The sequence below is a fragment of the Paraburkholderia sp. Cpub6 genome, assembly GCF_014201065.1.
Lineage (GTDB): Bacteria > Pseudomonadota > Gammaproteobacteria > Burkholderiales > Burkholderiaceae > Paraburkholderia > Paraburkholderia tuberum.
Genome location: NZ_JACHDM010000026.1, coordinates 57,138 through 97,880, shown reverse-complemented (window position 1 = coordinate 97,880; position 40,743 = coordinate 57,138). Strand labels below are relative to the sequence as shown.

33 protein-coding genes are annotated in these 40,743 nt (G+C 64.5%); 13 read left to right on the top strand and 20 right to left on the bottom strand.

All coding sequences use genetic code 11. From position 1 onward, the window contains the following. The 7 genes from gltA to HDG33_RS30280 all read right to left on the bottom strand — a co-directional run. On the bottom strand, positions 1-845 hold an 845-nt coding region (gltA, locus tag HDG33_RS30310; RefSeq protein WP_184038013.1), incomplete at its 3' end, for a citrate synthase. A 72-nt stretch (positions 846-917) separates the two neighbouring features. Next, positions 918-1,190 (bottom strand): succinate dehydrogenase assembly factor 2, encoded by a 273-nt coding sequence (locus HDG33_RS30305; protein ID WP_018424116.1) that lies wholly within the window; start codon positions 1,188-1,190, stop codon positions 918-920. A gap of 84 nt (positions 1,191-1,274) precedes the next feature. After that, positions 1,275-1,979: a succinate dehydrogenase iron-sulfur subunit gene (locus HDG33_RS30300; RefSeq protein WP_090808286.1), complete on the bottom strand. Its 705-nt coding sequence runs from the start codon at positions 1,977-1,979 to the stop codon at positions 1,275-1,277. A 26-nt stretch (positions 1,980-2,005) separates the two neighbouring features. After that, on the bottom strand, positions 2,006-3,781 hold the full coding sequence (gene sdhA / locus HDG33_RS30295; RefSeq protein ID WP_184038010.1) for a succinate dehydrogenase flavoprotein subunit: 1,776 nt from the start codon (positions 3,779-3,781) through the stop codon (positions 2,006-2,008). A 4-nt stretch (positions 3,782-3,785) separates the two neighbouring features. Beyond that, positions 3,786-4,154 carry a succinate dehydrogenase, hydrophobic membrane anchor protein gene (gene sdhD, locus HDG33_RS30290; RefSeq protein ID WP_184038008.1) on the bottom strand — a complete coding sequence of 123 codons (369 nt, stop codon included), beginning with the start codon at positions 4,152-4,154 and terminating at the stop codon, positions 3,786-3,788. A gap of 3 nt (positions 4,155-4,157) precedes the next feature. Beyond that, positions 4,158-4,574 (bottom strand): succinate dehydrogenase, cytochrome b556 subunit, encoded by a 417-nt coding sequence (gene sdhC / locus HDG33_RS30285; protein ID WP_184038005.1) that lies wholly within the window; start codon positions 4,572-4,574, stop codon positions 4,158-4,160. A 158-nt stretch (positions 4,575-4,732) separates the two neighbouring features. Beyond that, entirely contained in the window at positions 4,733-5,533 is an 801-nt protein-coding gene (locus tag HDG33_RS30280) for a GntR family transcriptional regulator (RefSeq protein WP_184038002.1), read from the bottom strand. A 539-nt stretch (positions 5,534-6,072) separates the two neighbouring features. Between HDG33_RS30280 and HDG33_RS30275 the strand changes: the two genes are divergently transcribed. From HDG33_RS30275 to acnA, 6 genes are all read left to right on the top strand, one after another. Continuing rightward, the gene (locus HDG33_RS30275; protein ID WP_090808272.1) at positions 6,073-7,056 is read left to right on the top strand and encodes a malate dehydrogenase; all 984 of its coding nucleotides are present in this window, start codon (positions 6,073-6,075) and stop codon (positions 7,054-7,056) included. A gap of 191 nt (positions 7,057-7,247) precedes the next feature. Continuing rightward, positions 7,248-8,264 (top strand): CoA ester lyase, encoded by a 1,017-nt coding sequence (locus HDG33_RS30270; RefSeq protein WP_184037999.1) that lies wholly within the window; start codon positions 7,248-7,250, stop codon positions 8,262-8,264. A gap of 54 nt (positions 8,265-8,318) precedes the next feature. Beyond that, the gene (gene prpC, locus HDG33_RS30265; protein WP_090808268.1) at positions 8,319-9,506 is read left to right on the top strand and encodes a 2-methylcitrate synthase; all 1,188 of its coding nucleotides are present in this window, start codon (positions 8,319-8,321) and stop codon (positions 9,504-9,506) included. Between the two features lie 101 nt (positions 9,507-9,607). Then, positions 9,608-10,120, top strand: coding sequence for a hypothetical protein (locus HDG33_RS30260; protein ID WP_184037996.1), 513 nt, complete (start codon positions 9,608-9,610; stop codon positions 10,118-10,120). Between the two features lie 24 nt (positions 10,121-10,144). Then, positions 10,145-11,596 (top strand): bifunctional 2-methylcitrate dehydratase/aconitate hydratase, encoded by a 1,452-nt coding sequence (locus tag HDG33_RS30255; RefSeq protein WP_184037993.1) that lies wholly within the window; start codon positions 10,145-10,147, stop codon positions 11,594-11,596. A gap of 42 nt (positions 11,597-11,638) precedes the next feature. Beyond that, entirely contained in the window at positions 11,639-14,353 is a 2,715-nt protein-coding gene (acnA, locus tag HDG33_RS30250; protein ID WP_184037990.1) for an aconitate hydratase AcnA, read from the top strand. 144 nt (positions 14,354-14,497) lie between these two features. On the opposite strand, the gene HDG33_RS30245 is transcribed toward acnA, so the two are convergent. After that, positions 14,498-18,268: a DUF748 domain-containing protein gene (locus tag HDG33_RS30245; protein ID WP_184037987.1), complete on the bottom strand. Its 3,771-nt coding sequence runs from the start codon at positions 18,266-18,268 to the stop codon at positions 14,498-14,500. 213 nt (positions 18,269-18,481) lie between these two features. After that, positions 18,482-19,900 (bottom strand): DUF1254 domain-containing protein, encoded by a 1,419-nt coding sequence (locus tag HDG33_RS30240; RefSeq protein ID WP_184037984.1) that lies wholly within the window; start codon positions 19,898-19,900, stop codon positions 18,482-18,484. A gap of 336 nt (positions 19,901-20,236) precedes the next feature. On the opposite strand from HDG33_RS30240, the gene HDG33_RS30235 reads away from it, so the two are divergent. From HDG33_RS30235 to HDG33_RS30225, 3 genes are all read left to right on the top strand, one after another. Beyond that, positions 20,237-20,884 (top strand): FMN-binding negative transcriptional regulator, encoded by a 648-nt coding sequence (locus HDG33_RS30235; RefSeq protein WP_184037982.1) that lies wholly within the window; start codon positions 20,237-20,239, stop codon positions 20,882-20,884. A 95-nt stretch (positions 20,885-20,979) separates the two neighbouring features. Continuing rightward, entirely contained in the window at positions 20,980-23,616 is a 2,637-nt protein-coding gene (locus tag HDG33_RS30230; RefSeq protein ID WP_184037978.1) for a heavy metal translocating P-type ATPase, read from the top strand. Positions 23,617-23,812: 196 nt separating this feature from the next. Beyond that, positions 23,813-25,786 (top strand): methyl-accepting chemotaxis protein, encoded by a 1,974-nt coding sequence (locus HDG33_RS30225; RefSeq protein ID WP_184037975.1) that lies wholly within the window; start codon positions 23,813-23,815, stop codon positions 25,784-25,786. Between the two features lie 44 nt (positions 25,787-25,830). On the opposite strand, the gene HDG33_RS30220 is transcribed toward HDG33_RS30225, so the two are convergent. Next, on the bottom strand, positions 25,831-26,484 hold the full coding sequence (locus tag HDG33_RS30220) for a glutathione S-transferase family protein (protein ID WP_184037971.1): 654 nt from the start codon (positions 26,482-26,484) through the stop codon (positions 25,831-25,833). A 228-nt stretch (positions 26,485-26,712) separates the two neighbouring features. On the opposite strand from HDG33_RS30220, the gene HDG33_RS30215 reads away from it, so the two are divergent. Then, positions 26,713-28,152: a polyhydroxyalkanoate depolymerase gene (locus HDG33_RS30215; RefSeq protein WP_184037968.1), complete on the top strand. Its 1,440-nt coding sequence runs from the start codon at positions 26,713-26,715 to the stop codon at positions 28,150-28,152. A 37-nt stretch (positions 28,153-28,189) separates the two neighbouring features. On the opposite strand, the gene HDG33_RS30210 is transcribed toward HDG33_RS30215, so the two are convergent. The 5 genes from HDG33_RS30210 to HDG33_RS30190 all read right to left on the bottom strand — a co-directional run bounded on the left by HDG33_RS30210 (position 28,190) and on the right by HDG33_RS30190 (position 32,496). Next, on the bottom strand, positions 28,190-28,801 hold the full coding sequence (locus HDG33_RS30210; protein WP_184037964.1) for a flavin reductase family protein: 612 nt from the start codon (positions 28,799-28,801) through the stop codon (positions 28,190-28,192). 110 nt (positions 28,802-28,911) lie between these two features. Next, entirely contained in the window at positions 28,912-29,838 is a 927-nt protein-coding gene (locus HDG33_RS30205) for a 3-hydroxyacyl-CoA dehydrogenase family protein (RefSeq protein WP_184037960.1), read from the bottom strand. Between the two features lie 162 nt (positions 29,839-30,000). Continuing rightward, complete coding sequence (locus HDG33_RS30200) at positions 30,001-30,306, bottom strand: hypothetical protein (protein WP_184037958.1); 306 nt, start codon at positions 30,304-30,306, stop codon at positions 30,001-30,003. Positions 30,307-30,803: 497 nt separating this feature from the next. Further along, positions 30,804-30,962, bottom strand: a complete 159-nt coding sequence (locus HDG33_RS30195; protein WP_018424094.1) for a hypothetical protein — start codon at positions 30,960-30,962, stop codon at positions 30,804-30,806. 163 nt (positions 30,963-31,125) lie between these two features. After that, on the bottom strand, positions 31,126-32,496 hold the full coding sequence (locus HDG33_RS30190; protein WP_184037956.1) for a hypothetical protein: 1,371 nt from the start codon (positions 32,494-32,496) through the stop codon (positions 31,126-31,128). Between the two features lie 374 nt (positions 32,497-32,870). Between HDG33_RS30190 and HDG33_RS30185 the strand changes: the two genes are divergently transcribed. Both HDG33_RS30185 and HDG33_RS30180 read left to right on the top strand, forming a co-directional pair. After that, positions 32,871-34,004 (top strand): AGE family epimerase/isomerase, encoded by a 1,134-nt coding sequence (locus HDG33_RS30185; RefSeq protein WP_184037954.1) that lies wholly within the window; start codon positions 32,871-32,873, stop codon positions 34,002-34,004. A gap of 301 nt (positions 34,005-34,305) precedes the next feature. After that, positions 34,306-34,509, top strand: coding sequence for a cold-shock protein (locus HDG33_RS30180; protein ID WP_018424088.1), 204 nt, complete (start codon positions 34,306-34,308; stop codon positions 34,507-34,509). A gap of 133 nt (positions 34,510-34,642) precedes the next feature. On the opposite strand, the gene HDG33_RS30175 is transcribed toward HDG33_RS30180, so the two are convergent. Then, on the bottom strand, positions 34,643-36,265 hold the full coding sequence (locus HDG33_RS30175) for a methyl-accepting chemotaxis protein (RefSeq protein ID WP_184037952.1): 1,623 nt from the start codon (positions 36,263-36,265) through the stop codon (positions 34,643-34,645). 283 nt (positions 36,266-36,548) lie between these two features. Here HDG33_RS30175 and HDG33_RS30170 point away from each other — a divergent pair, with 283 nt between their 5' ends. Then, complete coding sequence (locus HDG33_RS30170) at positions 36,549-36,983, top strand: PaaI family thioesterase (RefSeq protein ID WP_184037950.1); 435 nt, start codon at positions 36,549-36,551, stop codon at positions 36,981-36,983. A gap of 87 nt (positions 36,984-37,070) precedes the next feature. Here the strand turns inward: HDG33_RS30170 and HDG33_RS30165 are convergent, their stop codons facing one another. From HDG33_RS30165 to HDG33_RS30150, 4 genes are read right to left on the bottom strand one after another with little or no spacing between them, the layout of a single operon-like run. After that, entirely contained in the window at positions 37,071-37,919 is an 849-nt protein-coding gene (locus HDG33_RS30165; RefSeq protein ID WP_184037948.1) for an ureidoglycolate lyase, read from the bottom strand. Positions 37,920-37,971: 52 nt separating this feature from the next. Next, the gene (locus tag HDG33_RS30160; RefSeq protein WP_018424084.1) at positions 37,972-38,715 is read right to left on the bottom strand and encodes an SDR family oxidoreductase; all 744 of its coding nucleotides are present in this window, start codon (positions 38,713-38,715) and stop codon (positions 37,972-37,974) included. 33 nt (positions 38,716-38,748) lie between these two features. Next, complete coding sequence (locus tag HDG33_RS30155; RefSeq protein WP_184037944.1) at positions 38,749-39,579, bottom strand: amidohydrolase; 831 nt, start codon at positions 39,577-39,579, stop codon at positions 38,749-38,751. 7 nt (positions 39,580-39,586) lie between these two features. Next, on the bottom strand, positions 39,587-40,627 hold the full coding sequence (locus tag HDG33_RS30150; protein WP_184037941.1) for an aldo/keto reductase: 1,041 nt from the start codon (positions 40,625-40,627) through the stop codon (positions 39,587-39,589). Between the last annotated feature and the right edge of the window lie 116 nt (positions 40,628-40,743).

Sequence of the window (40,743 nt, the reverse complement as noted above, 5' to 3'; positions counted from 1 at the left end):
TCTTCCAGCATGGTCAGCGCGGCTTCGTTCGCGCCGCCGTGCGCCGGGCCCCACAGACACGCGATACCCGCCGCGATACACGCGAACGGATTCGCGCCCGACGAACCGGCGAGCCGCACGGTCGAAGTCGACGCGTTCTGCTCGTGGTCAGCGTGCAGGATCAGGATACGGTCGAGCGCGCGCACCAGCACGTCGTTGACCTCGTACTCTTCGCACGGGTTCGAGAACATCATGCGCATGAAGTTCGCGCTGTACGACAGGTCGTTCTTCGGATACACGAACGGCTGGCCGATGCTGTACTTGTACGCCATCGCGACCAGCGTGGGCAGCTTCGCGATCATACGGATCGCCGACACTTCGCGGTGACGCGGGTTATTGATGTCGAGCGAGTCGTGATAGAACGCGGACAGCGCGCCGACCGCGGCGACCAGAATTGCCATCGGATGCGCGTCGCGGCGGAAGCCGCGGAAGAAGAACTGCATCTGCTCGTGCACCATCGTGTGCTTCGTGACGGTGCCGACGAATTCGACCTTCTGCTTCTGGTTCGGCAGCTCGCCGTTCAGCAGCAGGTAGCAGGTTTCGAGGAAGTCGGCGTTTTGCGCGAGGTTGTCGATCGGGTAGCCGCGGTAGAGCAGTTCGCCCTTGTCGCCGTCGATGTAAGTAATCGCCGAATTGCACGCCGCCGTCGACATGAAGCCCGGGTCGTATGTGAATTTGCCGGTCTGGCCGTACAGTTTGCGAATGTCGATCACATCCGGGCCAATCGTGCCCTTGTAAATCGGCATTTCGACGCTCGGCGAATTGTCGCTGAACGATAGCGTGGCTTTAACATCTGACGGGGTCATAGCACATCCTCAATCGAAGTATGGATACAGGGTTTCGATAATTGCACGCCTGGAACAACGGACTGGCGGCGCTCAAGCGTTGCGCAGCAACTCCAGAACCCGGACCACGTCCGGGTCGGCCAGATCGCCTTCTGGTTCCTTGCGCGCGAGCAGCAAGTCCATCAGGTCGTTATCGCTCAGCTCGAGCAGGCGCGTGAGTGCGCCCACATCGGCATCGCTGAGGTCATGCTCATATCGGCTGAAAAAACGCTCGAAAATCAGGTCGTTTTCCAGCAGGCCCCGCCGTGCGCGCCAGCGAAGACGCGCGCGGCGGAGAGGGTCGGACTGATGCGATGTTTCGGTCATGTGGGTACACCCCGCGCCGCGCCCGGGCGCACTGACCGCCCTCTCGGGGGCAGCGCGCGCCAGGGAGCGCGGAGCTCATTGATACTAGACAGCGCGGCGAACCATCAATTCCTTGATCTTGCCGATTGCCTTGGTCGGGTTAAGGCCCTTCGGGCAAACGTCGACACAGTTCATGATCGTGTGGCAACGGAACAGACGGTACGGATCTTCCAGGTTGTCGAGGCGCTCGCCGGTTGCCTCGTCGCGGCTATCCGCGATGAAGCGGTAGGCTTGCAGCAGACCAGCCGGGCCGACGAACTTGTCCGGATTCCACCAGAAGCTCGGGCACGACGTCGAGCAGCTCGCGCACAGAATACATTCGTACAGGCCGTCGAGCTCGTCGCGTTCTTCCGGCGACTGCAGACGTTCCTTTTCCGGCGGCGGCGTATCGTTGATCAGATACGGCTTGATCGAGTGATACTGGTTGAAGAACTGCGTGAAGTCGCAGATCAGGTCGCGCACGACGGGCAGGCCCGGCAGCGGACGCAGCACGATCTTCTGCGGCAGGTCGTTCAGGTTCGTCAGGCACGCGAGGCCGTTCTTGCCGTTGATGTTCATTGCGTCCGAACCGCACACGCCTTCGCGGCACGAGCGACGGAACGACAGGGTTTCGTCGAGCGCCTTCAGCTTGATGAGCGCGTCGAGCAGCATGCGTTCGTGCGAGTCGATTTCGATCTCGTACGTCTGCATGCGCGGAGCGGCGTCCTTGTCCGGATCGTAGCGGTAAATTTCAAATGTACGCTTGGCCATTTCTCTGAATTCCTTTGACTTGTGCCTTAGAAGGTACGCGCTTTCGGCGGAACCGATTCGACGGTCAGCGGCTTCATGTGAACCGGCTTGTAGTCGAGGCGATCGCCTTCGCTGAACCACAACGAATGGCGCAGCCAGTTTTCGTCGTCGCGATGTTCGAAGTCGTTCTGCGCGTGCGCGCCACGGCTTTCCTTGCGCGCTTCGGCGGAGACCATCGTGGCGCGTGCCACTTCGATCAGGTTCGCCACTTCGAGCGCTTCGATGCGAGCCGTGTTGAACACCTTCGACTTGTCCTTCAGATGGATGTTGTCGACGCGTGCCGCCACTTCACGGATGGCCTCGACGCCTTCGGACAGCAGAGCCGAGGTACGGAACACACCAGCGTGCTTCTGCATCGTGCCGCGGATGTCGTTCGCGACCGACTGTGCGTACTCGCCCGACGACGAGCTGTCCAGCTTCGCCAGACGCGACAGCGCGAAGTCGGCTGCATCGGCCGGCAGCGGCTTGTGTTCCTTCAGTTCCTTCACGTGCTTGACGATGTGGTTGCCGGCAGCGCGGCCGAACACTACGAGGTCGAGCAGCGAGTTCGTGCCGAGACGGTTCGCGCCGTGCACCGACACGCACGAGCATTCGCCCACTGCGTAGAAACCGTTGACGACTTCTTCGTGGCCGCGCGGCGTACCGACGACCTGGCCGTTGATGTTCGTCGGAATACCGCCCATCTGGTAGTGGATGGTCGGCACGACCGGGATCGGCTCCTTGATGCAGTCGACGTTCGCGAACTTCAGCGCGATTTCCCGGATCGACGGCAGACGCTTCATGATCGTCTCGGCGCCGATGTGCGACAGGTCGAGCAGCACGTGATCCTTGTTCGGACCCACGCCGCGGCCTTCCTTGATTTCCTGGTCCATCGAACGCGAGACGAAGTCGCGCGGCGCCAGGTCCTTCAGCGTCGGCGCGTAGCGTTCCATGAAACGCTCGCCGTTCGAGTTACGCAGAATACCGCCTTCGCCGCGCACGCCTTCGGTGATCAGCACGCCCGCGCCGGCCACGCCGGTCGGGTGGAATTGCCAGAATTCCATGTCCTGCAGCGCGATGCCCGAACGGGCCGCCATGCCGAGGCCGTCACCGGTGTTGATGAACGCGTTGGTCGATGCCGCGAAGATCCGGCCCGCGCCGCCCGTGGCGAACAGCGTGGTCTTGCCTTCGAGGATGTAGACGTCGCCGGTTTCCATTTCCAGTGCGGTCACGCCGAGCACGTCGCCGTCGGCGTCGCGGATCAGGTCCAGCGCCATCCATTCGACGAAGAATTGCGTCTTGGCAGCAACGTTCTGCTGGTACAGCGTGTGCAGCAGCGCGTGACCGGTACGGTCAGCCGCCGCGCACGCGCGCTGCACCGGCTTTTCGCCGTAATTCGCGGTGTGGCCGCCGAACGGGCGCTGATAGATCGTGCCGTCCGCATTGCGGTCGAACGGCATGCCCATGTGTTCCAGTTCGTAGACGGCATTCGGTGCTTCACGGCACATGAACTCGATCGCGTCCTGGTCGCCGAGCCAGTCGGAGCCCTTGATCGTGTCGTAGAAGTGGTAGTGCCAGTTGTCTTCGCTCATGTTGCCGAGCGAAGCGCCGATGCCGCCCTGGGCCGCGACCGTGTGCGAACGCGTCGGGAACACCTTGGACAGCACGCAGACCGACAGACCGGCACGCGCGAGTTGCAGCGACGCGCGCATCCCCGAGCCGCCCGCGCCGACGATGACGACGTCGAAGCGGCGACGCGGCAGAGAATTCTTGATTGCAACCATGCTTTTATACTCTCCAGAGAATCTGCGCAGCGTAGCCCGCACATGCGAGCAGCCAGAGGATCGTCAGCACCTGGAGGACGAGACGCGTGCCAACGGGCTTCACGTAATCCATCCAGATGTCACGGATACCAACCCACGCGTGGTAGAACAGCGAGAGAAGCGTGACGAACGTGGCGAGCTTCATCCACTGCGTCGCGAAGATCGACGCCCAGCCGTCGTACGAAAAGTCGCGCGCGAGGAAGAACCACGCGAGCAGAATCACCGTGTACACCGCCATCACGCAGGCGGTGACGCGTTGCGCGAGCCAGTCGCGCAGACCGTAATGCGCGCCGACGACGAGACGCTTCGAACCGATTCGGTTATTGGCTGACATTTTTTAGAATGCTCCGAACAGTTTTGCCGCGAATGCGATGGTAAGCAGCGACGACACGACGATCACCACGATGGAGGTCGATTTGCCCTTCTCTTTCGACACGGCATCATGATTCGTATCCATCACGAGGTGACGGATGCCGGCGCAGAAGTGGAACAGGAAGGCCCACGCGAGAACCAGCGTGATCAGCTTGACGATGATGTTGGAGAGGAAGCCTTTGAATACTTCGAAGCTCAGTTCGGAAGTCAGGCTCTGATCGAAGAGGAACAGCAGGAACGGAAGGAAGAGAAACAACAAGGCACCGCTCACGCGATGCAGAATCGACACGCCCGCCGCCAGCGGGAAACGGTATGCCGTCAGTATTTGCCCAATACCGATGTTCCGGAATTCCGGCCTCGGTTTTTTTACGGCTTCTGCCATGCTAGACCCCTTACTATGTAGTCACACTAATCCGCAATTTTAGCGCCTTTTTATATCGCGCTGCAGCGAAAACCACGCTGGGTCCTTTGCTGCGCGCGCAATGAAAGCGCCTTCCGATTGGCGCGCGTGTGGGACGCCGCGCCTCGTTTCAGCCCGATTCAGCTCAGATCGTTCTGATAGTAATACCCGGTTGTGACATACCAACCTCGCCGGACTTCGACCGGCCGGTCCCCATAGGTATAGGACACGCGCTCGACCGACAGCAACGGAAAACCCGCCGGCACATGCAGCAGGTCCGCCACGGAAGGCTCCGCTGCGACCGCGCGGATTTTTTCCGTCGCGCGAATCATGCGGGTACCGAATTCCGTCTCGAACATCGCGTAGAGGGGACCCTTGTACTCCGACAGCCGCTCGAGCGTGAGCCCGCGGAACACGACGCCGGGCAGCCAGATTTCGTCGAGCACGGTGACTTCGCCGTCGAACTGCAGCAAACGCTTGATCAGCACGACCGGATCGGCCGGCTTCAGATCGAGCTGCCGCGCGATTTCCGCCGATGCGCGCAGCCGCCGGCATTCGAGCAGACGGCTCACGTGCGGATGCTCGGCGCCGTCGTCGGCGAGCAATCTCAGGAAACGGAACTGCGCGCGCTCTTCGTTGTGCGTTGCAACGAATGTGCCCTTGCCCTGGCGGCGCACCAGCAGGTTGTCGGCGGCGAGTTCGTCGATCGCCTTGCGCACCGTACCCTGACTCACCTTGAAACGCGCGGCCAGTTCGACTTCACTAGGAATGATCTCGCCCGGCTTCCATTCGCCGCTTTCGAGGCTCTGCGTAATCAAGCCCTTGATCTGCTGATATAAGGGGCTGAAGGTAGGCGACGCGGCAGCGGAAACAGCGGATACGCCTTCGCCGGCGGCCCCTTGGCCATTCGGGTTCACAGGATTCGCCGGGTTCGAATTCATGCGCGCATTTCATCATAAAGGGCTGGGACACGTCTAGGGTTTTCCCCGCGATAGATGTGTCTTATATAAGACATAAGATACTGTTGACTTTGTCTGTTTCGACTCCTACACTCCTTGTCGAGCAAGGGTTTGCGGGATTTTGCGGCGGCTGTTTGATGCAGCGCCGCGACGCTCCGGCAGCCACTCTGCACCATGCCGTCCCCTACGCAGTCCAGGTTTCGATTCGCCGCCATCCGTTGCATTCGCGCGCTGTCTCCGTGTTGCACCCGCTGGCCCGACGCTTGCCGAAACGCGCTGTTTGCAGGAGCCCGCACCGTGCAGTTGCGGCCCCGGCCCGGCGTAAGCCCTGGGCCATCCCGTCCCGCTCCGCAGTACAGCTTTCCGGCACGACGGTCTTGCCGTAACGCGCCGCCCGGTCTCGCCAATTCCGAGCCCGCACGCGAACAGTGAATTCCGCCGTGTTTCATCACGCTTCGCTGAACGCGCATATAGAATGGCGTTTTCCCTAGCGTCTAACGCATCGTCCTGGAGATTTCTCAATGGCTAAGCCCGCAAAGCGCGTTGCCGTCACCGGCGCCGCAGGTCAAATCGCTTACTCCCTGCTATTCCGCATCGCCAATGGCGACCTGCTCGGCAAGGACCAGCCGGTGATCCTGCAACTGCTCGATCTGCCGCAAGCGCAAGCCGCCGTCAAAGGCGTCGTGATGGAACTGGATGATTGCGCATTCCCCCTGCTGTCGGGCGTCGTGATCACGGACGACCCGAAGGTCGCGTTCAAGGACGCCGACATTGCACTGCTGGTCGGCGCGCGTCCGCGTTCGAAGGGTATGGAGCGCAAGGATCTGCTGTCGGCCAACGCCGAAATCTTCACGGTTCAGGGCAAGGCGCTGAACGACGTCGCCAGCCGCGACGTGAAGGTTCTGGTGGTCGGCAACCCGGCCAACACGAACGCATACATCGCCATGAAGTCGGCGCCGGATCTGCCGAAGAAGAACTTCACCGCGATGCTCCGTCTGGACCACAACCGCGCGCTGTCGCAACTGGCCGCCAAGTCGGGCAAGCCGGTCGCGTCGATCGAAAAGCTCGCAGTGTGGGGCAACCACTCGCCGACCATGTACCCCGACTTCCGCGTTGCAACGGCTGAAGGTCAGGACCTGACCAAGCTGATCAACGACGAAGAATGGAACCGCAACACGTTCATCCCGACCGTCGGCAAGCGCGGCGCGGCGATCATCGAAGCGCGCGGCCTGTCGTCGGCGGCATCGGCGGCTAACGCTGCGATCGACCACGTGCGTGACTGGGTGCTCGGCACGAACGGCAAGTGGGTCACGATGGGCATCCCGTCGGACGGCTCGTACGGCATCCCTGAAGACATCATCTACGGCGTGCCCGTGACCTGCGAAAACGGCGAGTACAAGCGCGTCGAAGGTCTGGCAATCGACGCGTTCTCGCGCGAAAAGATGGACGGCACGCTGCAGGAACTGCTGGAAGAGCGCGACGGCGTTCAGCACCTGCTCGGCTAAGCATCTGATGCCGATGAACCGGAACTCCGAAGCGTCAGCGCGGCGGGTTCCGGTTTTTTTCGTGTGAATGGCCGTGCGATCATCGCCATTCGCCTCTGATTCGAACGTGCTTTGCCGTTGCCCGACGGCACTCGCGCAGAGCACGCCCGAATCCGACATCCTTAATTTTCACCACGCCCCACACGCCGAAGATGCGCGTTCTCACACCCGCCGAAGTGCTGTTTGAGGGCGAAGCGCCGCCCGCTGTGCTGCCTGCCTGCGATCACTACGCGGGCAGCGAAAAGCTGATGCTGAAGTCGCTCGCGTTACAGCAGCAACTCGGCCCGGTGTTCGATATCACGCTCGATTGCGAAGACGGCGCGCAGGTCGGCCGCGAGGCCGAGCACGCGGAACTGGTCGCATCGCTACTGGGCACCGAGCATGACCGCTTCGGCCGCGTCGGCGTGCGCATCCACGACTTCGCTCACGCGCACTGGCGCGACGACGTACGCCTCATTCTGCGCGCCGCAAAGCGAGCACCCGCTTACATCACGCTGCCGAAAATCCGCAATGTTCACGATGCCGCCGAAATGATCGCGTTCATCGAGGCGACGCGGCGCGAGCTCGGCCTCGCGCAGCCGGTGCCGGTGCAGTTGCTGGTCGAAACCCACGGCGCGCTTACGCGTGTGTTCGAACTCGCCGCGCTGCCGGGCGTCGAGGCGCTGAGCTTCGGCCTGATGGACTTCGTCTCCGCGCACGACGGCGCGATCCCCGATACCGCGATGCGCTCGCCGGGCCAATTCGATCATCCGCTCGTGCGGCGCGCGAAGCTCGAGATTTCGGCGGCCTGCCATGCGTTCGGCAAGGTGCCATCGCACAACGTCAGCACCGAAGTGCGCGACATGAGCGTGGTCGCGAACGACGCACAGCGCGCCCGCAACGAGTTCGGCTACACGCGCATGTGGAGCATCCACCCCGCGCAGATCGAGGCGATCGTCGCCGCGTTCGCGCCGCGCGACGAAGAAATCGCGACGGCCGCCGAAATCCTGCTGGCCGCGCAGTCCGCGCATTGGGGCCCGACGCGTTACGGCGATACGCTGAACGACCGCGCGAGCTACCGCTATTACTGGTCGGTGCTGCGCCGCGCGCAAACCACCGGCCGCGCCGTTCCACAAGAAGCGGCGCCGCTTTTTGCGCAAGTGGGCGCCAACGGACAGTCGGTGGCATAAGCGACGCGTTTTTCAAACGGCAGCGATGAGCCGGCACACAGGAGAAGGCGGAACATGAGCGAGACGACGCAAGCCGCTGGCGCAACAGGCGGCAACGAAACGCAAAGCGGCTTCAAACCGAAAAAATCCGTCGCGCTGTCGGGCGTCACCGCGGGCAATACCGCGCTGTGCACGGTCGGCAAGACCGGCAACGATCTGCACTATCGCGGCTATGACATTCTCGACATCGCCGAGGCGTGCGAATTCGAGGAGATCGCTTATCTGCTGGTCCACGGCAAGCTGCCGACCCAGGCCGAACTGACCGCGTACAAGACGAAGCTGAAGTCGATGCGCGGCCTGCCCGCCAACGTGAAGGCCGCACTCGAATGGATTCCGGCCGCCGCGCATCCGATGGACGTGATGCGCACCGGCGTGTCGGTGCTCGGCACCGTACTGCCCGAGAAGGACGATCACAACCTGCCCGGCGCGCGCGATATCGCCGACAAGCTGATGGCCTCGCTCGGCTCGATGCTGCTGTACTGGTATCACTACTCGCACAACGGCAAGCGTATCGAGGTCGAAACCGACGACGATTCGATCGGCGGGCATTTCCTGCATCTGCTGCATGGCGTCGAGCCGTCGAAGGCGTGGGTGGATGCGATGCACGTGTCGCTGAACCTGTACGCGGAGCACGAGTTCAACGCGTCGACGTTCACCGGCCGCGTGATCGCCGGCACGGGCTCGGACATGTACTCGGCGGTCACCGGCGCGATCGGCGCGCTGCGCGGCCCGAAACACGGCGGCGCCAATGAAGCCGCGTTCGAAATCCAGTCGCGCTACCAGACGCCTGACGAAGCCGAAGCCGACATCCGCCGCCGCGTCGAGAACAAGGAAGTCGTGATCGGCTTTGGCCATCCGGTCTACACGATCTCGGACCCGCGCAACAAGATCATCAAGGAAGTCGCGAAGAAGCTGTCGAAGGAAGCCGGCAACACGAAACTGTTCTCGATCGCCGAACGGCTCGAATCGGTGATGTGGGACGCGAAGAAGATGTTCCCGAACCTCGACTGGTTCAGCGCGGTGTCGTATCACATGATGGGCGTGCCGACCGCGATGTTCACGCCGCTGTTCGTGATCTCGCGTACGGCAGGATGGAGCGCGCACATCATCGAGCAGCGCGTCGACAACAAGATCATCCGCCCAAGCGCGAATTACACCGGACCCGAGAATTTAAAGTACGTGCCGCTAAATAGGAGAAAATAGCGATCGCTGCGCGCTCCACAGCGCGTGCAGTTCAACCCGCGCGGCCGCCGGACCGGTCGTCCGCGCACTGTTTAACTGATTTTGATAGAAAGGTTTTCTCCATGAAAAAGCTGATGATCGCCGCCATGATTGGCGCCCTGTCCACGACGATGCTGACCGTCGCGACTGACGCCACCGCTGCGGACACGGCCACCACCACGAAGAAGCCGGCCACCAAGGCCGTCGCGAAGCGCCCGGAGCCGCACCGCCTGATCAAGCGCAAGCCGAATCCGGCGAAGGAAGCGAAGGTCGATCCGATTCCCGACGGCGCTGAAAAGTGGGCGTGCAAGGACGGCCTTGCTTTCGAAATGAAAGGCGACATGAAGCGTGACCAGATTGTCACGGTTCACTGGGCGAACAAGAACTACAACCTGCCGCGCGAAGCGACCACGACGGGCGCCGACCGCTTCCACGACGCAGCATCCGGCATGGACCTCGTCGTGATCCCGACGAAGGCCATGCTGTTCCAGGACAAGGACAGCTCGCGTCTCGCCGACGAGTGCAAGACGGTCGCCATGGAACAGGGCGCGCCGGCTGCAACGCAATCGAACGCGATCAACAAGACCGGCAACTGATTTTCGCCGCCAGGGAAGCCCCCGATGCCCGCCCCGATCTCCAACGTACGACCCGCCCCGGACGCCGTCCTGGTCGAGATCGTCGACTACGTGCTGGATTACCGGATCGACAGCGCGCTCGCGCTGGAAACCGCGCGTCATTGCCTGATCGACACGCTCGGTTGCGGACTCGAGGCGCTTACCTACCCAGCCTGCACCAAGCTGATGGGACCGATCGTGGCAGGCACGATCGTCCCCAACGGCGCGAAGGTGCCGGGCACGTCGTTCCAGCTGGACCCGGTTCAGGCCGCCTTCAACATCGGCGCGATGATCCGCTGGCTCGATTTCAACGACACCTGGCTGGCCGCCGAATGGGGCCATCCGTCCGATAACCTCGGTGGCATTCTCGCGACGGCCGACTGGCTCTCGCGCACCGCCATCGCAGCCGGCAAAGCGCCGCTGACGATGAAAGACGTCCTGATCGCCATGATCAAGGCGCACGAAATTCAAGGCTGCATCGCGCTCGAGAACTCGTTCAACAAAGTCGGGCTCGATCATGTGCTGCTCGTCAAGCTCGCGTCGACCGCCGTGGTCGGTCAGCTGATCGGCCTTACGCGCGACGAGTTGATCAACGCGGTATCGCAGGCGCTCGTCGATGGGCAGGCGCTGCGCACCTACCGTCATGCGCCGAACACCGGTTCGCGCAAATCGTGGGCCGCCGGCGACGCGACCTCGCGCGCCGTGCGCCTCGCGCTGATCTCGAAGACCGGCGAGATGGGCTATCCGTCGGTGCTCAGCGCGAAAACGTGGGGCTTCTACGACGTGCTGTTCAACGGCAACGCGTTCCAGTTCCAGCGTCCGTACGGCTCGTACGTGATGGAAAACGTGCTGTTCAAAATCTCGTTTCCGGCCGAGTTCCACGCGCAAACCGCCGTGGAAGCCGCGCTCGCGCTGCATGTGCAGCTCGCCGCGCAGGGCCGGCGCGTCGAAGACATTCGCCGCATCACGATCCGCACCCACGAAGCGGCGATTCGCATCATCGATAAAAAGGGTCCGTTGAACAATCCGGCTGACCGTGATCATTGCATCCAGTACATGATCGCGGTGCCGCTGATTTTCGGCCGTCTGACGGCTGCCGATTACGAAGATTCAGTCGCGCAGGACTCGCGTATCGATGCATTGCGCGCGAAGATGGAATGCGTCGAAGACCCACAGTTCACGAAGGACTATCACGACCCGGAGAAGCGTTCGATCGCCAACGCACTGACGATCGAATTCAACGACGGGTCGAAGTTCGGTGAAGTCGTAGTCGAATACCCGATCGGTCATAAGCGCCGTCGTGAAGACGGTATTCCGTTGCTGGTCGAGAAGTTCAAGACCAACCTCGCGCGGCGCTTTCCGGTCAAGCAACAACTGGCGATTCTCGACGTATCGCTCGACCAGGCCAAGCTCGAAGCGACGCCGGTCAATGAATACGTCGATCTGTACGTCATCTAGGTTGAGTACTGTAGTTCCGCGATCCAAACCAAGGAAAACACCATGGCCCACAACCTCCACAAAACGCTCAAGGAATTCGACAGCGGTTCCGGCAAAGGCAAGTTCTACTCGCTGCCGCAACTCGGCAAGGCTCTGAACCTCAAGATCGACCGCCTGCCGGTCTCGATCCGTATCGTGCTGGAATCGGTGCTGCGCAACTACGACGGCAAGAAAGTCGCCGAAGGACATGTCACGCAACTCGCGAACTGGAAGCCGACCGCGGCGCGCGTCGACGAAATTCCGTTCGTCGTGTCGCGCGTCGTGCTGCAGGACTTCACCGGCGTGCCGCTGCTCGCCGACATCGCCGCGATGCGCGGCGTCGCGAAGGCCGTCGGCAAGAACCCGAAGTCGATCGAGCCGCTGGTGCCGGTCGATCTGGTCGTCGACCACTCGGTGCAGATCGACCACTTCCGCGAGAAGAACGCGCTCGACCTGAACATGAAGCTGGAATTCCAGCGCAACAACGAGCGCTATCAGTTCATGAAGTGGGGCATGCAGGCGTTCGACACGTTCAAGGTCGTGCCGCCGGGCGTCGGCATCGTTCACCAGGTGAACCTCGAGTACCTCGCGCGGGGCGTGCACAAGAAGGCCGACGGCGCGGACACCGTGTACTACCCGGATTCCCTGGTCGGCACGGACAGCCACACGACGATGATCAACGGCATCGGCGTGGTCGGCTGGGGTGTGGGCGGTATCGAAGCCGAAGCAGGCATGCTTGGCCAGCCGGTGTACTTCCTGACGCCGGACGTCGTCGGTGTGCACCTGAAGGGCAAGCTGATCGAAGGCGTGACTGCGACCGACCTCGTGCTGACGATCACCGAACTGCTGCGTAAGGAGAAGGTCGTCGGCAAGTTCGTCGAGTTCTTCGGCGAAGGCACGCGCTCGCTGTCGGTGCCGGACCGTGCGACGATCGGCAACATGGCGCCGGAATACGGCGCAACGATGGGCTTCTTCCCGGTCGACGAAAAGACCATCGACTTCTTCCACGGCACCGGCCGCACGGACGCGGAAATCTCCGCGTTCGAAAACTACTTCAAGGCGCAGGAGCTGTTCGGCATTCCGGGCGAAGGCGACATCGACTACACGAAGGTCGTCACGCTGGATCTCGCGACGGTCGCGCCGTCGCTGGCAGGCCCGAAGCGACCGCAGGACCGCATCGAGATCGGCCACGTGAAGTCGACCTTCACCGACCTGTTCTCGAAGCCGGTCGCCGAAAACGGCTTTGCGAAGAAGGCCGCCGATCTCGACGCGCAATACACGACGAGCAACGGCGTCGACGTCAAGAACGGCGACGTGCTGATCGCCGCGATCACGTCGTGCACGAACACGTCGAACCCGAGCGTGCTGCTGGCCGCCGGTCTGCTTGCGAAGAAGGCTGTCGAAGCTGGCCTGACGGTCGCTCCGCACATCAAGACGTCGCTCGCTCCGGGGTCGCGTATCGTCACCGAGTACCTGACGAAGACCGACCTGCTGAAGTACCTCGACAAGCTCGGCTTCACGCTGGCCGCTTACGGCTGCACGACCTGTATCGGCAACGCGGGCGACCTGACGCCGGAACTGAACGACGCGATCACGAAGAACGACATCGTCGCGGCAGCGGTGCTGTCGGGCAACCGTAACTTCGAAGCGCGTATCCACCCGAACATCCGCGCGAACTTCCTCGCGTCGCCGCCGCTCGTCGTGGCATACGCGATCGCCGGCAACATCACGCGCGACCTGATGACCGAGCCGGTCGGCAAGGGCAAGGGCGGCAAGGACATCTACCTCGGCGACATCTGGCCGACCAGCGAAGAAGTCAACGCGCTGCTGAAGTACGCGATGGATGCCGACGCGTTCCGCAAGAACTACTCGCAGCTCACGAAGAAGGGCGATCTGTGGAGCAAGATCGAGGGCGAAGAAGGTCAGGTCTACGACTGGCCGAAGTCGACCTACATCGCCGAGCCGCCGTTCTTCGGCAAGGACTTCTCGATGACGCCGGCTTCCAGCATCGCGCCGGTCAAGGGCGCACGCGCGTTGGGCATCTTCGGTGACTCGGTCACGACCGACCACATCAGCCCGGCAGGCTCGATCAAGGAAGACTCGCCGGCAGGCCGCTGGTTGAAGGAAAACGGCGTGCAAAAGGCCGACTTCAACAGCTACGGCTCGCGGCGCGGTAACCACGACGTGATGATGCGCGGCACGTTCGCGAACGTCCGTATCAAGAACCTGATGATCCCGGCGAAGGCGGACGGCTCGCGCGTCGAAGGCGGCCTGACGATTCACCAGCCGAGCGGCGAACAGCTGTCCATCTATGACGCAGCGATGAAGTACATCGGCGCCGATACGCCGACCGTCGTGTTCGCGGGCGAAGAGTACGGCACGGGCTCGTCGCGAGACTGGGCGGCCAAGGGCACGCAACTGCTGGGCGTGAAGGCTGTGGTCGCACGCAGCTTCGAACGGATCCATCGTTCGAACCTGGTCGGCATGGGCGTTCTGCCACTGCAGTTCAAGGGCTCGGATAGCGTGCAGTCGCTCGGCATCACCGGCGAAGAAACGTACGACATCGAAGGCCTCGGCGACGACTTCAAGCCGCAACAGGAAGTCACGCTCGTGATCCACGGCAAGGACGGCGACAAGCGCGTTCCGGTGCTGCTGCGTATCGACACGCCGATCGAAGTCGACTACTACAAGCACGGCGGGATTCTGCCGTTCGTGCTGCGCTCGCTGCTGGCTGCTTAAGCCTCGCGGCAACGCATACAGCCTCGCTGTTTTGCAGGGGCTGCGTCCTGTGGAGGGCGCAGCCGACTTTGAAGCCCGACCTCAGGTCGGGCTTTTTTTTATCGGCTCGCCGAACGCCACGGCTCACGCGCCGCGACTCCTCCATCACTTCAAGCCGAAATCGACCCGCGTCGTCGCACCCTTGTCCTTGATGTCGTCGGCATTCATCTTCGGCGCGACGATAAACACGCGGCTGCTGTCGATCTTGCCTTGCAGGTACTGCTGCACACTCTGCGCGCGCCGCTGCGCGAGTTGCCGCAAGCTCGCGTCGTCGATCGGCGCGTTGGCCGCGAGCGCGCTCTTCATGTCGTCGTCGGGCAGCGTCTTCGTCATGCCGATGAAGTTGTGCGGCTTCTTGAAGTCGGAGGACTTGTAGGCCTTGGTCAGATATTTGTCGTACTCTTTCTGATCGACCGTGACCGTCGATGGATCGACGCTCTCACCGTTACCCACCGTGTCCTTGATCTTCTGCCGCTTGACCATCTGATCGACGTACCGCGTGCGCAGCGCCGGCTCGTCGACCTTCGGATCGACGCGTCCGATCAGATCCATGCGGATCGACGGCTTGTCGGTGAGTGCCTTCACGATCGTGTCGAGTTTCTGCTTGTCGGCATCGGTGAGCGTCGCCGAGCCGGCCTCGAATTCGACGTAACCGAGGTCCTCACCATTGCCGCCGAACGCGTGCGCGATCAGCGAAAACGGCGCGGTCACCGCCTTTTCGAGCAGATTGAGCACCGCATGCCAGATCAGCCCGCCGATGCTGAACTCGGGGTTCGACAACGAGCCCGACACTGGCAGGTTCACGTCGATCTCGCCGCGCGAGTTCTTCAGCAGCGAGATCGCGAAACGCACCGGCAGTTTGGTCGCGGTGTCGTTGTCGATGTGATCACCGAACGTCAGTTGATCGATGAACAGGTGGTTGTTCGCGTTCAGCTGGTCGTTCTCGAGCTTGTAATGCAAATCGACGTTGAGCTTGCCCTTCGTGATCGGATAGCCCGCGTATTTCGCCGAATACGGCGTCAGGTTGGTCAGCTCGATGTCGTGCGCGCTCGCGGTCAGATCGAGCGCCGGTTTCGCGATCAGCGGATTGATGGTGCCGCGGATCGTCAGCGGACCGTTGGCCGCGAGCTTCGCGGCCACGTCGACCGGCGCGGGCGCCGTCGATTCCGTACCGAACGCGCCGATCGTGCCCTGAATGGCGACAAGGTTCGCCGTGTAGTTCGGCTTGACGAAGTTGTCGGTATAGGTCACGCGGCCCTGCTGCAACACCAGTTGCCCGAAGTGCATCTTGACCGGGTTTGCTGGCGGCCTCGCGGCCGTGGCGCTGGCGACGGCCGTGGCGGCAGGTTTGCCGGGCGTTGCTGCAGATGCCGCGACCGGCGCCGACGCCGCGACTGCCTCAGACACCGCCTCGGGCGTCAGCGGAATCGGGTGCGAGCCGCTCTTGTCGCGCGTCAGCGACTGCGTCGTACCGCCCTCGTGCGCGACCACATCCTTCAGATTCAGCTTGCCTTGCGCGTCGAGCAGTACACGCCCATAGAACTTCGAGAACGTCACACGGCCCGCGTCGACGACGGTACCGTGCTCGTCGTAGTCGGCCTTCAGGTTCGACAGCGCGAGCGAGCCCCAGCCCGCGAACGGGTCCGACGTCACCTTGTCGAGCATGCGCACGGCGACGAGCGCCATGTCGCCGCGAAAGTTCGCTTTCAGCGACTTCGCCTGGGTGACCGCGAGATCGCCGTTCGCGTTCAGCAGCGCGCTTGCGAGCGTCGCGTTCAGATTGCTGCCGAAGTACGGCTCGAACGCGGCCGCGTCGAGCTGGTTCGCGTTGATCTTGACGGCCAGCTTTAGCGGCGTCGCGGTCACGTCGCCCTTCACAGCGAGTGTGCCCTTCTTGTTCAACGTCGCCTGCAGGTCGACCGGCAGCGGACGGCCCAAGTCGTCGCTGATCTGCCGCACCTTCAGCTGCACCGGCGTAAAGCTCAGCTTGACCGGCTGCGGCGTCGTGTTGTCGGTGAAATCGGCGGTCGCGTCTTTGAGCGTCAATTCGGCGATCTTGTAGCGCCATGCGGGGCCTTCGGCCTGCGCTTGTTTCGCCGCGTGGATCGCCGTGCGCTCCGTCGCCTGTTGATGCGCCCTCGCGAGCGCATTCAGATTGATGGTGCCGTCCTTCAGGCGCTGCGCGTCGACCGCGAGACCGGTTACGTCTACGCTCGTCACGTCGGCCGTGCGCGCCGCGACGTCGACCTGTTTGACTACCACGTTGCCCTGCGCGAGCGAGATCACCGGCGTCTTGCCGCCGCGCGCCGCGAGCTTCACCGCCTGCATGTCCAGCTGCGTGTCCGCGACCGTCAGCGCCATCGGCGACTTCGACCAGTTCGCGTCGATATTCGTCGTCGCGGACAACGCACCGTCCAGCACCTGCGCGGACGTCGCGGTATCCAGATACGGCTGCAACGGCGGCAGCTTCAGCGACTTCAGATCGAGCTTCGCGCTCGCCGTCTTCGCCGCGAGGCCGACCGTGCCGTCGGCGGCGAGCGAACCGCCGTTGTCCTTCAGGTTCGTATTCAGCGTGTAGTGCGCTGGCGCCGACGCTAGCGTCGAGAAATCGGTCAGCGTAACCGCGAGGTTTTGCAGCCCGGCTTCTACCGGATGCGACACGGCTTCGTCGTGTACGTTCACGGTGCCGTCGTTGAGTGCGAAACGTTTGATCGCGACGTCGAACGGCGGGGCCGCCTTTTCGGCGGCGGCGGTTTTGGCGTTGGCATTCGCGTCCGCGGTTTCCTTTGCCGTGGTTTTTTCCGGCGCGGGCGCGAACATATGCTCGACGCTCAATACGCCGTCCTTGTCGCGCGCGAGGCTCGCGCTCGGCGCGTCGATGCGGATATCGTCGAAGTGATAGATGCTCTTCAACGGTTCGAGCGATGCCGCCGCCACATGCACGGCGCGCGCCGCGAAAAACGGCGCCTTGCCCTGATCCTGCACGTTGACGTCGTTCAGATCGACGGTGCCGGCGACGCGCAGCGACGGCGTGTCGTTCGACATCTCGAAGTTCAGCTTCAGGTCGGTGGACAGCTTGCCCGACTGCACGATCACCGGCAGCTTCGACGGCGCGTAAGACACCAGCTTCGGCACGTCGAGCTCATCGAAGCGCAGCGACACTTCCGACTCGCGCGACGCCGCGAACGGCTTGGTCCTGCCGTCGATCGCGAGCTGACTGTCGCCGTCGATGCGCGCGCGCAGCAGCGGCTCGACGAAGATATCGGTCTTCGACGGCAGCGTCGCGATGAACGGAATGCCGAGCTTCCATTGATCGATCACGTGGCTCGTGCCGAGCAGCCGGTCGTCGAACCTGATCTGGCCGTTTTCGACGCGAATGTTGGAGATGGAGAACTGCGTCGGCTTGCTATTCGGTTTTGCCGGCTGATTCGCGAATTTCTCGATCAGGTCGCTGAAATTGAAGTGCTGCGCATCGAGGCGAACGATATGGAAGCGCGGCGAATCGACCTGTACTTCGTCGACGATGGGCGCGCCGCGAAACGGCGAACTCCACGACGGCTTCACGATGAGCCGCGAAATATCGACGAAGTCGCCCGCGCCGCCGCGCTCGCCGATATGCACGTTGTCGGCCTCGAAACGCAGTGTGTACGGATTGAGCGCGATACGGCCGATCGACGCCGGCCGGTCGAGCTGCTTGCTCAGTTGCTGGCTCGCGATGTGGCGAATCAGCGGCGGCGCCGCGAAAAAGCCGAGCAGGCCTAACAGGACGACGAAGATCAGCAGACCGACGAGAATCCGTCGCGTACGGCGCGACTGCGCGACTGCGCGCACGGTCTGTATGGAGGAGGCTAACGATGCTTTATTGAGGCTTGCCATGCTCGATCTGGAGGAATGCGGCGGCAAGCCCGCCGCGAAAAACAGAGATCCCGCAAGCGGCAGTATAAGGCGTGAATCAATGGTTAGACAGGAATGTCAGGCCCGCCTTGACGATTCGTGCTGCTGACTGACTGGCTTTCCCGCGAACAAGATTTTCGCGAGCGTTCGATAACGAAACCGGACGGCGCGCGGTTTGCCCGCGCGCCGTTCACATCATTGCCGCACGACCGGCGGCGGCTGCCAGCTGCCGTCGGTGGCTTGCGGCTTCGGCGCATACAGGCGTAGCACCAGTTGCATGTCCGCGCGCGGTGCGGGCAGCCAGTTACCGGTCCGGCTGCGCGTCGACGACACGACCACGTCGAGCGAACCATCGCGATTGCGGCGCGCGCCATTGCGATCGCCAACCGCGAGCCGCGCCGGCGCGTTCTCGCTCAGCGCGCCATCCTTCGTATACGCGGTGATCGTCCAGAAACCGCGCACCGGCGGCAGCTGGTTCGCCGCGAAGTGGATCACATAGCGATTCGCGCCGTTCAGCGTGTTGCCGTCGCTGTCCTGCGTGACGAACGCGCGTACTTCGTCGTCCTTCGTACCGAGGCCCAACTGTGTGCTTGCCGCATACGCGCGCAACCCATAGTCGGGACCGTAGTTGCCGACGGCATCGCCGAACCAGCTCCAGCCGTTCGCGCTCAGCAGATTCGACGGCGGCGTCGCGAGGCGATCGCGACCGTCGGCGAGACCGGCCGCGAGCGCATCGGATGACTTCGGCAGCTTCACAGGATCGCCCGGCGTCACACCGAGATCGGCGAGAAATTTGAGCGCGTGCGGATCGGCCGGTGTCGGCGGATTGTCAGGCAACGCGTCGGCGAGACGGCCGAAGAAGCCGCTCGCGTCGAGCGCGGCGACCTGCTGCGCCGGCGTGCCGCTCGGGCCCGCGACGCCGCTTGCGTAACCGCGCGGCGGCACCGCCGGCTCCGCGTCGCCGACGAACACGCTCAGCGGCTCCAGACGGATCGCGTGCTGCAGCTTGCGCACCGCGTTCAGATCGCGCGCGCCGTTCGACTGGATGCGCACGCTGATCCATGCGTTGCGCGTCGGCACTTCGACGCGCTTTGCGCCCTTCGGCAGCTCGCCCTTCCAGCCCGGTGCGACGAACGCGATCGTCTGCGCGCGCAAGCCCTTCGCGGTGCCCGTGCCCGCGGCGAGCTGTGGCCCGGTCGACCACGCGACGTTGGTCCACATGTCGAGCACGCGCGCATCGACGTAACGGCCATGCGAATCAGGTAGCGCCAGGATCACCGGCTCGGCGGCAAGGTCGAGCCAGCCGGTCGAGTCGAGCGTGTCGAGGCTCGGCTGCGGCGGATTGGTCGCGCCGATCGGCGGCAGCGCCTGCGCGTGACGCAGCGTGTTGAAAGGCGCCTGACCCGGCTCGGTGCCGACCGCCGCATCGCGCGCGGCGCTCATCAGCACGAGCGGATAGCCGAATACGTAGGAGTCGGCGACTTCGTCCTTGATCCAGCCGGTGCGTTGTTGCGTCGCAGTGGGGGTCGACGCACAGCTGGCCAGCAGTGCCAGACCCGCGAGCGACGCACAGGTTCGTTGAAGCAAAAACAGTTCTCGGAGATTTTTTATCATTCGTTCAGAGTGCGGAACGTGCAGTCCTATGGGGGATGCCGGTGTGCAGCGCCTGGTGCATGCGCGGTTCTCCCGAAACACTGCGCAGCGAGTCCGCGGATTGCGATTCCGACAACATCGCGTTGTATCGTATCCTTGCTTGCCAGGCAAGCACAAAGCAGGGAATTTTGGCTGACAGCGCGCAGGCGCGTCACCGATGTGACAATCGACGTCGCTGTCACATTATGTTCCCGCGCCAACGGCTCGCGCGAGCGCGCCATGCTTCGCGCATTCGTCGATCCGCCAGCTTGGCCGTTCGCCTCCACTCTTTCGTCGTCCTGCATTCGGAATACTTCAATGTACATGCCCGCCCATTTCGAAGAGAACCGTCCAGAGGTTCTTCATCGCCTGATCGCCGAGCACCCGTTCGGCGCGCTGATTACGCACGGCCCCAACGGGCTCGATGCGAATCATCTGCCGTTCGAGGCGCAGGCGGATGCGGCGGATTCGTCACGTCTGGTGCTGCGCGCGCACGTCGCGCGGGCGAACCCCGTCTGGCAGGAAGCCGCGACCCATGCCGAAGCGCTCGTGATCTTCCAGGGGCCGACCGCCTATATTTCCCCGAGCTGGTATCCGAGCAAACACGAAACGCACAAGCAGGTGCCGACCTACAACTACATGGTCGTGCATGCACATGGCAGGATCGTGGTGCATGACGATGAATCGTTCGTGCGCGGTCTCGTCGCGCGACTCACGCGCGAGATGGAAGCCGGCGAGCCGGTGCCATGGAAGATGGGCGACGCGCCCGCCGACTACATCGCGCAGATGCTCGGCGCGATCGTCGGTATCGAGATCGAGGTAACGCGGCTCGTCGGCAAATGGAAGCTCGGGCAGAACAAGGCGGCCGAAGACCGGCGCGGCGCCGCGCAAACGCTGCTCGCGCGCGACGGCGATCAACAGAAGGCGGTGGGACAGGCGATGCTCGATGCGCCGCCGGCGTTCTGACGGCGGCCGCATAATCCGGCCTTGACCTTCCCGTCATGGGAAGGTCGATACTGGATTCACGATGCGGCCCAATGCCGCCACGAGCCCCGCCTGCCATGACCGCACTTGCCAACCCGCAGCGCCCCGCCGACGCGGCCGCTTCTTCTTCGCCCACACGCGTCGTCGAACTCGATATCGGCGGGATGACTTGCGCGTCGTGCGCGAGCCGCGTCGAGAAAGCATTGACCAAGCTGCCGGGAGTGGCGCGCGCGTCGGTGAATCTCGCGACCGAGCGCGCCCGCGTGGAAAGCGACGCGACGCTCGGGCCTCAGCAACTGGCCGATGCCGTGCGCAAGGCCGGATACGAAGCGACGCCGGTCGCGAACACCGAGCTTGCCGCGCCAAGCGCGACGCCAACCGCGACACCCGCCGCCACGCCGGGAACCGTTGAACTGGAGATCGGCGGCATGACCTGCGCAGCCTGCGCGTTGCGCGTCGAAAAAGCGCTCGCGAAGGTGCCTGGGGTCGCGCGCGCGTCGGTCAATCTGGCGACCGAAACCGCCACCGTTCATCCGCAAGGCACCGCATCCGCCGATACCGGCGCGCTGATCGCCGCCGTCACAAAAGCTGGCTACGAAGCGACGCTGAGCGCGCCGCCCGCTGCTGCCGCTCCAGCCGAGACAACGGCAGCTATCGCCGCGTCCGGCGACGAAAGGGACATCCTCGACACGACCCACGCCCCCGTCGTCGACCGCAAGCGGATTCAAACCCGCCGCGACCTCGCGAGCGTCGTTGCGTCCGCGCTGCTGACGCTGCCGCTCGTCGCACCGATGTTCGGCGAATGGTTCGGCCTCCACGCGATGCTGCCAGCCTGGCTGCAATTCGTGCTCGCGTCGATCGTGCAGTTCGTATTCGGCGCGCGCTTCTATCGCGCAGCCTGGCGCGCGGTGCGCGCCGGCGCGGGCAACATGGACCTGCTGGTCGCGCTCGGCACATCGGCGGCGTACGGCATCAGCGTCTATGAACTTACGATGCATCCGGGCGACACGATGCATCTGTACTTCGAGGCATCGGCGGTCGTGATCACGCTGGTGCGCTTCGGCAAGTGGCTCGAGGCGCGCGCCAAGCGCCAGACCACCGACGCGATCCGCGCGCTCAACGCGCTGCGCCCCGAGCGCGCGCGCATCCGCGACGGCGCCGGCGAACGCGAGGTGCCGCTCGCGCAGGTGCGGGTCGGCACCGTCGTGATCGTGCGGCCGGGCGAGCGCGTACCGGTCGACGGCGCGGTGCTCGAAGGCCGCACGCATATCGACGAAGCGCTGATCACCGGCGAAAGCCTGCCGGTGCCGAAACAGACCGGCGACGCCGTCACGGCCGGCTCGATCAACGGCGAAGGCGCGCTCGTGGTGACGACCACCGCGATCGGCGCGGAGACCACACTGGCGCGCATCATCCGGCTCGTCGAAAGCGCGCAGGCCGAGAAGGCGCCGATCCAGCGGCTCGTCGACCGCGTCAGCGAAGTCTTCGTGCCGGCGATTCTCGCGCTCGCCGCGCTGACGCTGATCGGCTGGCTGCTCGCCGGCGCGGGCGCGCAAACCGCGATCCTGAACGCGGTCGCGGTGTTGGTGATCGCCTGCCCGTGCGCGCTCGGCCTCGCGACGCCCGCCGCGATCATGGCCGGCACCGGCGTCGCCGCGCGCCACGGCGTGCTGATCAAGGACGCTGAAGCGCTGGAAATTGCGCATCGCGTGTCGATCGTCGCGTTCGACAAAACCGGCACGCTGACGCTCGGCCAACCATCGGTAACGGCGTTCGAGCCGATCGGCGGCTTGAGCCGCGACCAAGCGCTCGCGCTCGCGGCGGCGGTGCAGCGGCATAGCGATCATCCGCTCGCGCGGGCGGTGATGCGCGCGCACGAGGCTCAGCTCGGGCAAATGGCCGGCGAACACGAGGGCGGGCCAGGCGCCACCGCCGCTCGCGCCGTCGCCGGCCGGGGCGTGGAAGCCGACGTCGACGGCCGCACGCTCGCCCTCGGCAGCACGCGCTGGCTGCGCGAGCTGGACATCGCGCTGCCGACCGCGCTTGCCGCGCGCGCGCAGGAACTCCAAGCGGCGGGCAACACGGTGTCGTGGCTGATGACGCGCGCGCCTCACGCCTCCGAAGCGCTCGCCCTGATCGCGTTCGGCGACACGGTGAAGCCGACCGCGCGCGCGGCCGTCGCGCGGCTCGCGCAGATGGGCATCCGCAGCGTGCTCGTGACTGGCGACAACCGCGGCAGTGCGGCGAGCGTCGCGCGGGCGCTCGGCATCGACGAATTCCACGCCGAGGTGCTGCCCGACGACAAGGCCCGCGTGATCCGCGACCTGAAGATGCGCCACGCCGGCATCGTCGCGATGGCGGGCGACGGCATCAACGACGCGCCCGCGCTCGCCGCCGCCGACATCGGCATCGCGATGGCGAGCGGCACCGACGTCGCCATGCACGCCGCCGGCATCACCCTGATGCGCGGCGACCCGGCGCTCGTCGCCGACGCGATCGACATCTCGCGCAGAACCTGGCGCAAGATCCAGCAGAACCTGTTCTGGGCATTCGTCTACAACCTGATCGGCATTCCGCTGGCCGCGTTCGGCTTGCTGAATCCGATGCTCGCGGGCGCGGCGATGGCGTTTTCGAGCGTCAGCGTCGTCACCAATGCGTTGTTGTTGCGGACGTGGCGAAGCGCGCCCGGCCGAACCGTCGATCGGGTGCGCTGAGCAACGCAGCAACACCTTCCGCACTCCGCCTCGTTCCTTTTTCGGGGCCGGTTTTTTTGTGGCCCCTTTCAGCCTATTACGGGCGGCTTTCAGTCGCCCTAAAGCCGCCGTCTCCCGAGCCGTAAACCAGTAAATCGATGCCGCTCGCGGCCATGCCCGACGCGCGCATCGCCCGTCCCCCTTTTCGCGCCTGCCCATGAACTCTCTCTTCTTGCGCCGCGCCAGCGTCGGCGCGCGGCTTGCCGTGCTCTCGTGCGTGCTGGTCGCGTTGATTCTCAGCACCTTCGCGTGGGCGCTCGCACGCGCCGCCGGCGACCAGGTGCGCGACCAGGTGCTCGCCCGCATCGCCGAAAAAGACCGCTCGATCGCCGCGATGATCGAGCTGTTCGACAAGGCGCTGTCGGCCGAAGTCGATCGGTCGATGGCGCTGTTCGCGAGCTTCCTGCCCACCGACTTCTCGCTCGACGACACGCAGAAAGTCGACATCGGGAGCACCGCGACGCCGACTTTCAAGGCCGGCGGCAAGGTGCTGAATCTCGACTTCACGATTCCCGACCAGTTCCTCGAACGCAGCGGCGCGGTCGCGACCGTGTTTGCGCGCAGCGGCGACGACTTCGTGCGCGTGACCACCTCGCTGAAGAAGCAGGACGGCACCCGAGCGGTCGGCACGCTGCTCGACCGCAAGGGGCCGGCGTATGCGCCGCTGCTCGCGAACCGCTCGTACACTGGCCTCGCCATGCTGTTCGGCAAGCGCATGATCACGCAGTACCGGCCGATCGCCGACGCGAGCGGCCGCGTGATCGGCGCGCTGTTCGTCGGCGTCGACGTGGACAAGGAGATCCAGTCGGTCCAGGACGGCATCCACGCGCTGAAGATCGGCGCGAGCGGCTATTACTTCGTGCTCGACGCGTCGAGCGGCGCGGAGCGCGGCAAGCTGCTCGTGCATCCGGCCGCCGCGGGCCAGAAAGCCGACGACGCCAACGCGCCGTATCAGCGCATGCTCGACATGAAGCAGGGCGAGCTCGACTACCGCTCGGCCGACGCGACGCTCGGCGAGAGCGACGCGCGCGACAAGTTCGTGTCGTTCGTTACGGTGCCGGAGTGGCAGTGGCTCGTCGGCGGCGTCGCGCCGCGCGACGAAGTGATGGCCGAGGTCGTGCGCACCCGCAACGCCTTCCTGCTGCTCGGCCTCGCGCTGGTCGGCCTGTTCGCGATCGTGTTCCTCATCGCGGTGCGGCGGCTCGTCAGCCGTCCGCTCGACGAAGCCGCGCGCGCGTCGGAGCGTCTCGCCGCGGGCGATCTGAGCGTGCGCGTCGCGCAGCACGGCCGCGCGCGCGCCGACGAGATCGGCCGCCTGATGCTGGCAATCGACGGCATCGGCGAAGGCCTCGCGCGCATCGTCGCGCAGGTGCGCAACGCGTCGGCCGACATGTCGGCGGGCACCGAGAAGATCGCCACCGGCAGCGGCAACATCGCGATGCGCATCGCGACCCAGGCGAGCAGCCTCGAAGAGACCGCGGCGAGCATGGAGCAGATCACGTCAACCGTGCAGCAGAATGCCGATCACGCGACCGAAGCGAACACCCTCGTCACCCACGCCGCCGACGCCGCGCTCGAAGGCGGCCGCGCGGTCGAGCGCGTGGTGTCGACGATGGGCGAGATCGGCCGCTCGTCGCAGAAGATCGCCGAGATCACGACGGTGATCGAAGGTATTGCCTTCCAGACCAACATCCTCGCGTTGAATGCGGCTGTCGAAGCGGCGCGCGCGGGCGAGCACGGCAAGGGCTTCGCGGTCGTGGCGTCGGAAGTGCGCGCTCTCGCGCAGCGCAGCGCGGCGGCGGTGAAGGAGATCGAGGGGGTCATCGCGGCGTCGAGCGCGAACGTCGACAGCGGCTTTCGCATCGCCGAAGAAGCGAGCGCGACGATGCAGGGAATCGTCACTCAGGTCGGTCAGGTCCGCGCGATCATGAGCGAAATCAATGTCGCGTCGCGCGAGCAGTCGGGCGGCATCGAGCAGGTCAACCTGGCGGTCACGCAGATCGGCGAGGCGACGCAGCAGAATGCGACGATCGTCGTCGATGCGGAAGCCGCGGCGGCCGAGTTGCGCGAGCAGGCTGCGCGGCTCGCGCAGCTGGTCAGCGTGTTCAAGCTCGAAGGCGAGCGCGGCTGACGGATCTGCTTGATGTGGACAGCCGCGGACGGCGGCCGCCGCGCTCAGAACTCGACGTCCAGTTCATCGATCTCCTCGACCTCCTGACGCGCGAGCGCGATCCACTCGCGCATTTCGGGCAGCGCCATGATGCACTGCCCGTATTCGACCATATCCGGATCGAGTTGCACGTCATAGGTCACGAAACGCGTAACCACCGGTGCGTACATCGCGTCCGCGGCGGTCCGCTCGCCGAACAGGAACGGGCCGCCGTACTCCTTCAGACATTCACGCCAGATCGTCACGATCCGCTCGATATCCGATTGCGCGCGCGCCCATACCTTGAAGCCCGGGAAATGCGCCTTCAGGTTCATCGGCAGCGCCGAACGCAACGAGGCAAACCCCGAATGCATCTCGCCGCAGATAGAGCGGCAATGCGCGCGGGCGCGGATCTCGTGCGGCAACAGCGCGGCTTGCGGCTTCAGTTCGTGCAGATATTCGGCGATCGCCAGCGTGTCCCAGACCTTGACGCCGTCGTGCACGAGGCATGGCACCAGAATCGACGGCGACAGCAGCAGTAGTTCGGCGCGCGTCGCGGGGTCGTCGATCGGCACCACGATTTCTTCGAACGGCAAGCCGCTGAACTTCGTCAGCAGCCAGCCGCGCAGCGACCACGACGAATAATTCCTGCTGCTTATCGTGAGCGTAGTATTTCCCATACGTGTGTCCTCCAGATCGGGCATCGCGCCGCGCGTGCCTGCACCCATGCACGCCGCGGTGCGCGCGCGCACCAAAGCGCGGCAAGGCCGGCCCATTTCGCCTATGCACGCAAGTGATATGCCGACCCACGCAGATATGACGCGACACAGGGGCAACGCGCGCCAGCGCCTGGCGCACCACTTGCTTTTATTCGAGTTCCTGTCTTTCTGGCGCGTTCGAGTGAAAGTATGAATCTGTTCGCCTATCCTGCCTATCAGGCCTGCGCCGACCTGCTGCTACCGCTGCGGCACGGCGCGGCGCTGGCGAACCGTTCGCTCGATGCATGGTCCGCATTCGCCGCTACGCCCCACGGACGCTCGCTGCGCGCGACGTGCGAACTTCTGATGCTCGGCGGACTCACGCCGAAGCGGCCGCCGTTCGGCATCGATAGCGTCGTCACCGAAGGCGAGCCGGTCGCGGTGGTCGAGGAAGTCGTCGCGCGCACGCCGTTCTGCTCGCTGCTGCATTTTCGCAAGGCCGCCGTGCTTTCAACGCCGCAGCCGCGCGTGCTGATGATCGCGCCAATGTCGGGCCACTTCGCGACGCTGCTGCGCGCAACCGTGCGCACGATGCTGACCGAGCACGACGTCTATATCACCGACTGGCACAACCCGCGCGACGTGCCGCTCGGCGAAGGCCGCTTCGGCTTCGACGAATTCGTCCGCCACGTGATCGACTTCACCGCGACGATCGGGTCCGGCACGCATCTGCTCGCGGTCTGTCAACCGACCGTCGCAGCGCTCGCCGCCGTCGCGCTGATGGCCGCCGACGACCATCCCGCGCAGCCGGCCAGCATGACGCTGATGGCCGGCCCGATCGACACGCGCATCAATCCGACGCGCGTCAACGAACTGGCCAGGAGCCGGCCGATCGAGTGGTTCGAGCGCAATCTGATCAGCGCGGTGCCGTTCGGGTTTGCCGGCGCGCAGCGCCGCGTGTATCCGGGTTTCGTGCAGCTGGCCGCGTTCATGGCGATGAATCCGGGCCGCCACGCCGACTCGTTCGAAACGATGTACTACGAGCGCGGCAAGGGCGATCCGCAGAAAGCCGACACGATTCGCACGTTCTACGAAGAGTACTTCGCGACGATGGATCTGACCGCCGACTTCTATCTGGAGACCGTCGACACCGTGTTCCAGCAGCATGCGCTGCCGTTACGCGCGCTCGAAGTCGAGGGGCGGCTGGTGGAGCCGTCGAAGATTCGCCGCACCGCATTGCTGACCGTGGAAGGTGAAAAGGACGATATCTGCGCAGTCGGTCAGACGCTCGCCGCGCAGGACATGTGCGATCGTCTGCGGCCGTATCTGAAGACGCATCACGTGCAAACGGGCGTCGGCCACTACGGCGTGTTCAGCGGACGTCGCTGGGAGCGGGAGATTTATCCGCGCGTGCGGGCCGTGATTTACGACAATGAACCGCGCGCGGTGCTCGTCAGCTCGCGTGCGCGCCCGATCCAGCCGGTGCCTGCGGCGATTGCGGCGGAAGTCACGGCGGCCGCGCCGGTCGCGGCTGCGGTCGTCGAGGTTGAAGTGGATGCGCCCGTGGGCGGGAGCGGGAGCGGCAACAGTGACTCCGCGGCAGAAACGTCCGCGCAGTCCCCACGCAAACCGCCGCCGGTGACACCCTGAGCGATCCGCTAATCAGCGGAAGCTGCTGAGGGCGAGTTCAGGCCGTTGGCCGGATCATCTGGAACATCTCGCCGATCTGCGCATAGTCGGCGCGATAACCCGCGCGCATGATCGGCTGCGCGGCGTGCGTGTCGAACAGGCCGTCCTTCAGATACGCGTCGTCGATATGCACGCCGACCACCTGGCCGAGCGACAGATAGTTGTCCATCGGCTTGCCGTCGACATCATGCAGACGCACGATCTGCAGCAGCTTGCATTCGAGCGCCGCCGGCGATTCGGCCACGTGCGGCACCGCCACGTTGCGGCCCGGCGCCGGCGTGAGCCCGGCCAATGCGAACTCGTCGACATGCGGCGCGACCGGCGCCGACGAGCGGTTCATCTGCTCCGCGAGCGGCCGGGTGGCGAGATTCCAAACGAATTCGCCGGTCGCCTCGATGTTGGCGAGGCTGTCCTTGCGGCCCTCGCTGCTAAAACCGATGATCGGCGGAAAAGTCGCGAACGCGCCGAAAAAGCTGTATGGCGCGAGATTGAGCGTGCCTTCGGCATCGCGCGACGAAATCCAGCCGATCAGCCGCGGCGCGACGATCGCCTTGAACGGATCGTGCGGCAGGCCGTGACCGGCGGCGGGGTCATAGAAGTAGTGAGACATGAAGTGACTTGGGGTTGGCTCGGAGTTGATTTAGGTTCGCTTGCGACGCGTGTGGCAGTTAGCGCGAAAAGCGGCGGAGTACCAGGCACGGAACGGCTATTTATACCGCACTAGCCGCGCCCGATCACGCGCTTGCGCCCTTCCTTTACCCGCGCGATGCGCGCTTCATCCCAGTCATGAAACCCCGCGCCGCTGCGCATGCCGACACGCCCCGCGTCGACCTGCGCGCGCAGCAGATCGATCACGTCCTCGTCTTTCGCGAGTTGCGGCATCAAATGCGACGCGATGTCGACGAACGTGTCGAGTCCGCCCATGTCCGCGCCCTCGAATGGTCCGACGATGCCCCAGCGACGTCCCAGCGAAGCTTTCATCACGCGATCGACGACCTCGGGCGTCGCTGCCCCCGAACGCACGATGTGCAACGCCTCGCGCAGTACCGCGAACTGCAGCCGATTACCGACGAAGCCCGGAATCGCCTTCGCGAGCACAACCGGCTCCATGCCGATCGCGCTCATCAGTCCGGCGGTTTGCCGCACGACTTCGGGCGCGGTCTCGGTGCCCGGCACGACCTCGACGAGCGGAATCATGTGCGGCGGGTTCCAGAAATGCGCGATCACGAAGCGTTCTTTCGCGCGCAGCGGGGTGGCAAGCTGGTCGGGCGGGAAGCCGCTGGTGTTGCTCGCGAGGATCGCATCATCGGCGAGCAGGCTGGTCAGCGTCGCGTAGAGGTGGTGTTTGAGTTCGAGCACTTCGGGAATCGCCTCGATCACGAAGCGCGCTTGCCCGATCGCATCGAGTTGCGCATTGGTTTCGATGCACGCGAGCGCCGCCTGTTTGGCAGCATCGTCGATACGGCCCGCGTCGATCAGTTCGTCGAGCACGGCTTGCGCTTTCGGCGCGACGCTCGCGAGTCGCGCCGGATCAACGTCGTGAACGATCGTACGGTATCCATGCAACGCGGCCTGCGTCGCAATGCCGACGCCCATCAGTCCCGTGCCCACCACCCCTATCGCTACATCCTGTGTCGTCTTGTCCATACGCGCTCCCGCTGCCGTCGATGAAAGCCCCGAAGCATAGCGCAGCACGCGCAATACCACGGTCGGACTCGCACGCCCAAATGCGACGAAGCCGGCCTTCCCCTCGAGGGAAAACCGGCTTCGTAGACTCACGCCGCCTGTTGCGACGCCATCAGGCGCGCTTTAGTAGCGCGGGGGCGGCGTGCGGTGATCGTCGCCGCGGTGGTGCGGATCGTAGTCGCGCGGATGATGGCGCATCCACTCGTCGTGCTCCCAGTAGCGGTGGCCGTCCCAGTAACGATCGCCGTGCCAGCCGATGTTGATCGACACGCCCACCGGCATCATATGCGGTTGGCCATACACGACTGGTGCCGGACCGTGTTCGACGATCACGCGGTCTTGCGCGAATGCGCTACCAGCCGCGACGAGTGCGCCGCCCGCGAGCAGCGTTGCGATCAGCGAGCGCGATGCCTTGCCAAAGTTTTTCATCATGACCTCCCGTCAAAGTTTTATTCCAGGCCAGCGTCCGTGTTTGCTCGGATCGTGCGATTCGCTTCGTTCGCTTCGCTTGCGAGCCGAACCAGACGCCGTACGCTTGAGACTCACTTTAGCGGCCCGGATCGCGTGAAGACGTTAGCACTTGTAAGCGAGCATTTCATAGATGGGGCCTGTTGATGGAAGCGCGGTGTCGCTTTCGCGCTTCATTCAACAAAGGTTTACGGGCAATGCTTTCATTCGACTCGCTGAATCAGCGTGAAAGCTGGTTACATTCATTTCGGCCCCGAAATAATTCGCAAGGAGTCGGACAGACACTGGAGGCCTGGCGCTGATACGTCTGTCTCGTCGCGCAATGGTGCATCGCGACAAGAGAGCCCCGAAAAACAAAAAGCCACGATCCGCATTTCGCGAATAGTGGCTCAATGAGAAGCGCACTCGAGGTGCGCGCCCCGGCGCGTTGTCGCGCGCTCGGGAGGTGCGGCTGGTTTTTAGTCCGTCAGCTTGATGCCGAACAGCGTGGCCTGCGCGCGGCGCAGACGCTCTGCTTCACGGGCCCGCGCTGCGTACGAGTAGTCCGAATCCAGCGGCAGATGGGGCGACGCAAAGAGGTCGCTGACCTTTTGGAACAGTGCAAAGATGTAGCTCATGGCGACTCCCGGTTAGTGACTGCATTTCTAGGGTTTTCCCTTAGTCGTGATTATAGGGGTTTTCCCTAGGGAAAAGCTAGTGCAATGCAGCAAATTTTCGCTGCTGCGGGTTGCCGCGATGTCATTGGGCCGGGAGGCGTTGCATCGCGACAACGTCCCCGATTTAGTGACTCGGCGGCCGCCGGTGCGAAGCGCGAGCGTGCCTCGCGCGCGTCGGCGTCGCGCTGGGCTGTAGGGGCGCCGCGGGGGGCGCTGCGGTGGGGGTCGTGGCGGCGGGCGCCGACGCGGCGTTCGCGGTCGCCGTATGCACGTCGAGCAGGCTCACCATCGCCGCTTGCTGGTTCTGCATCATCTGTTCGATGCGGTGTTGCTGGACCGTCGTCTCGCGCGTGAGGCGCATCAGCAGCAGCGTCTGCGCGATGCCGATCGCCACCGTCACCAGCAGCGCACCGACCACGATCGACAGCATCCATTTCACGCGCCGCGAATGATCGGTCGCGGCGCGGCGTTGATCGGCGATCACGCCATAGAGCGCATCGACCGTATCGGCGAACGCGGTGGCACGCGCGCGGTCGAGTTCCGGCTCCGAGCGTAGCGCAGCGTCGGCCGCGTCGGTGCGGCGCGCGTCACGCGAGGAAGTGGCGAATCCGGCGTGGTTGTCTGCGGACGAGGACCGCGGTGTCGTCAACAGCGCGGTGGCGGAGAGCTTGTCGTCCTGTTTCGTGGTCACGGCCTCTGGCGAGGCGGATTGCGTACGCGCCGCGGGCTCGTCGGCGGACTGGCTCATGCTACTGCCGTCGGTCGCAGCGGACGTTGCAAGCGAATCCGGGGCGGTAGCCGCTGCGGCATCGCGCGATGCCGTCGCGGCTTTCGCGAACGTCGCGGCGAAACGCTGCTGCGGCTTGCCCGCGCCCGCCGTCGCAGCCGACTCCGCTTCGGCCGCCTGGCGCAACGCGGTCACGCTGCGCGCGACGGTCGCGGCGGCCATCGCCGAGCTGAGCGGCGCGGATGGCTCACGCGACGTTGCCGCGGGCTTGTCGTCGGTGTTTGCCGCGGCGTTCGGCGCTGAGCCGTCGGGGGCGCCGTTCGCGGGCTCGTTTGCGGGCTTGTTTGCAGACGCATCCGCAACCGCCATCACCGGCTCAACGTCAAACCCGCTCAACTGCCCGTTCACCGGCATCGGCGCATCCAGCTTCGCCGCACGCGGTGCGCGGCGCGCAGTTTTGTCGAGCGACCCGTGTTCATCGAATACGCCGACCGCCTGCAGCACCACGTCCGGCAGTTCGAAGCCGTGCAGCGTGCCTTGGCGGACGTCGATGTTCATCGCCTCGAGCGTCGCGCGGGTCGGATCGTCGGGGAACAGGTCGAGCGTGCTGTCGTCGCGCGCGACGCCGCTCAGTTGCGCGAGGCGTTGCGCCGAGCGCGCCGCGCGCGCCAGCTTGTTTTCGGTTTCGGTGGAGACGGCGCCCTGGCGCTGCTTCTTCGAAGCGACGCGCGGGGGCATGGACTGCGGGGATGCTGCGGAATCTGCCATAGAGGAAAAAGCGGTCGTCGCCAGGAACGGGGCGCCGGATGCCGCTTGTCATTGCCATTGGAATATTTAGAGCCAGCATTGTCGCATGGCGCTCCGCCCGTGCCGAAGCCATTCCCCGACGATTTGCACCCTTTCGCGCGCCTCGCGCCTTTCACGACCTCGCGTCGTCGCCCTGGAATTCCCGCACGCCGTGCAATTGCCGAAGGCGAGCGCAGCGTCGAGCATTTCGGATGCTTGACCCAAGCTGTCAGCGCGAGGCGTTTGCTTTATGCTAGGCCGCACACCGCAGCAGTCTCGGCGAGCGGAATCCTGAAACGCCGCCCTGAACGCTGCCTCGACACACTGCGCGCGTTGCGCGCCCGAACCAACCGACGATGCCAAGCACGCCCCCTCCCCCTGCTTCGACGACCACCGCCGCGACCGCGCTGCGCGAGCACTTCGCGAACGTGGTGCTGCCGATGTGGCGCGGGCCCGGCTTCAATCACGCGTTGCAGCTGCCCTACGAAGCGCTCGACGCCACCGGAGGCGAGCCGCTGCCCGCGCAACGCTATCGGGCGATGGCATGCGCGCGGCAGCTGTTCACATTTGCACAAGCGGGCGACATGGAACACGCGCGCGTGCTGTTCGATTCGCTGACCCGCAGCTTTCGGGACGCCGATCACGGCGGATGGTTCTACAGCGTCGACGCGCTCGGCCTGCCGCTCGACACGACCAAGGACCTCTACACGCACGCGTTCGTCGTGTTCGCGTGCGCGGAATACGCGCGGCGCTCCGACAACCTCGACGCGCTGAAGCTCGTGCACAGCACGACCGCGCTGATCCAGTCGAACTTCGCGGCCGACGGCGACCTGTTCAACGCCGCGCTCAACGTCGACTTTTCGAAGGTCACCGCCACGCCGTTGCAGAACCCGCTGATGCACCTGACCGAAGCGTGGCTCGCCGCCGGCGAGGCGACGCGCGACAACGTCTTCGGCGCCGCGTTGCGCCGCCTCGCTGGCGCGGTCGCGCGACACTTCGTGCATGCGCCGAGCGGCTGTATCGCCGAATTGCCGATCGGCGCGAGCGGCAACCGTCTGGAGCCGGGACATCAGTTCGAGTGGTACTGGCTGGTCAGGCAGGCGGGCGCGCTGTTCGACGGCACGGGGCTAACCGACGCGCTGGCGCGCGCCTTCACCTTCGCGCAGCAGCATGGCGTGAACCCGGACAACGGCGGCGTGTGCGCATCGCTCGACGAGGCTGGCAAGGTCACCGACGCGACCCAGCGGATCTGGGCGCAGACGGAATATCTGCGCGCGCTCGCCAGTCACGACGATCCGGTTGTGCGCGCGGCGCTGCCGCAACAGATCGCACGTTTTCAGCGATGCTTTTTGCATGAACACGGCTGGTTCGAATGCAAGACATCGAGCGGCGAAATTGCACGTACGGACATGCCGTCAACGACGCCTTATCATCTGGCCACCGCCTACGCGGCGCTGCCTGTGGACGCCGAATTTCGAGCGCGAACTTAGCCGAATTTGGCCAGTGATAGATGAAGTTCGATGCTTGATCGTCTCAATAAAGTGCGGCTGCACGGACGAATGTCCGCCGCCGGGTCGCGGGAGAAATTTGATGTCGCTGGTAAACCCTGGCGCAAAAAAGTTCTCCTCAGACGTTCTCAGAGCGCGAAAAAACATCAAAACCGGGGAATACCCGGATGCAGGTTGATTGGCGTCTGTCATAAAGACGTGATACAACTCTTCCCTCGCGCTCGCTCTCGCATTCGAGCGATTGCGGTCGCGATGCAATACACAACATTTATTTGGATCAAAAATGGCAACAGGTACTGTTAAGTGGTTTAACGATGCAAAGGGCTTTGGCTTCATCACCCCGGACGACGGCGGCGAAGACCTGTTTGCACACTTCTCGGAAATCCAGTCTTCGGGCTTCAAGTCCTTGCAGGAAAACCAGAAAGTGTCGTTCGAAGTCAAGCAAGGCCCGAAGGGCAAGCAGGCTGCAAACATCCAGCCGGTCTAAGTTCCTTCGGGTACTTTGAGACAGACTTGGACGTCACGATAGGCGCCTCTACAGGCGCTTGCGTCTAATGCAAAATGGCTCGCTTTACGCGGGCCATTTTCTATTTCTGCGTCGTTTTCAAGCGTTCGCCGCTTTAAAGCGCATGCATTCCGGTTAATGCGAATTCTGCGTTTGCGACGGACATTGCTCCGCGCTGTTGCGTACGCAACACACTTTCAGAAATTTCGAACACGGAAACGGCCTGCTTCAGTTGCTCGGTTTGCTGATGCAGCGAAGCCGCCGCCGCCGCGGCCTGCTCGACGAGCGCCGCGTTCTGCTGCGTCATCTCGTCCATCTGCACGACCGCCTGATTCACCTGCTCGATGCCGGTGCTCTGCTCGAGCGACGAGGCGCTGATTTCGGCCATCATCTGCGTGACGCGCGAGATCGACGCCGACACATGACTCATCGCTTCGCCGGCGCGCTCGACGAGCGTCGAGCCGCCCTGAATCTCCGCGACCGATTCGCTGATCAGCGTCTTGATTTCCTTCGCCGACTGCGCGCTGCGTTGCGCGAGGCCGCGCACTTCGCCGGCCACGACCGCGAAGCCGCGGCCCTGCTCGCCCGCGCGCGCCGCCTCGACGGCGGCATTCAGCGCGAGGATGTTGGTTTGGAACGCGATGCCGTCGATCACCGAGATGATCTCGGCGATCTTGTCCGAGCTCTGCGCGATGCCGCGCATCTTGTCGACCACCTGATTGACGACTTCGCTGCCGCGCGACGTCGCGTCAAGCGCGGTCTCGGCGAGCGCATTGGCTTCGCGCGCATGATCGGCGTTCTGGCGCACGGTCGCTGTGAGTTCCTCCATGCTCGATGCCGTTTCCTCGAGCGATGCCGCCTGGTTTTCGGTGCGCGCCGACAGATCGGCGTTGCCGGTCGCGATCTCGTTGGCGCCAAGATGGATCGAGTCGGCCGACTCGCGCACGCTCTTGACGGTGCGTGCGACGCTTGCCTGCATCGTCGCGAGGCCCGAGAACAGACGGCCGATTTCGTTGCTGCCGCGTGCGGCGATCGGTTGATCGAGACGGCCGTGGGCGATGCGCTCGAAGTGGCGGCCCGCTTCCTCGAGCGGTGCCACGACGCCGCGGCGCAGCGCCGTATAGACGGCGAGCGTGCCGGCGACGAGTACGAGCAAAATCACCACGCTGACGATGCGAAACGCCGCCACGCGCGCATCGATCGAATCGAGCGACGCGCGGCTCGCGGCGTCGCCGAATTGCCCGAAGTTGTGCACTTCCGCCAGATAAGCGTCCTGAAACGACTGCGTCGGCTGATCGAGGAAGGCCTGGATGTTGTTCGAGTCGAGATACTGCGCGAGCTCCGCGAGCGCGCCATGCAGCGTCTTGTAGCGTTCGGCGAGCGCGGCGGCGCGCACGCTGTTTTCGTCGCTGGTCTTCTGCGCGCTCATGAAGGCCGCGAAAGACTGATCGGCAGCGGCGAGCTGTTCGCGAGCGTGCTGCACGATGTCCGTGGGCTCGGTGCCCCCGCGCACCATGCGCGTGCCGGCACGCGACAGGTTGATGCGCGCGTCCATCAGGCGCTGCGTCGTCTGGTTGACCGCGTCGACCTGCTTCAACGCGATGTTCGACAGATCGCCGACGTCGTCGTGCGTGCGTGTCAGCGACCAGAAGCCCAACCCTACCGTGACGAGCTGGAAGACGCAGAACGCGGCCAGAACACATAGGAGGCCGGATGCGACCTTGATCTTGCTGAACATCGTGGACACCTGGGAACAAAGGATGACGGGGATTACACCAGGGTTAACGGCAGGCCGATTGGCGGCTTGAGGCCAATTCCCGCAAAAAGCGCTCTACGTGCAGGTTTCATCGTCGATCGTCGCGACTGCGGTTGTTTTGCGCAACAATGCGCCGCTGGTCGCGCGGAATCACCTTGCGCAGCGCAGCGGCACTTCCTAGAGTGGGTAGGGACCGCATGGCACGCGCCGCGCGGATGTTTTGTTGCACCGACGCACTACCCAGACCCTGCACGAAGGAACCACGATGACCGACCTACTCGACCGGGCGCGCGGCGCACTGCACGCCCAGCCGTTCAGCATGCTGCTAGGCGCGGAGCTGATGCACGCCGGCAGCGACGAGCTCACCCTATGTCTGCCGATTCGAGATGAACTGCGGCAGCAGCATGGCTTCGTACATGGCGGCGTCATCAGCTATCTCGCCGACAATGCGTTGACGTTCGCGGGCGCGCTGTCGCTGGGTCCGAGAGTCGTGACCGGTGAGTACAAGATCAATTATCTGCGCCCGGCAGTGAAGGGCACGCTGATCGCGCGCGCCAGTGTGGTCTATGCGGGCAGGCATCAGGCAACCTGCCAGTGCAGCGTGTTCGTGATGGAGGGGAATCGCGAGAAGCTGGTGGCGGTTGCGCAGGGCACTGTGAATCGGATTGGAGAGGACGGGGAGCAGGAGGCGGGGGCTTAAAGCCGGGACGCCATGAAAAAAGCCGCTCCTGCACGAAACAGGAACGGCCTTTCATTTCACAGCGATATGACGGAAAGAGAAAGCGCGTTACTCCGCCGCGTAAGTCTTCTGCGTCTGCTCGCCCAGCCCTTCGATACCCAGACGCACGGTCTGCCCCGGCTTCAGAAACACCGGGTTCGGCTTCACACCCATGCCGACGCCCGGCGGCGTGCCGGTCGAGATAACGTCGCCCGGCTGCAGGCTCATGCACTGCGACACATACGACACCAGCTTCGCGACACTGAAGATCATCGTCTTCGTGCTGCCGTTCTGGTAGCGATGGCCGTCCACTTCGAGCCACAAGCTCAAGTTCTGGGGATCGGCGACTTCGTCGCGCGTGACGACCCACGGGCCGATCGGGCCGAACGTGTCGAAGCCCTTGCCCTTGTCCCACGTGCCGCCGCGCTCGATCTGCCATTCGCGCTCCGACACGTCGTTGATGACGCAGTAGCCGGCCACATGCTCGAGCGCGTTCGCTTCGTCGACATACTTCGCCGCCTTGCCGATCACGACGCCGAGTTCCACTTCCCAGTCGGTCTTCTTCGAACCGCGCGGGATTTCGATGTCGTCGTTCGGGCCGCTGATCGCGCTCGTCCACTTGTTGAAGATGACCGGTTCGGCCGGCACCGGCAGATTCGATTCCGCCGCGTGATCCGCATAGTTCAGGCCGATGCAGATGAACTTGCCGATCTTGCCGACGCACGGTCCAACGCGCGGATTGCCTTCGACGACCGGGAGCGTTGCCGGATCGAGCGCGCGCAGTTTCGCGAGACTTTCATCGCCGAGCCCAGCGCCGTCGATATCGCCCACCACCTTCGACAAATCGCGAATCTTGCCTTGCGCGTCGAGCAGGCCCGGCTTTTCCTGGCCTTTCGGCCCATAACGAAGCAGTTTCATCGTTGCACTTCCCTTTACGTTCAGTAGTGTCCGGTTCGTCAGTCAATCAGAATCAGTTCGACCATCCGCCGTCGATTACATGGAGTTGGCCCGTCGTGAACGACGACTCGTCGGACGCGAGATACAGCGCGAGCGCGGCGATCTCCTCCGGCTTGCCGATGCGGCCCATCGGCTGACGCGCGACGAAGGCGGCCTGCACCGCATCGAGCGACGCGCCCTGCGCCTGAGCCTGCGCGGCGATTCGCTGTTCGAGCGACGGCGAGGACACCGTGCCCGGGCAAATCGCGTTACAGCGTACACCACGCGTGACGAAATCCGCCGCGACGGACTTCGTCAGCCCGACCACCGCGGCCTTCGACGCGCCGTACGCGAAGCGATTCGGCACGCCCTTCACGCTCGACGCCGCCGACGACATGTTGATGATCGAGCCGCCGCCCTTCTCCAGCATGGCCGGCAAGAACGCGCGAATCATACGGTACATGGCCTTCGCGTTGAGGTCGAACGCGAAATCCCAGTCCTCCTCGCTGCATTCGAGGATATTGCCCGAGTGTACGAAGCCCGCGCAGTTGAACAGCACGTCGATCGTGCCGACTTCCGCGGCGAGCGCCTTGATCGCCGCGCCATCGAGCACGTCGAGCTTGCGCGCCTCGACCGGCTTGCCGGCGAGTCCGTCGATGCGGATATCGGTGGCGATCACGCGCGCGCCTTCGCGCGCGAACAGTTCGGCGGTGGCGAGACCGATACCTTGTCCCGCCGCGGTGATCAGGGCCGTTTTGCCGGCCAGTCTTTGTGTCATCTACGACTCCAGTTGAATGGGCTGCTAACGAAATCAAAGCCGATAAAACGCGGCGGCGTTGTCGCCGAACACAGCGTCGCGCTCGGCGTCGCGCAACGACGCGACGAGCGTGGTCGCCACCGAATGCCAAAGCAAATAGTCGCCGTTCAGTTCGAGCACCGGCCAGTCGCTGCCCCACATCAGCCGCGCGGGACCGAAAGTGTTCAGCAGATGCTTGACGTAGGGCCGCAGCGTGTCCTCGGTCCAGCCGGGCGAGGCCTCGGTCGCGAGACCCGACAGCTTGCAGTGCACCTGCGGCAGCGCGGCGAGCCGCGTGATCGCGTCGCGCCATACCTGGTAGCCCGCCTGGCCGTAGCGGATCGGCGGCTTCGCGCCATGATCGACCACCATGCGCAGCGCCGGAAAACGCTGCGCGAAGATCTCGACGTATTGCACGTGACGCGCGTAGATCAGCGCATCGAACGCGAGATCGTGCGCGATCAGCGCCTCGATCGCCGGCGCGAGATCGGGGTTGGCGATCCAGCCGTCGTCGGGCAGATCCTGAAGCATCGGCCGCACGCCCTTGAACTTCGGCTCACGCGCGAGCACCTCGATCAGATCGGGCGCGTTCGGCAACAACAGCGGCACCCAGCCGACCACGCCCGCGATCGACGGCTCGTGCCGCGCGATGTCGAGCAGGTAGCGGGTTTCGTCGAGCGTCGGCGCGGCCTGCACGACCACGGTCCGCTCGATGCCGGCCTGTTCGCGCAACGGCTTCAGATCATCAGGCCCGAACGGCCGGTAGAGGATTTTCAGCTCCGGCGTCAGCCACTCGTAGTCACCCCGCGCGGGGTCCCAGTAGTGCTGGTGAGCGTCGATCGGCATGGTCGGATCAGTCCTCGAGCGCCGGCGCACGGGGGTCGAGCAGGCCCGCGTCGCGCAATGCGGACCACAAGGCCGCGGGGATCGGCAGCTCGAACGACGCGACGTTCTCGCGCAATTCGTCGGCGCTACGCGCGCCGGTCAGCACGGTGGCGACCGCCGGGTGCGCATACGGAAACTGCAACGCGGCGGCGGCGAGCGGCACGTCATGCGCGCGGCATACCGCCTCCAGGCGCGCGACGCGCTCGATCACCTCGGGCGGCGCGGCGCCGTAATTGAACTTCAGATCGCCTGCGACGCCCTGCGCCAGAATGCCCGAATTGAACGCGCCGCCGAGCAGGATGCTGACGCCGCGCGCCTCGCAGGCGGGCAGCAGGTCGTCGAGGGTGGTCTGCTCGAGCAGCGTATAGCGGCCCGCGAGCAACGCGCAATCGATATCGCACTCGGCCATCGCGTCGAGGATCACCGCGCCCTCGTTGACGCCGAGGCCGAGCGCCTTGATTGCGCCCGTCGAGCGCAGGCGTTCGAGCGCACGGAAGCCGCCCCCTTCGGTCAGCTGCCGCCAGTAGTGCGGATGCTGGTCGCCGTGCGTGACGCGACCGATGTCATGCACGAGCAGGACGTCGATATCGATGATGCCGAGGCGCTGCTGGCTGTCCTCGAACGAACGCAGAATGCCGTCGTGCGTGTAGTCGTAGATCGCTTCGAACGGCAGCGGATTCTGCCAGCCTTCGCGGTCGTCGAATGGCGACGTGCGCGGCACGAAGCGGCGGCCGACCTTGGTCGACAGCACATACTCGCCGCGCGGATAGTGACGCAGCGCGGCGCCGAGCCGATGCTCGGCCTTGGTGTTGCCGTAGTGCGGCGCGGTGTCGAAGTAGCGCACACCCGCGTCCCAGGCGGCGGCGATCGTCGCTTGGGCGTCCTCGTCGGACAGGTCGCGGTACAGGCCGCCGAGCGGCGCCGTGCCGAGCCCCAGTCCGCTCACCTGCAACGAGCCGCGGCCGATACGGCGCCGCTGCCCGATTTTCGATCCGATCGATGCCGACATGAGCGTGTCTCCAGATTTGTGGTCTTTTTACCATGCGGCGGCGAGGGCGCGGCGGTCACACTCCGCGCACCGCTTGGGAAGTGCATTAATTCACCAATGAACGTATTATTCATATT

Bases quoted from the DNA above. Each gene is read 5' to 3' on its own strand.
- HDG33_RS30305 (WP_018424116.1), bottom strand. From the start codon at position 1,190: ATGACCGAAACATCGCATCAGTCCGACCCTCTCCGCCGCGCGCGTCTT.
- HDG33_RS30300 (WP_090808286.1), bottom strand. From the start codon at position 1,979: ATGGCCAAGCGTACATTTGAAATTTACCGCTACGATCCGGACAAGGAC.
- sdhA (WP_184038010.1), bottom strand. From the start codon at position 3,781: ATGGTTGCAATCAAGAATTCTCTGCCGCGTCGCCGCTTCGACGTCGTC.
- sdhD (WP_184038008.1), bottom strand. From the start codon at position 4,154: ATGTCAGCCAATAACCGAATCGGTTCGAAGCGTCTCGTCGTCGGCGCG.
- sdhC (WP_184038005.1), bottom strand. From the start codon at position 4,574: ATGGCAGAAGCCGTAAAAAAACCGAGGCCGGAATTCCGGAACATCGGT.
- HDG33_RS30280 (WP_184038002.1), bottom strand. From the start codon at position 5,533: ATGAATTCGAACCCGGCGAATCCTGTGAACCCGAATGGCCAAGGGGCC.
- HDG33_RS30275 (WP_090808272.1), top strand. From the start codon at position 6,073: ATGGCTAAGCCCGCAAAGCGCGTTGCCGTCACCGGCGCCGCAGGTCAA.
- HDG33_RS30270 (WP_184037999.1), top strand. From the start codon at position 7,248: ATGCGCGTTCTCACACCCGCCGAAGTGCTGTTTGAGGGCGAAGCGCCG.
- prpC (WP_090808268.1), top strand. From the start codon at position 8,319: ATGAGCGAGACGACGCAAGCCGCTGGCGCAACAGGCGGCAACGAAACG.
- HDG33_RS30260 (WP_184037996.1), top strand. From the start codon at position 9,608: ATGAAAAAGCTGATGATCGCCGCCATGATTGGCGCCCTGTCCACGACG.
- HDG33_RS30255 (WP_184037993.1), top strand. From the start codon at position 10,145: ATGCCCGCCCCGATCTCCAACGTACGACCCGCCCCGGACGCCGTCCTG.
- acnA (WP_184037990.1), top strand. From the start codon at position 11,639: ATGGCCCACAACCTCCACAAAACGCTCAAGGAATTCGACAGCGGTTCC.
- HDG33_RS30245 (WP_184037987.1), bottom strand. From the start codon at position 18,268: ATGGCAAGCCTCAATAAAGCATCGTTAGCCTCCTCCATACAGACCGTG.
- HDG33_RS30240 (WP_184037984.1), bottom strand. From the start codon at position 19,900: ATGATAAAAAATCTCCGAGAACTGTTTTTGCTTCAACGAACCTGTGCG.
- HDG33_RS30235 (WP_184037982.1), top strand. From the start codon at position 20,237: ATGTACATGCCCGCCCATTTCGAAGAGAACCGTCCAGAGGTTCTTCAT.
- HDG33_RS30230 (WP_184037978.1), top strand. From the start codon at position 20,980: ATGACCGCACTTGCCAACCCGCAGCGCCCCGCCGACGCGGCCGCTTCT.
- HDG33_RS30225 (WP_184037975.1), top strand. From the start codon at position 23,813: ATGAACTCTCTCTTCTTGCGCCGCGCCAGCGTCGGCGCGCGGCTTGCC.
- HDG33_RS30220 (WP_184037971.1), bottom strand. From the start codon at position 26,484: ATGGGAAATACTACGCTCACGATAAGCAGCAGGAATTATTCGTCGTGG.
- HDG33_RS30215 (WP_184037968.1), top strand. From the start codon at position 26,713: ATGAATCTGTTCGCCTATCCTGCCTATCAGGCCTGCGCCGACCTGCTG.
- HDG33_RS30210 (WP_184037964.1), bottom strand. From the start codon at position 28,801: ATGTCTCACTACTTCTATGACCCCGCCGCCGGTCACGGCCTGCCGCAC.
- HDG33_RS30205 (WP_184037960.1), bottom strand. From the start codon at position 29,838: ATGGACAAGACGACACAGGATGTAGCGATAGGGGTGGTGGGCACGGGA.
- HDG33_RS30200 (WP_184037958.1), bottom strand. From the start codon at position 30,306: ATGAAAAACTTTGGCAAGGCATCGCGCTCGCTGATCGCAACGCTGCTC.
- HDG33_RS30195 (WP_018424094.1), bottom strand. From the start codon at position 30,962: ATGAGCTACATCTTTGCACTGTTCCAAAAGGTCAGCGACCTCTTTGCG.
- HDG33_RS30190 (WP_184037956.1), bottom strand. From the start codon at position 32,496: ATGGCAGATTCCGCAGCATCCCCGCAGTCCATGCCCCCGCGCGTCGCT.
- HDG33_RS30185 (WP_184037954.1), top strand. From the start codon at position 32,871: ATGCCAAGCACGCCCCCTCCCCCTGCTTCGACGACCACCGCCGCGACC.
- HDG33_RS30180 (WP_018424088.1), top strand. From the start codon at position 34,306: ATGGCAACAGGTACTGTTAAGTGGTTTAACGATGCAAAGGGCTTTGGC.
- HDG33_RS30175 (WP_184037952.1), bottom strand. From the start codon at position 36,265: ATGTTCAGCAAGATCAAGGTCGCATCCGGCCTCCTATGTGTTCTGGCC.
- HDG33_RS30170 (WP_184037950.1), top strand. From the start codon at position 36,549: ATGACCGACCTACTCGACCGGGCGCGCGGCGCACTGCACGCCCAGCCG.
- HDG33_RS30165 (WP_184037948.1), bottom strand. From the start codon at position 37,919: ATGAAACTGCTTCGTTATGGGCCGAAAGGCCAGGAAAAGCCGGGCCTG.
- HDG33_RS30160 (WP_018424084.1), bottom strand. From the start codon at position 38,715: ATGACACAAAGACTGGCCGGCAAAACGGCCCTGATCACCGCGGCGGGA.
- HDG33_RS30155 (WP_184037944.1), bottom strand. From the start codon at position 39,579: ATGCCGATCGACGCTCACCAGCACTACTGGGACCCCGCGCGGGGTGAC.
- HDG33_RS30150 (WP_184037941.1), bottom strand. From the start codon at position 40,627: ATGTCGGCATCGATCGGATCGAAAATCGGGCAGCGGCGCCGTATCGGC.